The organism is Rhizobium cauense, from assembly GCF_019511525.1.
Classification (GTDB): domain Bacteria; phylum Pseudomonadota; class Alphaproteobacteria; order Rhizobiales; family Rhizobiaceae; genus Rhizobium; species Rhizobium cauense.
Window position 1 is genome coordinate 1 of the sequence record NZ_JAEUAT010000015.1, and the last position, 54392, is coordinate 54392.

Below are 54392 nucleotides of genomic sequence, written 5' to 3' on the forward strand. Positions count from 1 at the left end.
CTGTCGATCCGCAAGCCTGGCTTACTCAGGCACTCGAGCGCCTCGCAAATGGATGGCCCAGCAGCGAAATCGACGCCCTCATGCCGTGGAACTATGCCGCCTGAACGGCCCCAGCTTGTCGCTTACGGACAAGCGCCGGTCCGAAGCGAAACCCGCAACGGGAAGCGATCCCATATGCCCCTTCCTCCTTGGGCTGCGGCTCTGACATCAGCTTGGTATTTGGTTCCGGCGCTAGAGAGATGGGACCAGCGTCCTAATCATTGCTCCGGATAGTCGGTCGAGTACCCTTGAAACCGCCTTGGCCTCCCAGGCACCACCGCGAACGGTCACTATTCCCATTTCGTTCAGCCGCTCAGCGATGCCCGTCAGGGTCATTCCCTGCTGCTTCAGCGGCATGATGATCTTGGCGAACTTCTCCGCCTGCTTATCAGCAACCTTCGTACGGAGGGCGTTGGCCTTCTCAAGCGCACCCTCGCGGTACCCGCCTAGCTTCGTTCCACGCCGCTTGGCCGCAGCCAGAGCCGATTTGGTGCGCTCGGAAATCATCTCGCGTTCCTTTTGCGCCAAGACGGCGTAGATACCGATCATCATGCTGTCCGCGCCAGGCATCGAAGCTATGCGAAACGCGACATCCTTTTCCTTCATGAGCTTGGCGATCATCGCCAGGTCACGGCTCAAGCGATCGAGCTTGGACACCAGTAACTCCGCGCCGGTCTTGCGCACAAGCCTCAACGCCTTCTGGAACTCCGGACGATCGTCGTCGGCACCGGACTGCTTGTCGCTGAAGTGTCCGAGGACTTCATGATCGTGCGAGGCGAGGTAATGTTCGATATCCCGCATCTGCGCATCTAAGCCCAGGCTCTGTTCCCTGGTGCTGACACGGCAGTAGGTGACATATTGTTTTTTCATAGCAGGCTTCATGTTGCTTTCGTGAACCCACTCTACCTAACAATTGGCATTTGGCAACGGTCGTTGCGTATTGCCAAAGGCATTTCAATCAGTGAACGGTGGCGTTTTTTCTTTCCGCCTCGATCCGGATGAGGGTGCAGGCTTCAATGCGGCTTGCCACCTTCAGGGCCAAAACGGCCGCAGCCCGATTGCCCTGCATCTCGGCTTCGTCGGCAAGCGCCTGGAGGCTGGCGAGAATGACCTCCTGGGTGAGCGGGCGCAATTTTGCCTTGTCCATTACAGGAGCCTCAGTTTGCTCAGCCTGGATTAACCAAGGTCGATCTCCCCTGGTCGGCTTGGAGCTCGCTCAACCTCGTCCGCATCGAACGATATTACGGGAGCCTTGGCATGCGCATGACCGTTCAGCTTCCGCCTCTCCGCCGTCAGTTTCTTGGCCCGTTCCGTCAAGGCTGGCATCGGGCCAGATGCGCGCGAAAATTGAGCAACCCATTCGCTCTCGCTTAGTTCGAGCAGCTTGGTTGGTAATGGTGCCGGACGATGACTGATCACACTTTCCTGTTTGTCGACGATCAACCCATGAAGTTTTGCGACCAAAGCAAGCGACGACGTGACTGCCGCGAACTGCCTTGCCTGCCTTGCGAGCCTGGCGTTTTCGAGCAGTTCGTTGGTCAGGAACTCGACATCGATCAGGGTCTTTTCACACAGCCTCCCCTTCAATTCGGCTATACGTTCGGCGACCTTAGCGTTCCTGAGTAGCTTTGAGCCATTGACTTCGGCAGCGTTGCCGGTGGTGTGATAGGTGCCCCGATAGGCCGCCGCGCCACTCTCACCGCGACTGATGGCGCGGGCGAAAGCTTCCCATCTCTGGTTCGACAGCGGTGGCATTGCGGCAACTTACTCCGTTCGTGCGAATTCGCCAAACACCCTCATCGCGCGGTTTCGGAGCGTCGAATGCCTTCAGCGCAACGACGCAAGCGCCCGCCAGCGGTGTTGATCGGGCAGCTTTGCTTCCCAAAAAGTCCACCCGTTGACGCTGTTTCCGGTGATTGCGTTTGCTGCCGCTGAAGGACTAGTTTGAGGTTGACCGTTCTGCATCCACACTCCATCCACAACCCCAGCCTCATAGGTTTTACCCTTATAGTTCGCACGAAGCTCAGTACCATGAGGAAGGGTTATTGACTTAAACGACCATGCTTTCTTCTCAGGCGCCCGTTGAACTTCAGGAAGAGTGGTCGGAAGCTTGAGCAACCCACGGATAACGTCGTCATATGTCACTTCTTCGCGAGCTCGGAGCAGTGTGAGATGTTTGTAGGTGTCAAATGAAATATCGATCATTGGCATGGTTGCCCCCGTAATAATAAGTGCGATATTGCTATAAGCACTAATAGCGCTATTTTTCCTTAAAGCAAACTGAAATATCGCGGTCAGTTCATCTGACTTGGCGAGCAGCAGCCAAGAGGCTTATTCTCGCGATTGGCACGATCGCTAACTACTTGGGATACAAACCGCCATGGTAGCGATAGACAGACAAGGCCTAAACTTTGCTGCAGAGAGAGTTGAATGGCCCATGCGTGCATCGCTGATCCTTGCTGTGATGATGGTTGCCGCCCCGTCTGCACTCGCCGGAGTTCTGCAATGCAAGGTCGAAGGGTATCGTAACGACGTGTTCATTACGACTTCGCCTGATACCAACCAGAATGATGGACACTATGCTCGAATTGGCGTCTCTCGCGGCATTGGCGACAGAGCAATTGTCATCGTCGACCGTACCGGGGCGCAGACGTTTATCGAACTAAACATTGATGATACGCCGATTGGACTGTGGACGCTTCAGAAGGATATGCGCCTAGTTGTTTCAAATCACTCAATCGACCCCTCGGGTGGGGTTTTTGCTCCCTCCCAGTATACGGGTGTGTGCACTCGCCTGCGATGAGACGTCGAGTTTGCTCAACAACCGCTCAGAGCCGGCGCAAGCACGGGGTCTGTGATGTTTGTTTGAAAGCGGTGGCATGGAGCAAGGATAGGTTATCAAGGAAGGTAGCCAATGGGCAGAGGCGCACCTTATGGGATAATGGTCTCGATCCGTGACGCACTTAGGCATCAGATGATGAGCATCAGAAAAGCGCTAGTTTTACTAATTGCTGCCGGGCTTTGCCCGTGTCTCGCAGTTGCCCAATCAAAAAACAACCCACGGCTAACTGCCTCGACACTATATGACTTCTGTGCCGAAGATACGAGCTATGGCCCGCAGCCGGCGGCATACTGCCTTCACTACGCTAATGGCGTACTCGACGCCCTCGGCGAGGGTTGCTTTCCTCGATATGCCACCGGTTCATCGGAACTGCTGCGCTCTACCCTTGTTGCTTGGCTCGCCGCACAGCGAAACAAAGGCGTCGATCTGAGCTCTATGAGCGGCGCAGATGCCGTTCGGTTCGCGATTAGGGATACATTTTGTGCGGCTGGGCAGAAGTAGAGCCAACTCGACGCCACAGCGGTCGTCAGCAAGCGTCTTACTTTTCTGGTGCCGGGCTATCTGTTTGATGCCACCTTGTGAAAGCTCACCAGATCGGTGGCATCCACTACGAGGAGGAGGCCCTATAAGGCCTCGCTCTATTACGTAGTAATAGGGTACTGTTCGCCACACAGAGATTGTATCGCAAAAACAGCAACTTAGGTTGAGGTATATCGCAAATGGCTTTGTACTGCTCGCGGCTTACCTGAGCTTGTATTTCTTAACTCTTCAATTTGAAGAAGAGCCGATTTCTTTTGCGCGTACCATTGCCGATTTCGCGGTTTTCGATTTCCCCTTTCTGCAGAAGCGAAAACATCGCTCTTTCCAATTCCCGTAGACTGACGCCCTCTCGGTCCCCATTCCTGAAAAACGCGCTCGGCGCGTAAAGCCCGCGCGCCTCCGGGCTGGACGATAGCTCGTTCTTCATGACCGCCCACTGGCTAAGGAGCTTTTGGAAGACGCGTTCCGCTTTGCTCTCTCTGCCAATACCGTCGTCGGCGCGTTTCGGCTTGTCGGTGCAGCGATAGCAGCCACAGTCGCGCTGGATGTTCACGACGCGACCCTGTTGCGTGAGGTTTGCCTTTTGTACGACGAGCACGCGGCGGCCGTCGTCCGGCCTTAGCTGGCCATTGTAATCATCAGTGCTAGCGCCCTCCTTTTCGTCGGGCGGCCGCATGTAGATATTGGCGCGACCGGTATTCACCCAACCGGTGCTGCCGGAGGCTCCGGTCTTTTGATTAATGCCCGTCAGGGAGGGATGAGCAAGGATGACGAACGTGGTACCGTGAAGCTTGGCGTAGTGACCAAGTATGTTACCGACCTTGGTGGCGATGCCCCGCTGCAATTCGTCGGCGTCGACAATCTGCGCCTTGTTGTCGAGAATGACCAGTTCGGGGCGATGCCGTTCAACCTCCGCCATGAGGGCCTTGAAGATGGGGGTTTCGGTCAAGTCGCGCTGTTTCCTGCTTTCAAGCAGAGCCTTGTCGAGGCGCGCGGCATGGTCATAGACAAGCAACTTACTGAGGTGACCGATATCGAAGCACTCCGCGGCGGCGATATCCTCAAGCTTGCGCTGGCACTCGTATTCGTCGTCCTCGGAGGAATAGAACATGACCGGACCGCGCCGGTTGACCGGACGCCCGAGAAAATGCGTGACCTGTGCAACAGTTGCCGGAATAGCTACGGCCGCAGCCAGTTGTAGGGCCAGTGTCGTCTTGCCGACCGCGCCCATGCCAGCAAGGTAGGAAACCTCGTTGACCGGGAAGAACTCGAAGCCGTCGATGAACTCCCGTGCCGGAATAGGGCGGCCCTTGAACGACGATGCCGCGATAGGATCTAGGAAGACCTCCGGCTCCCGCTTTCCGCGATCTGCGAAGCTGTCGTCCAATTTACGACACCTCCCGGTGTGGATAGCCGACAGCGCGGCGATAGCTGCGATAATCTTCGGCAAGGCGGCTCCATTGCGCGTCGATGGCTGCTGTCAGTCGATCTGGCGGTCCGTGCATGGGCCGGTTGAGCTCGCTGGCCAGTTGCCTGGAAAGACAGCCGACCTCTCTACGGAGCTCAGCGTTTTGCCGTTCCCCGTCGCTGATGGTGGCCCTCAGTTCCCGGTCAACGACATTGAAGACTGCGATCTCGCGTGCCTTGGCAATCAGCACATCGGCCACCGTCTTTCGGGGATTTGGCGTCATTGGCGTCGGGCGATCGATCAACGCAGCCTCCCGAGTTCGGAGGCGTAAGCGGTCACCGCAGCAACGGCGGCGGCAACGAAGGCAGCGAGCATCTGCTGATCGTCGAAGGCGATGACGGGCGCATACTTGGCCTTGCCGCACTCGTCGCGGGTTTGCTGGCCATCACGTGACAGGATCGTCCGTGTCGGCAGCGCCACCGACATACGGAAATCATCGGTGACGAATACAGCACAGCCGAAAAGCCGCATGCGGTATGGGGCAGCGAGATGCAGGTCGGCAAAGCCTGCCAGCGCTCCGGCGCCGGTCAGGCGGTGAAAGTCGATGCAGGTGACAGTGCCTGCCTTCGGCTGCTCGGAACTGCGAAGTTCAATATGGTTTCGGGCCATCGGACATCACCTATGGATGCCGACGTTGCGCGCAATTAGCGGGGGCGCTATCCTCATGGCCCTAACGCAAACATAGCTGGAATGAAGGAACCCACCGCTGCGCCACGTCGGTGGGTTTCTTATGTGTGATCAGCCATCGCGTTCTCAGCGATGTTAGCGCCGAGCTTTCTCGGGCGACCAGGCTTACGCCTTTCCGATGCGAGCCCTGGTGAGGACCGCAAACCTGCTTCCCGGTCGGCAATTACCTGATCGATAACACTTTCGCGCCACCCTTGCGCGCGCTCTGTTATCTGAATACCTCGTGGAATATTGCCGAGGCTGATTTCCCTGTAAAATGTTCTGACAGCCAGTCCAAGTTTGGCGGCGGCCATATTTGGCCTAAGCAATTTATCGCCTACCATCTGGTGCATCTCCCTGCTCAGCATTGCCGGTACGTGCCTAGGCATGTCTGATTTGGGGTGTATTAGGAAAGCCTAATAATTACGAACAATCGCTTTTGTTTCAACAACCTAAATGTCTCGTTATGTCTCGTTATGTCTCGTTATGTTTCGTTATGTCCGCTATCGCTGTTCAGGAATACTGAACAATCAGGCGCGCTTGCGCGGGAACTGCAAAACCTTACCGCCGCCATTGTTGCCCGGCGGCTCGGCAACGATTGTCATCAGCAGGTCCGCCCAGGCGTCGGCAATTCGGCGCTTCTCCGGCAGATACGAATTCATGTCGTAGTGAACGGCCGCAACGTCGTAGTCGGCATGCGCCAGGACTAGCTTGCCGAGCGCGCGCGGGATGCCGATGCGCTCGCCGCAGACATTCGTCAGGAAGGTCCGCCGGTAGTCGTGCGGCGTGCAACGCGGCAGCTTCAGGTGTTCTACGATGCGCCTGAAGGCGGCACTGATCGACACGGCATGCAACTGCCGCCCCGAGCGTGCCGAGCGAAAAACCAGTTCGTCGTCGGCAACGATTTGCTGGGCGCGCAGCAGGAGTGCCAGCGCCGGTTTGGAAAGTGGCATGACGTGTTCGCGCTTACCTTTCATGCGGTGCGCCGGAACAGTCCAGATGTCGCCGTCGATTTCCGCCCACGCCATCCCCGCGACTTCCGAGGCGCGCAGCGGTGCCACCAGCATCATTTGTAGGAGAAGCCCCATTTCGTCGGAAATCTCGACTTCGGCACGCGCCTCGATGTCATTAAGCAACGCCCATATCCTGCAAATCTCGTCGTCGGTCAGCCAGCGCGTGCGCGGCTCTACGGCCTTGACGGCGGCATGCGGCGCGGGGTTCGTCGGGATGATGTCACGGGTGACGGCGAAGTTGAGCATTTGCCGCAACAGGTGGAAACCGGCGCGACCAGCGGATGGCGAGCGGTTTGTCAGGGTATCGACCCATTGAATGATTTCCTTCTTGATCAAGGTCGCGACCTGGCGCTTGCCGAACTTTGGCTCGATATCCGCCGCCCATACGCGCTTTTCGTTTGCCAGGGTTTTCGGCGACTTAATGCGAACCCTGTTGCCGATGCGCTGGGTGCCAACCAGGCAGGCGGCGAAGTAGGAAGTTGCAACATCTGCCAATGTCTCGCGTGCCGCGTCAGCCTTGGCGTCGGCTTTCGCCTTGCGCTCTTCGGCGATTACGTCGCGACCTTCGGTCACCTGCCCTCTTAGCTTGCGAATAAGCTCCCTTGCCCGTCCCAAACCGGTTTCGGGGTATTGGTAGGTCTTCCGCCGCATGGTGCCGTCGGGCGCGTCGTAACGCATGGACCACGATTTGTTGCCGGTCTCGGTCACCCGTAGGACCAAACCGCGCTCTTCCGTGTCGCGGAATTCCAGGCGTTTGCCCTTTTCCGGTTGAACGTCCTTGACGAAATCGGGCGTCAACTTGGTCTTCACAGAAAGCTCCGCTGGTCTTTACAGAATGGGTTTGACGGGGGCAGTTCGGGGGCAGTTCAAGTCGTCATGCCTAGGCACGTCTTTACAGAATATGGCGCAATAAAGTCAAATGATTTCAACGTCGTGGGCAATTTTGGCACGTTCTGGCATGCTCTGGCGCAAGCGGAAAACGCGTTCTCATTCTGTAAAGAGGGGTTCGATTCCCCTAGGGCGTACCAAAGTTGCTTAGTAAGCTGCGCGCGGAAATTCGATAATAGTTTGGATTTTCAGGGTGCTGTGGACCCGGAAACCCAACGACGTTGTCAAGCTCAGGCAGCCTTGCGATGATCTCATTCGGTCCATCTGTCTTCCGATCACCGCTGTAGCGCGAAGTGGAAGGCAAGTCCTCAACTTCCTGCCAGATGCTTTGGCCAGAATTCCTGATGTACTTCGGCGGCAGTTTCTTCGAGGTTCGTTGGGCCAACCACGGTGACGATACGCGCGCCGGTTTGCAATACCGTCCGGCTCGGCACGTTCAGCCCGATCCCGGCGATCTCGCCGAGGCGCACTTCGGAGCACGCGAACACCATTTGCCCGATGCCCGACCAGTAAATCGCCCCTGAGCACATCGCGCACGGCTCTGTGCTGGTGTAGAGCGTGCAGTCAGCGAGAAAACTGGTGTCATAGTGCTGTGCCGCGAGCTTAACCAGGTTCATCTCGGCATGGTTCGTCATATCATGGCCGGTGAAGACGCTATTTTCGGCGCGCAGGATTACTTCGCCGTCCTTCACCAGCACTGAGCCAAACGGCTCGTCGCCGCGTTCCATGGCGGATCTCGAGAGCGCAATCGCCTCGCGCAGAAACGGTTCGTGGTCTTCCATCAGCGTCCCCCTCAAAGCTAAAGCAGGATCATCTTGTCTCGAACCGGTGTGATTTCCAAGGGCGGCAAATCAGCATGAAGATCGGGGAGCATCTCCGCACCGTCGTCATCTTTTGGCTCCAATCAATGAGGCTCGAGCCCTGTCATGCTTCCGGTCACATTTCCGACTTTCAGTTGAGTGGATAGCCTTTGTGAGCAATATGCAAATTGCCTGACTAGCTTTTCCTAGCTCATCTTCCCAGGGAGACCGCAAAGTGGTTGCGATCCGAATAGATCCATTTACTTCGAACGACGAGTTGAATGAACTTTGGGCGGAAGCTTGGGGTGCAAGCAACAAAAGGGACTTCAGCGGGGTTTTGGCGCGAAGCCTCGCCCACCTTGGAGCATACGACGGGAAATCTCTGGTAGGTTTTGTCAATGTTGCCGGCGATGGCGGCGTACATGCCTTCATTCTGGATACCTGCGTTCACCCTCGCATCCGTCGAAGGGGCATTGCCACGCGACTGGTCAAGGAAGCGGTCAATGTGGCCCGCGATCGTGGAGCAGAATGGCTACATGTCGATTTTGAGGCTCCCCTGACTTCGTTCTATCGAAATTGTGGTTTCACACCAACAGAGGCCGGGCTCATCCAATTGACGGAAAGGTGACGATTCCGCTGTGACCGCTCATGACGGCGCGGGCGAATACCTGTGTGCAGCGCAGCAACGATTGCCGCTTGCAATGTTTACAAAAATATCTATCACTAAACATATTGCTAAACATGAGTGTTGAGGAGTTCATGTCGGCATTCTCTGGAAATGGGTGAATTTTGCGCGGTCGGCGGGGAGTCGGCCTTTGGTTCTGGGAGGAACTTATGCAGAAGAAATCGAAAGCCCTTCTCGGGCTGGCCTCGGCGTTCGTTGTGTCGTCGGCGCTGCCCAATCTTGCAAAGGCCGATCAACTGACACTTTGCTGGGCTGCCTGGGACCCGGCAAACGCGCTGGTCGAGCTCTCGAAAGACTTCACGGCAAAGACCGGAACCGAGATGAAATTCGAGTTCGTGCCCTGGACGAGCTACGCGGATCGCTTCCTCAATGAACTGAACTCCCACGGAAAACTCTGCGATCTGATCATCGGCGATAGCCAGTGGATCGGCGGCTCGGCGGAAAATGGCCACTACGTCAAGCTCAACGACTTCTTCGACAAGGAAGGCATCAAGATGGATGACTTCGTGCCGGCGACCGTCGTTGGCTACTCGGAATGGCCGAAGAATACGCCGAACTACTGGGCACTGCCGGCCATGGGCGACGTGGTCGGCTGGACCTACCGCAAGGATTGGTTCGAGCGGCCGGAACTGCAGAAGGAATTCAAGGAAAAGTATGGCCGGGATCTCGCCGCGCCCAAGACCTACGACGAGCTGAAGCAGATCGCCGAGTTCTTCCAGAAGCGAGAAATCGACGGCAAGACCGTTTATGGCGCTTCGATCTACACCGAGCGCGGCTCTGAAGGCATCACGATGGGCGTAACAAACGTGCTGTACGACTGGGGCTTCCAGTACGACAACCCGGACAAGCCGTATGAGATGGAGGGCTTCGTCAATTCGCCCGATGCGGTGAAAGGCCTGGAATTCTACAAGGCGCTCTATGATTGCTGCACCCCGCCCGGCAGCTCCAATGTCTACATGGTCGAATCTGCGGACGCCTTCAAATCCGGCCAGGTCGCAATGCAGATGAACTTCGCCTTCACCTGGCCCGGCCTTTACAAGGACGAGAAGGTCGGCGGCGACCGGATCGGCTTCTTCCCGAATCCCGCTGAAAAGAAGCATTTCGCGCAGCTTGGCGGACAGGGCATCTCGGTCGTCTCGTATTCCGACAAGAAGGATGCCGCGCTGCAGTACATCAAGTGGTTTGCTCAGCCTGAGGTTCAGGCCAAATGGTGGCAGCTCGGCGGCTTCTCCTGCCTGAAATCCGTGGTGAATGCCCCCGACTTCGCGTCCAGCCAGCCCTATGCGCAGGCATTCCTGGACTCCATGGCAATCGTGAAGGATTTCTGGGCAGAGCCGAGCTACGCTACTCTCCTCCAGGAAATGCAGAAGCGCGTTCATAACTATGTCGTGGCCGGCAACGGCACCGCTCAGGAGGCGCTCGATGGCTTGGTGAAGGATTGGACCGAGGTCTTCAAGGACGACGGCAAGATCTAGTGTCCGGATGGACGCACAACATTCTTGCCAGAATGGCGGCCCGGATCGCCAAGACTGCCGGGCCGCCACATGTCTCACATACGCAAAGACCAGGTGACACCTTGAACATTTCCTCTTCCTCCATGGTCGAGAAGGCAGCAGACGCGACTGCAAGGGCGACGCCAACATCGGTTGCCCACCGGGTCCGCGGTCTGTCCGATCGAGCGATCGCCTGGGTGTTCATCGCCCCCACCATCATCCTGCTTCTCGCCATCAACATCTTCCCGTTGATCTGGGCAATCTACCTTTCTTTCACGAACTATCGTGCCAATCGTCCCAATGCGCCGGTTCAGAATGTCGGCTTGGGCAACTACGAGCGGGTGCTCACCGACCCCGATATCTGGCAGGCCATGCAGACGACGGCGCACTTCGTCTTCTGGACGATCCTGCTGCAGACGGTCATCGGCTTTGCGCTCGCCTATCTGATCGACCGCAAGTTTCGCGGCCACGCGTTCTGGACGACGCTGATCCTGATCCCGATGATGCTGTCTCCGGCTGTCGTCGGCAACTTCTGGCGCTTCCTTTATGAGCCGCAGATCGGTCTCTTCGCTTACGCGGTTTCCCTTGTTACCGGCATCCCGACAGCAGATATCCAGATGCTCGGCAGCGTCTCGCTTGCGCCCTGGGCGATCATCATCGTCGATACCTGGATGTGGACGCCATATGTCATGCTGATCTGCCTGGCAGGCCTACGCTCCATCCCCGACTATATCTATGAGGCCGCCGAGGTCGATCGCGCCTCCGCATGGCGGCAATTCTGGTCGATCACCGTGCCGATGGCCCTGCCCTTCATCATGCTCGCCGTGCTGTTTCGCGGCATTGAGAATTTCAAGATGTTCGACATGGTGACGCTGCTTACGGGTGGTGGCCCGGGCTCGACCACTGAGGTCGCCTCTATCACGTTGAAGCGGGCCGCCTTCGAGAGCTGGGCAACCGGGCGCGCGTCAGCCTTTGCCATCGTCCTCTTCGTCGCCGTGTTCGGTCTCGCGAATATTTACGTCAAGGCGCTCAACAAGGTGAAACAGAGATGAGCTCGGTTACATCAGCCCATTCGGTCGTCGAGCCGAGCCCAACCAGCAAGAGGATCGCCGGCGCCATCGTGATCTGCTACGCCCTGATCACGATGATCCCACTCGTCTGGATCTTCCTGACCAGTATCAAGTCGCCGCCGGATTCCATCAGCTATCCCCCAAAGATTGTTTTCGCGCCGACGCTTGAAGGCTACTGCAACCTCCTGACGACCAGGACGAGGCAGACGCCCGAATACATCGCCTCCCTGCCCGCGCCGACCGGCACCTGCGATGAGGTGACCCGCACGCGAAACATGGTCATCGCGGGACCCTCGAATTTCCTGCCACGCTTTGCCAATTCACTGGTGATTGCCTTCGGCTCGACGTTCCTGGCCGTTTCCTTGGGAACGCTGGCCGCCTACGGCTTCTCCCGGTTCAAGGTACCGCTCGCAGACGACCTCTTGTTCTTCATCCTGTCGACCCGCATGATGCCGCCGATCGCTGTCGCAATCCCGATCTACCTCATGTACCGCGAACTTGGCCTTTCCGACACGGCGCTCGGAATGATCCTGCTCTACACGGCGGTCAACGTTTCGCTCGCCGTCTGGCTGCTCAAGGGCTTCATCGACGAGATTCCGCGGGAATATGAAGAGGCCGCCATGATCGACGGCTACACCCGCCTGCAGGCGTTCTGGAAAGTTGTGTTGCCGCAGGCAACGACAGGCATCGCCGCCACTGCAATCTTCTGCCTGATCTTCGCCTGGAACGAGTATGCGTTCGCGGCGCTGCTGACATCAGGCGAAGCCCAGACGGCGCCGCCCTTCATTCCGACCATCATCGGCGAAGGCGGTCAGGACTGGCCGGCTGTCGCAGCGGGCACGACGATCTTCCTGATCCCAATCCTCGTCTTCACCATTCTTCTGCGCAAGCAGCTCTTGCGTGGCATTACCTTCGGAGCGGTCCGCAAATGACACATCTCATCGAAACGCCGCGCCCATCCCGCCCGAAGCGCCCGTTCTTCCTGCGTCGTGGACCGATGGAAAACATAGCAACCACTCTTATTGCGATCGGCTTCCTCATGCTCTTCCAGCCATTCCTGCTTGTGCTCTACACCTATTCTCTGGTGACGCTGCTCGCAGGTACGGCCATGTTCATCATCGTCTCGAAGTTTCCGGAGTGAGCCATGGCGGACATCAGGATCGAAAATCTCCGCAAACAATTCGGTAGCTTCGTCGCGGTCCAGGATTCGAGCTTCGTCATCCATGACGGCGAATTCCTGGCGCTGCTCGGGCCATCGGGCTGCGGTAAGACGACGACGCTTCGCATGATTGCCGGCCTGGAACTGCCAACCAGCGGCAAGATTTATCTCGACGGCGAAGACGTCACCTTCAACCGCGCCAGTGCCCGCGACATCGCCTTCGTCTTCCAGCTTTTTGCGCTCTATCCGCACATGAACGTGCGCAAGAACATCGGCTTCCCGCTCCTCTCACAAGGCATGCCGAAAGCGGAGATCCGACAGCGCGTCGAGGAAACCGCGCGGCTTCTGCAGATCGATCATATCCTGAACCGATCCGTTTCCGGCCTTGCCGGTGGCGACCGTCAGCGCGTAGCGCTCGGGCGTGCGATCGTGCGCCGTCCAAAATGCTTCCTGATGGATGAGCCACTCGGCACGCTCGACGCGGAATTCCGCGAGGTCATGGTCCACGAGCTGCGCGAACTGCACAACCGCATCCATGCAACGACAGTTTACGTAACGCATGATCAGCATGAGGCGATGGCGATGGCCGACAAGATCGCCGTCATGAACCACGGCGTTATCGAGCAATTCGGCACGCCACAGGAAATCTATAGCAAACCAGCCACCATGTATGTCGCCGATTTCATCGGTTCGCCGCCGATGAATTTCATGCGTTTCACCTCTGGCCTCCGGAGCGGTGCGCGATCGGTCTCGCTTCACGGCGTCGATGTCAGCATTCCAGAGGTGCACCAGGACCTGGCCGAAGCCGAGCTGGCGCTTGGTATCAGGCCGGAACATATCCGCTTCAACGATACCTCCCCGTTGCGGGGCGCAATCTACGGGAGCGAGTACCTTGGAACCAACCAGGTCGTGGCGGTCGAAACATCGAGCGGCGTTATCAAGGCGCGTGTTCCGGCAAACCGCAACTTCCGTATCGGCGAGACGGTTGGTCTTGAGTTCAATCCGGCCAAGCTCGCGCTGTTCGATTGCAAGTCGGGCCGCGCCATCGCTTCGGCACTCTACTCGGAGGAACGTTATGGCTGAAGTCGCTCTCAAAGGTCTGAGCAAACGCTTCGGCGATACCCAGGCTCTTTCGGATTTCAATCTCTCCATTCGCGACGGCGAGTTCGTTGTCCTGCTTGGACCGACGGGTGCCGGCAAGACCACGACGCTGCGTCTTATCGCTGGTCTGGAGCGTCCCGACGACGGTCGCATTGAAATAGGCGGTCGTAACGTCGCAGGCGAAGCACCGGCTGAAAGAGATGTCGCCTTCGTCTTCCAGCAGTATTCGCTCTATCCACACATGACCGTCTACGACAACCTCGCCTTTCCGTTGCGTGCGCCGGTGCGCAGGCTGACGAGCGAGGAGATCGACCGCCGCGTCCGCGAAATTGCCCGCATGGTCAGGATCGACCACAAGCTGGAGAACCGCTCGACGCGTCTTTCCGGCGGTGAAATGCAGCGCGTTGCGATTGGCAGGGCACTGGTACGCCGCCCCGCCATCTATCTGATGGACGAACCGCTATCATCGCTTGATGCGAAGCTACGCGCGGAGCTGCGCCTGGAACTGAAGCGCATCCAGAAAGAGCTCGGCTCGACGCTGCTCTACGTGACCCACGACCAAGTCGAAGCCATGACTATGGCGGATCGGATTGGCATCGTTGCGGAAGGTCGGCTCTTGCAAGTCGGAACGCCGCGCGAAATCTACGGGAACCCTGCCAGTCTCCATGTGGCGGCGCGCCTCGGCCAGCCGCACATCAACCTACTGCCAACCGATCTTCTTCCCGGCGCCAATCCGCCGCCGGGAACGAAGACAATAGGAGCGCGAACCGAGCATCTCGATATCATCATCGATCAGAACGCCAATGCGAAGATCGACTGGATCGAACACCTTGGTGACCAGAACCACCTCCACATCAAGGTGCGCGACCATAAGCTCGTCACACTTGCCGATCCGTATCTCGCGATCCGGCCGGGTGATCGGGTAAGCTTGACGTTGCGTGATCCACTCTATTTCGACGCCGGCGGCCAGCGCCTTGGGTAAATACGAGAACGAAGCAAACACTGGCATCAAAGACGGGTCTTTCTCCCATGAAACATTTCTTCAATCGCCGAGAAACCATTGTTACCGAAGCACTCGACGGCTTGCTCCTGACAAGCAGTCCCGGGCGCCTCGCCCGTCTCGACACCTTCCCTGAGATCAAGGTGATCCTGCGTGCAGACTGGGATAAGTCGAAGGTCGCAATTATCTCCGGTGGCGGAGCCGGGCATGAGCCATCCCATGCCGGTTTCGTTGGCAAAGGCATGCTCACCGCGGCCGTATCAGGCGAGATTTTCGCTTCGCCCAGCGTCGATGCCGTCCTGACAGCAATCCGAGCCGTAACCGGCAGCAAGGGCACGTTGCTCATCGTCAAGAACTATACGGGTGATCGGCTGAACTTTGGCCTCGCCGCTGAGAAAGCGCGCGCTGAAGGCTTCGATGTCGAGATGGTGATCGTTGCCGACGATATCGCCATCCCGGACATCAACCAGCCTCGCGGCGTCGCCGGCACGCTGTTTGTCCACAAGATCGCCGGCTACCACGCCGAAGCCGGAGCCGACCTCAAGACGGTTGCAGCAGAGGCAAGCGCGGCCGCGCATGACATCGTTTCGCTCGGCATGTCACTCTCGACCTGCAGCGTACCCGGGCAAGCTCATGAGGACCGGCTCGGTGCAAACGAAGGCGAACTTGGGCTCGGCATCCATGGCGAACCGGGCGTTGAACGCATTTCACTGCAACCTGTCGCAGACCTCGTCGCCACCATGACCGAGCGCCTGGCAGCGAAGCTGAAAGGTCCGGACGGGCACGCACTGCTGATCAACAACCTTGGTGCCGTACCGCCGCTTGAGATGGGCGTCATCGCCAATGCCGTACTGTCTTCGTCCGTTGCCCGCCATGTTCGGCTGATCATCGGACCGGCACCGATGATGACCGCACTCAACATGAATGGCTTTTCGCTCTCATTGATCCGGCTGGATCCTGCACGCGAAGCCGCACTGAAGGCAGCCGTCGAACCACATGCCTGGCCGCCCGTCACAGAGCGGCACGAGATCGCCGTCGTTCCGGCACCGCAACGAGTATTGGCGGAGAGCAGTGTGGCGTTAGCCAGCGACGACACTCGGAACCGCCGTCTCCTGACAGCACTTTGCGAGCATCTGATCTCTCTCGAAAATGAATTGAATCGTCTGGACGGCCGTGTCGGTGACGGTGACACGGGCTCTACAGTCGCGACAGGCGCGCGCAGCATCCTTTCCCGCATCGACAGGCTTCCCCTGAAGGATCCCGCCGCCACGATGGCATCGATCGGAGAGATCCTGAGTACCAGCATGGGCGGTTCCAGCGGCGTGCTGCTCTCTATTTTCTTCACCGCGGCATCCAAAGCCATGGCCGAAAAGGCGGATATCGCGGCTGCCCTGCTTGCCGGGCTCGACCGTATGACGTTCTATGGAGGTGCCGGCGTCGGCGACCGCACGATGGTCGATGCGCTGGCGCCGGCGCTCGCCGCGCTGGCATTGGGGGACGTTTCGGCCGCGGCGAAAGCTGCGGCGGCCGGCGCCCGATCAACGAGCGAGATGCGAAAGGCGAAGGCCGGGCGCGCCTCCTATGTTGGCGAGAAGGATCTGGAGGGAGTGCCGGATCCGGGAGCCGTAGCCGTGGCGGGCGTATTCGAGGTGGTCGCAGCGCTGGCATGAGCTGGCGAGGCGCTGGGAGGGTATCAGGTGCAGGCAGAGCCGGTTCTTCTTTCGGGGTTGATTGAAGCTTGTCGTGCGACAATCGCGGCAAACAGCGATCATCTATGCGCACTGGATCGCGCGATCGGCGACGGTGATCACGGAACCAACATGCAGCGCGGCTGTGAAGCGGTTAGCGCCGAGGAAAGGACAGTGACAAGCCTTCCCTTGCCGGATGCTCTTGAGAGGATCGGCCTGACACTGGTGATGAATATCGGCGGCGCGGCCGGCCCACTCTACGGAACGCTGCTCATGGAGATGGGACGGGAACTGCGCAAATCGGATCAGGGGCAGGATTTTTCTGCCGCGTTGAAGCAGGCCATTGATGCCGTTGCCCGGCGCGGGCGTTCGCATGCAGGGGACAAGACTCTCCTCGATGTGCTGTATCCGGTGCAGGATGCGCTTGCGCACCGCTCGCCATTGACGGATGTCGTCCGCCAGGCGGAACTGTCCGCCGGGCTCACCGCTGCCATGAAAGCCATGCGCGGTCGCGCATCTTATCTGGGCGAGCGTTCAATCGGCCACGTCGACCCGGGGGCCTCCAGCTGCGCACTCCTGACAACCGCGATTTGCCGCTACCTTGAGGAGTACCGTCCCGCATGAATGCAAAGTCCTCGAACGTCGGGATCGTGATCGTCTCCCATTCGCCGCTGGTCGCGCGCGGCACGGCCGACATGGTCCGGCAGATGGTCGGCGACAGCGTGCCGCTCGCGTGGTCGGGCGGCAACAGTCACGGCGAACTCGGCACCGATGCCCGCGGGATCCTGAAAGCGATAGAGGAGGCTTGGTCAGAAGCGGGTGTCGCTGTCTTCGTCGATCTTGGCGGGGCCGAAACCAATAGCGAGATGGCTATCGAGATGCTCGGTTTGCCGCGCGCGAAGCTCGTCTCGATTTGTAATGCTCCAGTGGTGGAAGGGGCAGTCATCGCAGCGGCCGAGGCTTCCGGCGGCGCCTCGCTGGTAAGGGTCGTCGCGACGGCAGAGGAGCTGTCACCCTGATGAAAAGCAGGTTGCACATAGGAAACAGGGAGGCAGAACACGTGCACGCCAGCTGCCAGACGGAAGTCGAAGTGAAGCACGGCGTCGGATTGCACGCCCGCCCTTCCGTGACATTTACGCGGCTGGCAAAGTCATTTCCCTGCTCGATCGAAGTCGCCGTCAATGGCAGCGACGTCTGGCTGAATGGCAAGAGCATCATCAAGATCATGGGCGCCAGGATCCGCAAGGGATCCATGCTGAAAATCCGCGCTGAGGGGATCCTCGCGGAAGAGGCAATCCGGGCATTGAAGGACCTCATCGAGCGCAACTTCGATGAAGAAAAGAAGCATGGCCGCACCGCTTAGATTGAAAGCCACGAGCGCCTCCCCGGGCGTAGCCTCCGGGCCGGTCTATATCGCGGAACCACCTGCCGCGGTATCGCAGCCTGCTGCCTTGGGGCATCTGGAGCTGGCGACCGCTATCGAGACCGCCATCAACGAGCTTCAAAACCTTGCCATTGGATCTGATGCCGAAAGTGGCGACATCATCGATTTCCAGATCGAGGTGCTCCGCGATCCCACGATCGTCGAGATGGCAGGTGCGCGGATCAATGCTGGCGAGAACGCAATTTTCGCGTGGGTCGGAACACTCGATGGATACGTCCGCGAATTGGAAAGCGCCGAAGAAGAACAGCTCCGGGCCCGCGGCGTAGATATTCTGGACATCAAGAACCGTGTCCTGGCGGCGCTGACGGGAACGCCTGTCGAGGACTTTCCTATTGGGTCCATCTATGTTGGCAAGGACATGGAGCCGAGCCGATTCCTCGCACATGACTGGTCCGCAGGTGGCGGCATTGCCCTCTACGCCGGAAGTGCCGCGGGCCATGTTGCCCTGCTTGCCAGATCCCGGTCGGTTCCCATGGTCATCGGCGCTGGGCGTTTTGCAACAGCTGCCGGCCAACACATACGCGTTGATGGAGATGCAGGCGTCGTCGTGCTTCAGCTGGACAGTCAGAGTGCAGCACCAATCCGCCCAACGCCCCCCGTTGCAAGCGCAGGGCCGGCAGCCGACAACGGGATCTTGCGGACGAAGGACGGTTCGCAGATTTTGCTATCCATCAATCTGAACGCGCCCGATGAAATCGACGGAATCATTGCAGCGACAGTCGCCGGCATCGGATTGATGCGCTCAGAATTTGCTGTGACGTCGCTCGCTGACGCCGCAAACGAAGAGAAACAGTTCGCCATCTACCGCCGTGTCCTCGAGTGGGCGGACGGCAGGCCCGTGACGATCCGCATGCTGGATATCGGCGGTGACAAGCCGCTCACCGGGCTTTTAGCGTCGCCCGAGTTGCGTGGCATTCGGCTCCTCTTTGCTCAGCCCAAGATCGCGCGCGTTCAAGCACGCTCCCTTCTGCGTGCGGCGATATTCGGCAATCTCCGCGTCATGCTGCCGATGGTGACCTTTCCCTCGGATGTCGATCAGATGCGACAGATCTTCCGGGAGGAAGCCGCTGAGTTCACACACCGCGGCGTGCCGCACCGTCTGCCTCCGATCGGCATGATGGTCGAAGTACCCGCCGCAGCCCTCATGCTCGACCAGTTCGAAACGGCGGACTTCTTCTCTTTCGGCACCAATGACCTGGCGCATCATCTCACCGCCTCGACGCGGAACGATGTCGAATTTGGCGCGTGCAGTGAGAAGGTCGTCCCAGCTGTACTGCGCCTACTCGCATATGCCGTGAAAATTGCGGGCAGCAAACCACTCTCCATCTGCGGCGACCTGGCCGGCGATCCGCGCAAGACAGCCGAACTGCTGAGCGCCGGCATCCGGCATTTTTCCGTGGCGCCGGCCCAACTTCCCGCGATAAGGTCGGCAATCGGCGGCTTGAACGCTGATGGGACCAAGGCAGCCGGAGAATAAGATGGCGCGCGAAGACACCGAAGACGCCATTATCGCCTACAAGTCCATTCTGGCGCAGATCATCGACAACAGACCATCAGGAACACGCCAGCGGCTTGCCACGGAGTTGGGCAAGCATCGCAGCTTCGTCACGCAGGTAACGAGCCCGACCTACGCGACGCCCCTTCCTGCGCGGCATCTCGCAACGATCTTCCGTGTCTGTCATTTCAGCGCCGCCGAACAGGAGCGGTTCCTGGAAGCCTACCAGAACGCCCACCCCGGCAAGCTGCCGGAACTTGGCGCTTCGGAAAAATTGCGGCACCTTTCGCTCATGGTTCCCGATTTCGGGGACGAGCGGCGCAACCGGCTATTGGAAGAAGCGATCACCGATTTGGTGCAGAAGATTGCAGCCATTTCCGGGCCGCCAGAATGATGGTGCGCCGAAAGCAAAGAGACTGAAACGATCGTCGCCTTGGGAGGGGCTCGATGAAGAAGTTCATGAACACAGCGGAAACCATGGTCGCCGAAAGCGTCGAAGGCTTTGTGCGCGCCCACGAGGAGTTCGTTGTGTTCGGCGCCGATCGCAAATACATACGCCGCCGCCACCTGGTTCCTGGCAAGGTTGCGATCATATCCGGCGGCGGCGCGGGTCATGAGCCGATGCACATCGGCTTCGTCGGTCGCGGCATGCTCGATGCCGCTTGTGTCGGACATATCTTCACCTCTCCAACGCCGAGCCAGATCATCAGCGCCATCGAGGAAGCGGACACCGGCGCGGGATGCCTGCTGGTCGTGAAGAACTATGACGGCGACGTCATGAATTTCGAGATGGCGGCTGAGATGGCAGCCAGCCGCCACCGAATTGAAATGGTGATCGTCAGCGACGACATCGAAACGGCAAGGACAGGCGACGAGCGCGGCCGCCGTGGTGTCGCCGGTACATTGATCGTGGAAAGGCTGCTCGGCGCCGCAGCCGAACAAGGCATGCCTCTCGCCCAACTGAAAACCTTTGGCGACGGCCTTGCTCCCCGCATCCGGTCAATGGGCGTCGCTCTGACCGGCGTGGCGGTGCCGCACACGCAGCGAACAACCTTCGCGCTCGGACCGAACGAAGTGGAAATGGGCGTCGGCATCCACGGAGAACCCGGCCACGCAAGGGAGCCCTTTTCCAACGCCGACACCATCGTCAGGCATCTGAGCGAGACGGTTTTCAACGACGTTGCCCGGGCCACCGGAAAGGCATTGCTTTTCGTCAACGGGCTTGGCGGCACGCCACCGGCCGAGCTCTACCTTGCCTACAACACCGCTCACCGTTTCATGCTGGACCACGGATTGCGGATTGAGCGCTCGCTTGTCGGCACCTACGCCACGTCGCTCGACATGCAGGGCCTGTCCGTCACCCTTGCGTTGTTGAGTGACGATGAGCTGTCCCTATGGGACTCGCCGGTTGCGACCGCCGCGTTGCGCTGGGCTTGCTAGTTCAGGACGCAATCGCGCATGGGCGCTTTCAAAATCCGCTGATAAGTTCCACCTTCGAGCCATCGCTGAAGCGCGAAAGCTTGAACGCACCCGGATCCACGACGGGCGACCGGCCCGTAACGATATCGGCCATCAGGCGCCCTGCGGCCGGTCCAATACCGAAACCATGCCCGGAAAATCCGGTCGCGATGTGAAAGCCCGGAATGGTGTCGACCGCCGAGATGACAGGGACCGCATCCGGGGTGACATCGATATACCCACCCCATCGCTGCGCGATTTCCGCTTCCTCGAATACCGGAAACGCCTTTCTCAGATTGCCCAACGCATCCTGTGTCAACTTCTTGGACGGCACCGGATCTAGAACGCGGTGATATTCGAATGGGCTCGCGTCATCCATCGACCAGCGCCTCGGAATGCGCAACTCGTCGAAGAAGCGGCCCGCCAACCGGAAGGAAAGCGACTTCCACTCGGAGCGCAAAGCCGGCAGAAAAGCTGCGGCGTAGCGGAACGAGGCTGGCACGATATCGACAATATTCTCGTGCCCAGAGGCCACGGTATAGCCGCCGTCCTGCCGCTTACGGATCGCGAAATCCTTCGCCCAGATCGTTTGCTCCGGTCCGCCCTCCAGCGGTTTCGTGCGTATCACGCTGTTCAGCACCTTGAGCTGCGGCAAATCGATGCCGAAGCGCCCGGCAAACAGGCTCGACCACGCCCCGCCGGCCAAGACCACGGCCGTGCAGGCAATTGAGCCACGCTCCGTAACCACGCCACTCACGGCTCCAGCAGCAGTTTCGATCCCGCGCACGGCGCATTCCGTCAGGATCGTCGCTCCCTTGTCGCGAGCGGCTTCCGCGATCGCCGGTGCCGCTTTTTGCGGCTCGGCCCGGCCATCCGCTGGTGTGTATAGGGCTCCTGCCATATCCAGGCTGGAGCCAGGAACGGTCTCGGCGAATTGCCGCGCCGTTAGCATACGCGATTCAATCTGGTAGCCGTCCAGATTGGTACGCCAGCGTTCGTGGTCAGCCAGTTCCTTCTCGTCGACGCAGGTGAAGATGATGCCGGCCCGCTTGAAGCCAGTATCGCGGCCTATTCGCTTGTCGAGCCCGTCCCAGATCCTTAGCGCTTCGGCCATCAGAGGCACCTCCCGCGGATCGCGCATCGAGATCCGCACCCAGCCCCAGTTCCGGCTCGACTGCTCCTTGCCGATCCCGCCCTTCTCGCAGAGCGTCACGCGCAAGCCACGTTCGGCAAGCTCCAGCGCCGTCGAGCAACCGATGATACCGCCGCCGATCACGACGACATCGCACTCTTTCGGCAGCTCCTCGTCACCATGGACGGGAACGACATAAGGACCGGGCATAAACAGTCGCCTCCAGGTAGGGACTCAACATCGATCGACGATCGATCCCTACAACTCCACCGGACTTTTAGGAACCCGCCGGAACTGCCGCTCAGGATTGCTTGAAGGCAAAGACGTCAACCGGTTCGCCCAATCCTCGGAGGGGAAACGGGCCAAGACTTTCCATTCCCGTCTCGCACGAGGCCATCTCGACGAAGGCCCTGGAGAACAGCACGGGCCGCTTGATCTCCTTCGTCAGGCTTTCCAGACGCGACGCCACGTTGACCGCAGGTCCGATGACCGTGAAATCGAGGCGCTTTCGAGAACCGATATTCCCGTACATGACGTCGCCGACATGTACGCCGATCCCATAGCGAAGCACTTCGCGGCCGTCCCGAGCATTCCGCTCATTCAAGGCATCCATGGCAGTTTGGGCTTCCTTGATTGCCATGAGCAAGTTTCTGCAGGCCATCGGATTGGTCAGTGGGAAGACCGCCAGCATCCCGTCGCCCATGAACTTGAGGATCTCACCGCCGTGCTTCTCGATCGGCTCCGACATGGCGTCGAAGTAGCCGTTCAACAGTTCAATCACATCATCGCGCGGCCAGTGGTCCGAGATCGTCGTAAAGTCGCGCAGATCGCAGATCATAATCGCCGCGCCAACGGTCACACCGCTGCCACGCGTCGTCGCTCCGGCCAGGATTTGCTCGCTGGCATGCGGGCCGACATAGGTCTCCAGAAAGGTTCGCGCCAGAATGTTCTTGAGCCGGATTTCCGTCACGAGGGTCAGAGCAGGAAGGAGATCCTTGAGAAAGGCGATGTGCTCTTCCCCGAAGCCACCTGGGCGGTCGCTCGAGAAGGTTACGATATGGCGCTTGCCAAGTGTATGCTCCATCGGCCAGGCGATGTATTCGGTTAGTCCCTCATCCCGGAGTTCGTCGTAGAACGGATGGTGACCGTCGTCCTCGCGCATCGCCTCGAGGTTTCTGCGGATCTCGTTTGCCCCACTGAAGATGTCGTCTATTGGGCTGTTGCGGAACTGCGGTGTGTTTTCCATACCGTAGCCGAACAGATCGATCTTGGCTTCGGTCAGGCCAACGCTCCAGAGAACGCGCGCGCCCAGCCATTGGGGATGAAGCGTCCTGAAATGCAACGATGCCCTCACGACCGGCACACCTTCCTCCTGCAACTGCTGGCACATCTGCACGAGTATGTTGTCGATGAACCGTTCTCCGCGGGTCTCGTTGATCAGCCAATCAAGTATTTTTCGCCGGCGTGACGGCCAGATACCTTCGTTTTGGGCAGCGAAATATGAAGGTGCGTCGGAAAGGGATTGCATGGCTACGCTCCACAAAGCTCATCGCCTCCCGATTGTAGGAGGGCTTCTGTCATCCAATAGATGGTGCCCAGCACGTCAGATTGAAATGCCTGGCACCGGCAGAGTTCTAGCCGAGCAACCGTCGGGTCTCCGCAATTGTCGCGCTACTTCCTGACAGCGGCCGATATTCCAGCCCGATCGCACCGCGGTAGCCATTTGCAAAAAGCCAATCCACGCGCTTCTTCAGGTCGATATTGCCGCTGCCCGGCTCATTGCGTCCCGGATGATCGGCGATGTGAACGTGGAATACCCGATCGACATTCCCGCCAATCACAGCAGCCGTGTCTTCGCCCATGACGGCCGAGTGGTAGACGTCGTAGACGATGCCTATCTCCGGTCGGCCCGTCGCCTTCACGATCTCGATGCCGTCAATGGTCGAATGAAGAAAATAACCGACGTGGTCGATCAGCGTGTTAAGCGGCTCAAGACCGAGGCGAACCCCACTGCCCTCGAGAACTTCGCCAGCGGCAGTCAGGGTTTCGATCAGCGCCGCCCTCTGCTCTTCACGTGACTTGCCGGGAAGATCGTCCCCTGCCTGCGCAATGAGTGTATGGGCGCCGAGGCGCCTAGCCGTTTCCATCGACCCTTTCAGGCCCTTCAGGAAAGCCTCCTTGTTGCCGATGTCAGTCAGCGGAATCATAGGCTCTGCCACGAAGCTGCTAAGTTCAATGCCGGTTTCGGTCAGAGCCCATTCGATGCTGCCGATATCTTTGTTCGTCCATCTCCAGAATTCGACGGCCTCCACACCATGCTCGTGCGCAAGTCGGATCCTGTCGGCAAAGTTTTCGGCTTCGGCTGCGAACAACCATTCGATACAGGCTGAAAGTCTCATGGCGACCTCGTTGAATCGGGAGTTCTTTCGCCAACAATAGTCGAGCGGCTGCAACAGGCCTATTGCAAAAAAAACCATTCTTTCGTTTCGGACTTGACCTCATATTCAGCATTGCTAACGTGAATGTGCGTATTAATCTCCCAACTCCGCCCGTCATTAATGACGGGCGTATCTTTTCCGGGGCCAGGAATTGCGACAGAGGGACGATGGCTGCGGTGGGCGTATCGTTTGATAAAGCAAGCTTGACAGCCTTGATTGCAGGCTTCCTGCTCGTGCTCCCCCAAACGGTCCTTTCACAGACGCCCGAGGCAACTTCGGATCGCGTCTGCGTCTATTCGCGCGAAGTGCCGGGCTCCGAACCGCTTTGCATAACCCGCGAGACATATGGGCGCGATCTCTGCGTCGCGATTGACCACTTTGCCCGGGAGAATCGGCTGCCGCCGGAGTACTTCGCCCGGTTGATCTGGCGGGAAAGCCGTTTCCGTGCCGGCGCCGTCAGTCCCAAGGGAGCGCAAGGCATTGCGCAGTTCATGCCTGGCACGGCCAGGCTGCGTGGGCTCAAGGACAGTTTCGACGTCCTTGAATCCCTGCAGGAATCGGCCCGGTATCTTGACGAATTACGAGCGCGTTTCGGCAATCTTGGCCTTGCCGCAGCAGCTTACAATGCCGGCGAGCAAGGGCTGGCGACCTACCTCGACACCGGATCGCTGCCCTTCGAGACACGCAGCTACGTGCTCGCGATTACCGCCAATTCGATCGAGCAATGGAAGAGCGACCCTCCCGACGATGCCGCGCAGTTTCTACGTCCGGACAAACCCTTCCTCGATGGCTGCGTTGAACTTGCTAGTACGCGACGCCTGACCGAAACCGCCTCGGTCCAGCAAGGACCGTGGGCGCCTTGGGGTGCGCAGGTTGCCGCGCACGGCAGCGATGCAGCTGCTCTTCGCCTGTTCACCGTCATCGCCCGCCAGCTTCCCGCGCCACTCGCGAGCGAAGAGCCGGTCATCGTGCGAATGCGCGACCGCAGCTTCGGTTTCAGGCCGCGCTATGCGGCCCGCATCGGCCGGCAGACGCGCGCCGAAGCCGACAAGGTCTGTGTGACCATCCGCGCCACGGGAGCCGCCTGCACCGTCTACAGGAACTGAACCGAGACGCTCCTGCCTATTTTAGGAGAGAGGATGAACATTGGCCTGACTTGCGCGTTTCCTCGTGCAGGAGGAAAGGGTCATGCACAGCACCTCAAACAGACAAATCAGAAACCCAGGGCCACGCGGCAGCAACATCGTGAACCGTCGCGGGCGAAGCAGGGTCGATGCCGCCGAAGAGCGCAAGCTTATGAAACTCCTTGGACGACACACCGGCGAACAAGAAAAGCCAAATGATACCGGCCGGCCACCGAAACTTCGGTAACGTCATGTGCCGGCGTCGGCGGTTTCAATCCCATAGGAAATCCGGGCTGATATCCTGATACGTCAATTTCAGCGTTCCGTCGGGCTGCACAACGTACCTTTCGAATGTGCGATAACCCCATTTACCCAGAAACGTGTGCTTGACCACCGTTCCCGGGGGATAGGGCGAGTGCATGACGCGTCCGTACGTCAGGCTTCCTGGAATCGGCTGGAGCGGCGCTGCAGTCGTGCTGCAGGCGGTTAGCGCGATTGCAAGAAATACTGCAGCATATCGCATGGCCACCTTTCCCACCTACGCTTGAATAGCTAGCCGCAAGATGCGGCCAGCTCATAGTCATGCCTACAAGTCGAACTGCGTTCAGCCCTGTGGCGTCAGCGTCATGGACGTTCCCGTTGCCGCTACGTTGAGACCGAGCTGTCCGGTGACGCTCAACGTCTGCAACTGGACCGAACCGTTGGTGCCGCCCAGGAGGACATTGGCTCCGACACCTGCGACAAGCGTCGCCTCGGCCGATGCCCCCTGATAGAGACCGCCCAACGAGCCACGATGGTATCCAGTGGTAGGCGCAAACACAGCCCACACAATTCGTCCGCGCGTTGTAAATCCAACGTCGACGCCCAACTTGCGGATCGCACCAGTGTATCGATCCTGCGTCTCGCCACCCGAGGTCGGGCTGAACACGCAATCCACCGACTTTGCCGAACCGAGGACGTAGCCAACGCCGCCGCCAACGTCGCACGTCAGGATCCCGATCTTGACGCCGTCCCGCAAGTCGGGCTCAGGTTGCTGGTAGGCGGCCACCAGATCGGCCGCCAAAACACCCGAGGCGAGAGTTTGCGAAAGGGCTGCGGCAGCAAGAACGGTTGCGATCTTCTTCATCATTTTCTCCTTGTATTGCGTGGAGATAGATAGCGTATCGCCCCGATTTACCAACCCCGCTGACGCATGGCTGCCCTTCGGATACTGCAACCTCGAACGCCTATCTTGCAAGGCAACGCGACCACCGGAAACTCAAAGCATCGCACGCGGAGGCCTTTCGCCGCCCATGGAACCTGGCCCTGCCCCAGCGCCACCAATGCGGCTCGGGAGGTTTGGACACGCCGCAAACTGCAAAGAAAAGCCCCGCGGTGTGGCGGGGCTTTCACTATCGTGACATCTCAAGAACAGCGTACCCAGAGTGGCACGACCTGATTGCAAAACGCCGCCGGTCGAGTTCTGTTCCCGACCGCCGTATAGACGCTATACCACTCGATGCGCAAACCCGCGCGCCGCGTCGATAAGCGCGCGCAGTTGCTTTTCGTCGTGGACCCCCTGACGATAAAACTCGATGATGATCGAGGCGATCCGCTCGGACTCGTCTGACGACGCTTCTATTCCCTGCTCATTGCGGACGTAATCAAGCACCCGATGACAGAGCGACAGATCCTTGGAGTGCAACGGCTCATCACGGCGGTTGTAGCGTTTATGGGACATGCTGGTTCCTCCCTCCTTCGCAAGCAGAAAGGAGCCCCGCGATAAGCGAGGCGGGTGACAGGGTATTTGGAAAAGGCCAAGGCAGAGTGTACGGATCGCCTCGGAACTGTGATGAGAACGTCACATGGGCTTGTTGGTTCCGCGTCTCGCGTTGACTTTGCGAAGGAAACGGCGTGGCCCGAACGTTCCGGAAGACCTCGCTGTCCCCAACGTCGCGGAACCCGCAACACGCACGCCATCAGCGCTTCAAGCACCGTATTGGCTATTCAGCGTATACCATTGTTTTCTTAAGGAATTTGGTGGGTGATGTAGGGCTCGAACCTACGACCCGCTGATTAAGAGTCAGCTGCTCTACCAACTGAGCTAATCACCCGTAACCGCCGTGTTGCGCGGTGTGAGGGGGCGTATAAACATGATCGTTCGGCTTGTCTAGCGCCTGCCTCAAAATTCTTTGGCGAATTGCGAAGTTTTTTGCGCATGGCTGAAATGCAATGAAATCAAAGGTCCAGCGTTCCGCTTGCAATACGCACCGCCTGCCCGCCAATCCGGGCATTTGCGATCGCTCCGCCTTCGACATCCATGTGCAGGTGAATGAAGGAGGGCCGGCCCATCTCCACACCCTGCTCGATCATCACGTCGTGTCGCCCGTCCGTCAGGCGGTCGAAGTGATGGATGGCGCCGGAGAGCGCAGCGGCGGCTGAACCCGTGGCCGGATCCTCCACGATACCCATGCCACTCGCAAACATGCGCGCGTGGAACTTGGCGATGTGATTCACCCCGCCGCGACAGTAAATATACGCCGACGCGAGTGCGCCATCGACAAAGGGAACGGTCGCTTCCCACAGCTGCGGATCGAAATCCATTCGCTGCGCCGCGCCGATGTCGTGAATGGGAACCATCAGGAACGGCACGCCGGCGCTCCACAGTGACGGCACGTGATTCTCGAAGCCAATCTCAGTCGCCTTCAGCGACAAGGCGTTGGCGATTCCAAGCTTGTCGAGCGGCATCGTGATTTGCTGCGACTTCCGCGGCAGGTCGAACTCGGCGAAGCTCGCCTCGCCTTCCCGCAACCGAACCGCGCAACGCACCGGCCCGACATTCTCTTCCAGCACCGAAACGAGGTCGATGGTCGACTTGCCGTGCGCTCGCTCAGCCAGCGCGATCGCCGTGCCGACCGTCGGATGCCCGGCAAAAGGCAACTCACGACCTGGCGTGAAGATCCGAATCCGAGCCGTATAGGCCGGATTGCCTGTGGGCTGAACGAAGACCGTTTCCGAGAGGTTCGTTTCCTTGGCGATCGCCTGCATGGCGTCATCGCTCAGGTCGTCACCGTCGAAGATGACGGCAAGCGGGTTACCGGCGAGCTTGCGGTCGGTAAACACGTCATAGACGCTGTAGCTGCGCGCCACATCGGCCTCCTTGTCTCGGTCCTCGTTTCGCCAACCTGCCCGACCGGACGAACGAGCGCAAGGCGTTAAGCGCCTCGCTTCTCTCCGAAGTACCAATCGATTACCGGGAGCATCGCAATATTGTAGGGCTGAGCCCGAGGATCGGCGGAACGTATGGCAACCGCCCCGGCAATTTCCTTGTCGTCGGCAACCAGCATGTGTGCGTGAATCCTGTCGATCATCTCGTCGGCGGTCATTTCAAAGCGGAAGAGACGGAGTACCGTTACGGTCCGCCGGACATGGCTGGCATAGTAGCGATCGCCCGGCTTGGCGTCGTTGAGATCGAGTCCTGTCTCCTCAAGCACTTCGCGACGCATATTGCCTTCGACGTCGCAGCGGCCAGCGGAGACATCTTCGGGCTCAAGCGAGCCTGCCGCAAAATAGACCTGCCCTGGATTGGCCGTGTGGCTTCCCATGCGGATCGCCACCAAAGCGTTATCGGCTGTTTCCAAAACAGGATAGGCAAACAGGTGGATGCCGCCCTGACGATTGGCCTGCCGGCGCCACCACATGAATGTCGAGAATGGTATGACATGGCCTTCGGCAGCCAGTCCGCTGTCAGTCAGCGCCAGCCGCTTCTGAAACACCATCCGACCATCGAAGAGCGCCGGGTTTGCGGCAGTTTCCTTTTCCCAGTTTTCCCGGATCGCGTCACGTTGCGAGAGATAAACGGGATGGTCACCCGACAGGACTTTCAGGTCCACGCCGGCAATCGGAAACACCGTCTGCTCGGGCGGCCAGCCGGCGAAATCCTCTGAGAAACAAACGCTCATATCAAATCCATTGTCATGACGACGGGGCAATGGTCGGAGGCCTTCGGTCTATCCCAGCCGGTGCGGGGATAGCGTTCGACCTCCTGGCCAGGCGGGAAAACCGTGCGATAAGGCTGTCCTTGCCGGACGATCTCCGGCAGCCGGTCGGCATTCGTGCGGCTGAGGGCGGCCGAAAGCCAGATATAGTCGAGCTGACACAGCCACTGCTCTTGCGGGCCGCGGGCGTGATAGAGCGTCCAGCGATCGAGCGGATCACGACGGCGAACGACGTTCTCCGCAAAACCATCATGGCTGAAGACGTCGAGTGCACTGAGGCTTTCGTCCCGATGCTCGAACCGGTATCCCGTCCGGCGACGCCCGATAACATCGACGCGCTCCTGATAGTCGTTCATATCCCCACATATGACGAACCGCTTGTCGTCCACGTGGCCGTTGAAACGTTCCTCAATGATGCGGCGTACAGCCAATGCTTCGGCGCGCCGCACGGGCATCGTACCGAGCCTGCTGTCGACGCCTTCCGTGCGCGGCCCGTCCATCGACTTGAAATGGACCACATAGAGCGACAGCGGAACGCCACCGATCTCAAGATCGAGCTCCAGGCAATCGCGCTTGAAGATCTTGTCATCGATGCGGTTGGTAACCTCCAGCTGATCGTCGAAAAGGTCAAGATCACGATAGGTGAGCATCGCATGGCTCTTGATATGCTTGACCTCGATCTTCTGCCCATCACGCGTCTCTTCCCGCATAAGGACCGCAACATCGATCCCGCGGCTGTCATTGCCCTCGACGAGATATTTTTGCCGGTAGCCATTGCCAACCATCCGGAACAGGTAGCCGTATTCGAAGGCCTGCAGCGCCTCCATGTTGTCGACCTCTTGCAGGCAGAGAATGTCGGCATCGGCATCCGCGATCGCCAGCGCCGTCATCTGTCGGGTATCGTCGGTCGAGGCAATCACGCGCGCCTGCTCGAGCTGTTGATAAACGCCTTCGTTGCGCACCTCGAAAAGCTTGATCACGCGGTCCTGGCGCAGTTGATTGCGGAAACCGGTAAAGTCGAAACGCGTCATGAGGTTTTCGACGTTGAAGGTGGCAATGCGAAGCGACATCGGGCATTTCCAGTTGGCATCGCGCCATTAGTAGTAGCTAAGTCTCGCTTCGCAAAGACGTTTCGACATCACAGCCGCCAGGCGGCGCGCACAACGGCCCGCACGTTGTCACCCACTTCGAGGCGCTCCCGGCTGAAAGCCCTAAGCGCCTGCCCGTCAGCAAGCACCAGCCTCACCGCATAGCGCTCGCCTTCATAGAGGATGGATTCGACGCGGGCAGCAATGCCCTCCCCCGATATCAGGACATCCTCCTGCCGAACCAGTATGTCCGCCTTCAGCCGGTGGTTTGCCTCGCTGGAGAACGACCGTTCGAGCATGCTCCAGTCGAACTGCCTGATGTCACCGGCCGGGGATGGAAGCGAAAGGATCGCGCCGCGACCAATCAGACCGCCGACCAGACGCCCCTCCGGTCGGGCGTAGATTTCCGCCGGCGGTGCGGCCTGCAGCAGGCGGCCCTCGGACATGACGGCAACATCGGTTGCCAGCGCCATCGCCTCGCTCTGATCATGCGTGACGTAGATCATCGTAGCACCAGAACGCTGATGGAACTCGCGAAACGTCTCCTCCATCTCCTGCTTCAAATGTCGGTCGAGGTTGGCAAGCGGCTCATCGAGCAGCACGACGTCGGGTGACGAGACAAGGCAGCGCGCCAACGCCACGCGCTGTCGCTGGCCACCCGAAAGATCGGCGGGGCGGCGCTCGGCGTGATCGGCAAGCCTTACCGTTGCCAGCGCCTCACGAACCTTCTGCTTGTAAGCCTCGCCGGAGATACCACGCACCTTCAAGGGATAGCCGACATTGTCGGCAACACTCATATGCGGCCAAAGCGCATAGGATTGGAACACCATCGCCATATTGCGCCGTTCCGGCGGCAGCGAACGGGATGCGTCGGCAAGCAGTCGCTCTCCGAGATGGATGGAACCGTCCGTCGGCGCCTCGAAACCGGCGATCATGCGCAGCACCGTGGTCTTACCGCAACCGGATGGTCCGAGCAGTGCCAGGAAGCCGCCGTGCCGCACCCTCAGGGAAAAATCGGCAACCGCCGCGCGGCCGGTGCCGAAATCCTTGGCGAGGTGATTGAGGATCAGTTCCGCCATGGGACGACCCCTCTCGGCAAGCGTTTTGCCATCAATTCCAGAAGCAGCATCATCAGAACGACCATGAGGACCACGAGCACCGACAGTGCCGACGCCAGATCGGAGCTGCCGCTGTCGTCGAGATTGTAGATTGCCACACCAAGCGTCTGGGTTCCCGCAGACCATAGGAGCGCGGAGATTGTGAGCTCATTGCAGGCGATCAGAAAAACCAGAATGACCGATGCTCCCGCAGCCGGGGCGATCAACGGCACGATTACATCGACGAGCCGCCGAAAGAAGCCCGCCCCCGAGAGCCTTGCGGCCTCCTCGAGCGCCGGGTCGAGCTGGTGAAACGCACTGACGACAGGCTTCAGGCTCACGGCGAAGAAACTGGAAAGATAGGCGATCAAGATGATCCAGATCGTCCCGTAGAGGGTCACATGCAGGAAAGGTATCGGCGCGGCAAACACGAGAATGAAGCACACGGCCATGACTATGCCTGGCAACGAATAAGGAATCTCGATCAGGCTTGAAACAATGCGGCTCGAAAGGTCTTTGCGGCGCGTGAGCGCGTAGGCCGCAAGCACAGTCACGACAAGGAGACACAGTGCCGTCCCGGCAGCAAGAGAAAGGGAATTGACGAAGGCCGATCGTGTGACTGCTTGGCGGAAGAGGATCTCATAAAAGGCGTTTACCGACATCGTCTTGAAGGTGAGCGGCACCCCGTACGCCGGGACGAGCGCACCCGCGAGGAGAGCAAAGAACGGTGCCGCCAACATGAAGAAAAGGCAGAGCCAGAGCAGCGGCTGCACAAGAAATTTCCAGCCTCCCAACTCGAATGCGGCGGTCGCGCCCGAGAGCCCAAGCACGCGGTAATCACGTCCACGCAAGGCGCGGTCCTGAATGGCAAGTCCGGCAACGGAAATGAGAGCGATGATCGCGGAAAGCACTGCCACGTCGCCAAAAGTCCGGCTCGTAAAGGCAGGGAACTTGGTGAAGATCAGCGTCGGAAGTGTGTAGATCGACGCGGGTATGCCGAGAATGGCAGGAATGCCGAAGTTGCCCGTGCACGAGACGAAGGAGATCGCGGCGCCGGCAATGATCCCAGGCAACGAAAGCGGCAGGATGATATCGCGGAAAACCCGAAAACTGCCCGACCCTGCCAGACGCGCCGCCTCCACACCATCACGGGGCAGCGCCATCAGGCCGGCGCGAAGTGCGAGATAGACGAGCGGCGCATGCTGCACGCCATAAAGCAGCGAAATGCCGCCCACGGAGTAAAGTGGCTGAGGCGATCCGAGCGGAGGGGCGACGTGTAATGCCTTAAGCAGCGGGCTCGAGGGCCCGGACATCTGTACCCAGGCAAGCGCCGTCACCTGCGGCGGAATCATCATCGGCAACACGAACAGGAAACTCAGCACGCCTTTGCCACGGATGTCCGTCAGCGTCAGCAGGAACGCGAAGGTGCAGCCGATGGCGAGAGAAATCAGCGTGCCAAGCACGGCCGTGACCAGCGTATAGTAGGTCGCTGACCAGAGCGCGGGATCCGACAATACCGAACCGACGCCGCCGTCTGCGAGCGCACCTACCCCCGTGACCGCAAGCCGCGCCAGCGGCAGCGCGCTCAGGATCAGAACAAGGATGGCGACAAAAGGAAACAGCCAGGCGGGCTGGCTGTTTCCGGGACGAACATATCCGTGCATCAGCGACGATCAGTTCGAACCGTAGATACCGGAGAAGGTCTTCAGGTCCTGATCGGTGTTCTTCAGCGCCTCTGCGGCATCGATCGGCAGCAGCGTGATGCTCTCACGAGCCGGAAAACCTTCGGGCAGCTTCATACCGTTGCGAGCCGGGATATAGCCGAGATTGAGGAAACCTTCCTGCCCCTTTTCAGAGAGGACGTAGTCGACGAACTTCTTCGCTGCGTCGACATTCTTCGAGCTCGCGAGAATGCCAACCGGCTCGGTCACGGCGGAGACGCCTTCCGTCGGGAATACGAACTCAACCGGCGCGCCCTTGGCCTTTTCGCGGATCGGCATGTAGTCGACGACCATGCCGAAGGCCTTTTCGCCTGATGCGACCGACTTGAGGACCGCACCGTTGCCGCCGGCAGCCGTTGCACCATTGGCGGCGAGGTCCTTGTAGAAGTCCCATCCCAGGCCATCGACGCCAGCCAGTGTCTGCGCGTGAATAAGGGCGGCACCTGACGTCAGAGGGCTAGGCATAGTCACGAGGCCCTTGGCTTCGGCCTTCGTCAGGTCCTTCCAGCTCGTCGGCTTGAACGAGGCGGACGTGTTGTAGACGATGCCGGTGGTGATCAGCTTTGTGGAGTAATAGTAGCCGTCGGCGTCGTAGAGCGACGCGTCGTAGCTTGCGGCTTCCGATGACTTGTAGGCCAGCAGCTTGCCAGCCTCCTTAAGGCGCTCAAGCGTGACCGTGTCCGCGATCAGGAGGACGTCGGCAACGGGATTGCCGGCTTCGATTTCAGCCTGCAGCTTCGCCATGATCTTCGGCGTGCCGTCGCGTACCCAGTCCACCTTGACGTCGGGATTGGCGGCCATGAAGCCGTCGACGGTCGCCTGCGCATCTTCATTCGGCTGACTGGTGTAGAGGACCAGATTGGCGGCATTGGCCGGAACTGCAAGCAAGCTCACTGCGAGCAGCGCGGCGGCGGAAACGATGGCTTTCATGGTGGATCCTCGATGATCGGAGAGCCGTTCCTAACCACCGCGGTTAACATGATTGTGACAGTCGGCTTCCAGACGCTGACACCCAATCATGCTCTTGACCCGCCTCCCTCTCCCCTATCTTCTACCGCACGTTTTTGACTCATGCATTTAAGGAGGAAGCATATGGAATACCGGCTTCTCGGCCGCTCTGGCCTCAAGATTTCGACAGTGACAATGGGGACGATGACGTTCGGTGGCCAAGGCTGGGCGAAGATGGTCGGCGATCTTGGGGTCGCCGAAGCGCGGCGGCTCGTCGACATCTGCCTCGACGCCGGCGTCAACCTCATCGATACGGCCGACGTTTATTCACAAGGCGTCTGCGAGGAAATCCTGGGCGAAATCATTGGCGGGCCGCGCAAGAATGGCGTGCTGATAGCGACCAAGGCGCGCTTCCCGATGGGAGATGGCCCGAACGACGTTGGCTCCTCTCGCTACCATCTCATCAGCGCTTGCGAAGCCAGCCTTCGGCGCATGAAGACCGATGTCATCGACCTCTACCAACTGCACGAATGGGATGGTCAGACGCCGCTCGAAGAAACATTGGAAGCGCTCGATACACTCGTCCGCCAGGGCAAGGTCCGCTATATCGGTTGCTCGAATTTCTCGGGCTGGCACATCATGAAGGCGCTCGGCGTCAGCGAGCGGGAAAAACGCGAACGTTTTGTAAGCCAGCAGATCCACTACACGCTCGAAGCGCGCGATGCCGAATACGAACTGCTGCCGATCAGCGTCGACCAAGGGCTTGGGGTACTCGTCTGGAGCCCGCTCGCCGCCGGTCTGCTCTCGGGCAAGCATCGTCGCAATCAGGCCGCACCTGAGGGCTCGCGCCAGTTCGCAGGCTGGACCGAGCCGCCGATCCGCGACGAAAACCGCCTCTGGAATATCGTGGAAACGCTGGTGGCGATTGCCAATGAGCGCGGCGTGTCGGCAGCACAGGTGGCACTCGCCTGGCTGATCGGCCGCAAGGCTGTTACGTCAGTCATCATCGGTGGCCGTACCGAAGCCCAGTTCAAGGACAATCTGGCCGCCGCCGACCTGAAGCTGACGGACGACGAGCGCAAGCGCCTCGATGCGGTAAGTCTGCCGCCCATTCTCTATCCGTATTGGCACCAGCTCAACACCGCAAGCGACCGGCTAAGTGAGGCCGACCTGGAATTGCTCGGCCCACACGTGAATCGGTAGTCGGTTGCGAAAATATCGGCGGCAGGTCAGCCGCCGATCTCACTCTCTATCAGCGCACCGAGTCGGCTGATGCCTTCTTCGATCATCTGATCGTTCGCGCAGGAGAAGCTGACACGGAAGGTGTTCGCTCCCGAACCGTCAGCGAAGAATGCCTTGCCGGGGACAAATGCGACCTTGGCCGTCTCCAGCGACTTGGCAAGCAGTTGCGCGCCGTCCATACCCTCGGGCAGCGTCACCCAGATGAACATGCCACCTTCCGGCTTGGTCCAGCTCGTTCCAGCCGGCATATACTTCTCCAGAGCCGCCAGCATGACATTGCGGCGATGGCTGTAGACAGACTTGATCTTGGCGACCTGCGCATCGAAACCGCGCTCTGCGACGTGCGCGATCGCCATCTGGTTGATCGTCGACGAGTGCAGGTCGGCCGCCTGTTTCATCAGCACGAGCTTGCGGATAACAGGAGCACTGGCAACGATGAAGCCGACACGAAGGCCCGGCGCCAGCGTCTTCGAGAAGCTGCCGCAGTAGATGGTGCGGGTGTCGTTGATGTTACCCTTCTTTGCGATTTCGGTCGCCAGGATCGGCGCGATCGGCATCCCGTCGTAGCGTAGCGACTGATAAGCCGCGTCTTCGATAACGGCGATATCGAGCTCCTCGGCTAGCGCGAGGACCTTCTCGCGGCCAGCCTGATCGACTGTTTCACCCGTCGGGTTGGCAAAGTCGGCTGAGAGATAGGCGAACTTCACCTTGCCGCCTGCGGCGGACGCCTGCGCCCGATAGGAATCGGGCGTGCGGTTGCCGTTCGGCGTCAGCTGGTCATAGGTCGGCTCGTAGGCATTGAAGGCCTGCAGCGCGCCGAGATAGGTCGGCCAAGTGACGAGTGCGGTATCGTCAGGCGACAAGAACAGCTTGCCGAGATAATCCAGGCCTTGCTGTGAGCCGGAAACAATGAAGACGTTCTCAAGCTCGCACGGAATCTTGAGCGCGGCCATCTGCTTGACCAGCCATTCGCGAAGCGGCTTATAGCCTTCGCTGACCGAATACTGGAGCGCCGAATTTACTGCCGAGCTATTGAAGATATCGGCATAGGCCGCCTTGAACTCCTGATCGGGGAAAAGCGCCGGATCCGGAATGCCACCTGCAAAGGAGATAATGTCGGGGCGGTCAAGAAGCTTCAGGAGCTCGCGGATCTCAGATGCGCGCATCCGGGAAGAACGCGTCGCGAATATTCCTTCCCAATTCAACATGGGCATTTCCTCGTAATTTTTTGTCTTTAGGAGACAGAACCACGCAACAAATGATAAGTCAACATTGCTGACCTATTTGTCTATCACGATGACAAATCTGTGGCCCCTTAAAGCTAAAAAAATCAGAGGTGCGACCGGAAAATGATACGGAAAGGCCCTGCCTCCCGAGGGAAACAGGGCCGTTGGCGCTGTGATAGATTATTGACGGAAAAGCGATGCGATCTGCTCTTGGGTCGGCAGCTGGCCCCGCGGTGTCAGCTTGTCGACCACTCCTGGCAGAACCGTCGAAAGTTGGTTCAGCAACTCCTGTTCGCTGATTCCCGCCTGACGTGCGAGATCGCTTATCGTCTTGGAGCCGAGCGCATCATTAAGGCTACCGGGCGCGATTGGCTTGTTCTGCCCGGGCTGGACCCAGGAATCCACCGTGTCGCCCTGCCCGGCTTCCGTCAGCTTGCCGAGAAGGCCACCAAGACCGCCGAGCCCACCTAGGCCACCGAGAAGCCCGCCGTCGCCGGCCTGGGGACTAGCCTGCGGATTGGCCTGCTGGGCGGTTTGATCGGCCTGGCTGCCTCCGCCACCAAGGAGCTTTCCCACCAGCAACGCACCAAGAGCAATCATCATCGGTTTCGATATACTTCCGCCTGGAACGGCGTCATCAAAGATACCCATGCCATCCTCCTTTTCGGTTTCTTCATTTCACAGAAAAACAACTGTAGAATGAAAGCATAAGGTTCCTGCGAACCTTGAATTCCCCGACGAGCTATTTAGCTTGAACGGGAAGATGGCCTGAATATTCAACCAATCAAGGAGGGGAAACGCAGATGTCAGTAATCGCTTGGATTATCCTTGGACTGATTGCAGGATTTATCGGCAGCAAGATCGTCAACAAGTCGGGCGCGGGGATGCTCATGGACATCGTCCTCGGTATCGTCGGCGCAATCGTCGGCGGTGTGATCTTCAGCTTCTTCGGTGCATCTGGCGTGACCGGCCTTAATATCTACAGCCTCGTCGTGGCCGTCATTGGTGCCGTCGTGGTGCTGTGGCTCTACCACGCCGTAAGCGGGCGCCGCTCCATCTAGCTTGTTATTGACGTCGACGGAATAAGCGTCGCCTCAAAGGCGGCGACTTTGTGCGTGTAACTCCGGCCTTGGCTCATTGGGCAAGCGATCATGGCAGACGAGAGTACATCTGCATTCTATGACGACAACGCGGCCACCTATGCTTCGCGGCAACGCACCTTGCCCGTTCGACGGCTGGACGCCTTCTTGTCGCTGCTGCCTCCGGGCGCGGCCATCCTCGACTTGGGTTGCGGCGGAGGCCAGGACAGTGCCTACATGCTGTCAAAGGGTTTCGACGTGACGCCGACCGACGGATCGCCAGCAATCGCGAAACAGGCGGCATCCCTACTCAAGCGTCCTGTTGCAGTGTTGCGCTTCGAGGATCTCGACGAAGACGAAGCCTTCGATGGCGTCTGGGCCGAGGCCAGCCTGTTGCACGTTCCCCGGGCCAGCCTTCCTGATGTCCTGGAGCGCGTTCGTGGCGCACTGCGACCGGGCGGCACATTTCATGCTACGTTCAAGGCGGGCGAAGCCGAAGGGCACGACAGCCTCGGTCGTTATTACAACTACCCGTCGGCGGAACTGCTGTCGGAAATGCTGAGCAATGGCGGCTGGCACAACATCGTCATCAGCGAAGGCGACGGTACCGGTTACGACGGAAAGCCGACACGCTGGCTTGCCGTGCGAACGCAAAAATAAAGGCCGGAGCTTTCGCCCCGGCCCCGCTGAAACAGCAGTCTGAAACCGCTTAGTTGACGGACTTGTCGACCAGCTTGTTCTTGCCGATCCAAGGCATCATGCCGCGAAGCTTCGCGCCGACTTCTTCGATCTGGTGGCTGTCGTTCATGCGACGGATGCCCTTGAAGCGCGAACCGCCAGCCTTGTATTCCTGCATCCAGTCGGACGTGAACTTGCCGGTCTGGATGTCGTGCAGGACGCGCTTCATTTCAGCCTTGGTTTCAGCCGTGATGATGCGCGGGCCGGTGACGTATTCGCCCCACTCTGCCGTGTTCGAGATCGAGTAGTTCATGTTGGCGATACCGCCTTCATAGATCAGGTCGACGATCAGCTTCACTTCGTGCAGGCACTCGAAGTAGGCCATCTCGGGCGCGTAGCCTGCTTCAACCAGCGTTTCAAAGCCGGCGCGGATCAGCTCGACGAGACCGCCGCAGAGAACGACCTGTTCGCCGAAGAGGTCGGTTTCGCACTCTTCGCGGAAGTTGGTTTCGATGATGCCCGAACGGCCGCCGCCAACGCCGCAAGCGTAAGAGAGAGCGAGTTCAAGAGCGTTGCCCGAAGCGTTCTGATGAACGGCAACGAGGCAGGGAACGCCGCCGCCCTTCTGGTATTCGCCGCGAACCGTGTGGCCCGGGCCCTTCGGCGCGATCATGACGACGTCGAGCGAAGCCTTCGGCTCGATGAGGCCGAAGTGAACGTTGAGGCCGTGTGCGAAAGCGATAGCAACGCCGTCACGGATGTTGCCGGCGATTTCGCTCTTGTAGATGTCGGCCTGCAGCTCGTCAGGCGTTGCCATCATGATCAGATCGCCCCACTTGGCGGCGTCGGCAACGGTCATGACCTTGAAGCCGTCGGCTTCTGCCTTCTTGATGGTTGCCGAGCCGGCCTTGAGGGCGATCGCCACGTTGGCATGGCCGCTGTCCTTCAGGTTCAGGGCGTGTGCGCGACCCTGGGAACCGTAGCCGACGATGACGACGTTCTTCGACTTGATGAGGTTGAGATCTGCATCACGATCGTAATAGACGCGCATTTGAATTTCCTTCCCTTTGCTTGTCCTGTGACTTGTAAGAGGCGATCAGCCGACGAGCGGCATCTCCGCCAAAACCTTTTCCGTGCCATAGAGGCGCAGGAAGGCGGAAACCGCCCTCTCCGCCTGACGCGCGGTATCCTTGAGACCCGGCTCGCCGAGCAGCATGCGGACATGCAGATCGGAAACGATCAGGCCATAAAGCGTGTGATATGCCTCGTCGGCATCATGGAAGCGCAGCAGACCAGCGCGCTTGCCTGAATCGATCAGGCCCATGGCACGACGGTCGATCTGGCGGCGACCCCGCTCCAGCAGCAGCTTCCCGAGCTTGGAGCCGTCGCGATGCGACTGGCCGATGGCAAGGCGGTTGAGTGCCAGCGAGACATCTCCCGCGAGAACCTCAAGCAGATCCTTCGAGAAGATGACGAGATGATCGTGCAGGCTGGTCGACGTCAGCCGCTCGCCGTTGCGCTCGAATGTGCGCACCTTGCTCGCCTGGTAGGCGATCATGGCAGACAGCAACCCGTCGCGGTCACCGAACCACTTGTAGAGGCTTTCCTTGGAGCAATTGGCCGCGCGCGCAACGCCTGACGTCGTCAGCGCCTTCTCGCCACCCTCCACGAGCAGCTGCAACGCCTGCTCCAGGACGGCGTTTTGGCGCGGCGAAAACTCGCTGGGCTCCAAATTATCGACGGACACGGCTTCACTCCCGATAAGTACCGTACGGTACGGTTCGCAGGCTTTATGCTTCAAACCCTCGTGCACGTCAAGCAGCACAAAGGGAAAATTTCATGCTGCAGCGCACGGCCTCGAGTACTCCGAGTTCAACCAACTCAAGCCAGCAGGCTCATGCAGCGTCAACCGGTTCTCGCGCCGTCTCGACATCTCGCACGGGTGACAAGCCGTAGACCCGACTGTATTCGCGGCTGAACTGCGACGGACTTTGATAGCCAACCCGGTGCCCGGCAGTGCCGGCGTCAAGACGCTCCACCAGCATCAGGCGGCGGGCCTCGTGCAGCCGCAACTGCTTCTGGTACTGCACGGGCGTCATTGCGGTGATCGACTTGAAATGATGATGGAACGACGAAACGCTCATATTGACCTGCTCGGCGAGATCCTCGATCCGCAGCGGGCGCGCGAAGTTCTGCCGGAGCCAGGCGATCGCCCTCGCAATACGGTTGCCATGACTGTCCGCGACTGCGATGCTGATCAGGCGGCCGCCGTCGGGACCTGTGAGCACGCGATAGAGGATTTCCTGTTCGATCAGTGGCGCCATCGCTGCTATGTCCTTTGGACTATCAAGCAAGCGCAGGAGCCGCACGGTCGCATCCAGAAGCTCCGGCGTCGCAACGTTGACCGCAATGCCGCGGCCCTGCCCCGGCATGAGAGGCCGTGGCATGTCGGCACGGCTCAGCAACTCAAGGACTTTTTCGCTGTTGATGGCAAGCGTTAGACAGAAATGCGGAACCTCCGCACTGGCTTCGACAACACGCCATACGACAGGCAGATCAAGCGAGGTCAGAAGGTAATCGCCGGCGCCGTAATTGATGACATCGGTTCCGAGGCGAAGGCTCTTGGAGCCCTGGATGACAAGGGCGATGCACGGTCGATAGCTACCGTGGCAAGGCGCACTCGGCGAGTGCCGGCGACTGATCCCCAGGCTCTCGATGGCGGTGCGGATTTCACCCTCCTCACCTGCATATCTCGCAGCGATCGAAGCGATTTCCTGATAGGGATTGAACGGCAAGGTCATGCAAGGAAACCCTTCATCTGCGGCGCCGGGGATGCGCACTATCTAGGATAGGTTCGAGCCCCCGAGAATAGCCCACCCCCTCAATTTTGCAGGATTATGCAAAAAGCTCGGAGGATCGCTCTACCGCACGGGAGGTGTTCCGATGCATTTTCGGCCATCCACCCAGCAACCCGAAAGGAAGTCCCAGATGCCTATCGCAAAAGGCTATGCTGCCACCGATGCGTCGAAGCCGCTCACGCCCTTTACCTTCGAGCGTCGCAATCCCAATCCTGATGATGTCGTGATCGATATCAAGTTCGCCGGGATCTGCCATTCGGACATCCACACCGTCCGCAACGAATGGAAGAATGCCGTTTACCCGATCGTGCCGGGCCACGAGATATCAGGCATCGTTTCGGCCGTCGGCTCGGCCGTGACCAAATTCAAGGTCGGCGACCGCGTCGGCGTTGGCTGTTTCGTCGACAGCTGCGTCGGCTGTGCAACCCGCGACCTCGACCGCGAACAATACATGCCCGGCCTGGTCGGCACCTACAACGACTTCGAAGTCGACGGCAAGACGCGCACTCAAGGCGGTTACTCCGACTCGATCGTCGTCAAGGAAGGTTATGTGATGTCCATTCCGGACAACCTTCCGCTCGACGCCTCGGCCCCGCTGCTCTGCGCCGGAATCACGCTCTACTCGCCGCTGCGTCACTGGAATGCCGGCCCGGGCAAGAAGGTCGCAATCGTCGGCATGGGCGGCCTCGGTCACATGGGCGTCAAGCTCGGCGCGGCCATGGGTGCCGACATCACCGTCCTTTCGCAAAGCCTTTCCAAGAAGGAAGACGGCCTCAAGCTCGGCGCCAAGGAATACTATGCGACCAGCGATGAGGAGACGTTCAAGAAGCTTGCCGGTACATTTGACCTGATCATCTGCACGGTCAGCGCCGAGATCGATTGGAACGCCTATCTTGGCCTGCTGAAGGTGGACGGAGCGTTGGTGGTCGTCGGCCTCCCGGAACAAGCGATCCCGGTTCATGCCTTTTCGCTGGTCCCGGGCCGCAAGAGCATTTCCGGCTCGATGATCGGCTCGATCAAGGAAACCCAGGAAATGCTAGACTTCTGCGGCGAGCACAACATCGTCTCCGAGATCGAGAAGATCAACATCCAGCAGGTGAACGAAGCTTACGAACGCGTTCTGAAGAGCGACGTTCGCTATCGCTTCGTCATCGACATCGCCTCGCTGGCAGCCTGACCAACACAAAGGGCGGCGTTGGGCCGCCCTTTTCCTATGCGCGATTGTCGTCGCGCATGGTTTCCTTCTGTGTGATCAGCCGCGCGCTGTGCTGCCCGCTCAGATAGATCCAGAGCCAACTCCAGGCCACCGCAAAACGCGAACGTGTCCCGATCAAGAAGTAGATGTGGGCGATGCCCCATATCCACCAGGCGATCCAGCCTTTCAGCTTGATGCGGCCAAAATCGATGATCGCGGCACTTTGCCCGATCGTCGCAAGACTGCCCTGGTGACGATATCGGAACGGCGGAACCGCCGGTTTTCCCGCAAGACGCGCCCGGATCACCTTCGCGGCATAAGCGCCCTGTTGTTTGGCGGCCGGTGCGATCCCCGGCACGGGAGCGCCTCCCTCCCGCGTGACAGACGCCGTATCGCCGACGACGAAAACATCCGGAAGCCCCGGTGCCGTCAGGTCCTTCTCGACGACGACGCGGCCCGCCCGATCGGCAGGAACATCCAGCCACTTGGCGGCGGGCGATGCCTGGACACCGGCGGCCCAGACGATCGTACGGCTCGGGATGAAGCCTTCGCTCGTCTCTACGCCTTCTGCGGTGCACTCCAGTACGCGCTCGCCGATATGCAGCTCAACGCCGAGTTCCACAAGCGCCTTGCTGGCATAGACCGAGAGCTCTTCGGCAAAGGTCGGAAGCACGCGCGGTCCCGCCTCGACGAGCACCACGCGTGTCTTTCGCGTATCAATATTGCGGAACTCCCTCGGCAGTGTCTTGCGGGCGAGTTCCGCAATGATGCCGGCGAGTTCGACCCCGGTCGGCCCGGCGCCGACGATCGTGAAGGTCAGGAGGGCTTCGCGCAACGCAGGATCGGTCTCGGTTTCCGCCCTCTCGAAGGCGAGCAACACCCGACGGCGGATTGTTGTTGCATCCTCGAGCGTCTTCAAGCCAGGCGCAACCGGCTCCCAGTCGTCCCGTCCAAAATATGCATGTGTTGCCCCGGTCGCGAGGACAAGCGTACCATAACGTAAGGTCATGCCGTTGCGTAAGGTAACTTCCTTTGCGACCGGATCGACGTCAATGACCTCTCCGAGCAAAGTCGTTACGTCCTGGCGGTCGCTGTAGAGATGGCGGATTGGCCAAGCGATCTCGGAGGTCGAAAGGATTGTCGTCGCCACCTGGTAGAGCAAGGGCTGAAAGAGATGATGGTTACGCCGGTCGATCAGGGTAATGCGGACGCCCGCGCCCTTCAGATCGTTGACCAGTTGCAATCCGCCGAAGCCGCCGCCAACAACGACAACATGGTGCTCGCTCATGAACTGCCTTTCCATGCCTGTTTCGCCATATCCAATGTCGTTGATTGCGCGTAGCTTTCAACCACTGTTTGAGCATAGCTCGCCTGCTTCAAACGGTTGCCAAGGCACCGAACCTGGCGGCGTTCTCACTCAGTCGGCATAGGCGACAGGTATGGATGTCCCGCCTTTCAGCAACTCCATCGAAATGGACGCCGACACATCGAAGAGTTCAATCTTCCGAACAATCTGCTTGTAGATCACGTCGTAGTGCTCGACGCGCGGGAGTACGATCTTCAGAATATAGTCGTGATTTCCCGTCAGCCGGTGCGCCTCCACGATCTCAGGAATGCTGCTGATCGCCCGGCGAAACTTCTCGATCCACACGTCAGTATGATGGGCCGTCTTGATAAGCGCGAACACCGTTGTCGGCACGCCCATCTTCTCACGGTCGAGAACGACGATCCGGCGCGCGATATGGCCACTCTCTTCGAGCCGCTGGATGCGCCGAGAACAGGCCGAGACCGATAGTGCGACCCGCTCGGCGAGATACGTCACCGAAATGCCAGCATCGGACTGCAGAAACTCCAGGATTCGTCGGTCGCGCTCATCCAGCATCGGCCCTCACATGCCTTTGTTGATGTATTTTGCACAATATTCCCATTTGGCGCAAAAATACAGCGCAAACGACGAGTTTCAGGCAAGCAGACAATTTGCATGAGAATCGACGCATGATCTCGGCAACAGGAAAATTCAAGACGGGAGGACAGCAATGCAGACAATCGGATTGATCGGCGGGATGAGCTTCGAAAGCTCGGCAGTGTACTATCGCATGATCAACGAAATGGTGCGCAAACGCCTCGGCGGGTTTGCCTCGGCCGACCTCCTCATGCACTCGGTCAATTTCGACGAGATCGTCTCCATGCAGAAGGCCGGAGACTGGGACGCCGCCGCAAACCGACTTGGCGACGTGGCACTGCACCTGCAGATCGCCGGAGCACGCTGCATGCTGATCTGCACCAACACGATGCACCTGATAGCCGATCAGGTCGCCGCGCGGATTTCCGTGCCGCTGATCCACGTCATAGACGAAACCGCGAAATCCCTGAAAGCCGCCGAACGCAAGCGCCCGCTGCTGCTTGCGACACGATACACGATGGAGCACGGCTTCTATGCCGAGCGCATGAAAAGCCTCGGCGTCGACATCGTCGTCCCCGAAGCAGCCGACCGTACCTCCGTCCATGACATCATCTTCAATGAACTCTGCGCCGGAAAGGTGCTCGATGGTTCGCGCAACAAGCTCATGCAGATCATCGAGCGCGAGCGTGCCAAGGGCGCCGACAGCATCATTCTCGGCTGCACGGAGATTTGCCTCATCCTCGACCCTGACCGCTTGCCGCTGCCCGGCTTCGACACGACGGCGATACATGCCCGCGCGGCCGTCGAATTCGCACTTGGTAACGAGCATGGTGAGGAAACGGCTGCAGCTTGAATTTTAGTTGACTCAGTCAATTAAATGCAGGACAGAATCTCTTAACAGGAGATTCTGTCCATGTCCGATTCCGCTTTGATCGACGTCGCCCGCGACTTCAATCGCTTCTACACGAACTTCCTCGGGGTCCTGAACCGGGCTTATCTCGATACCGAGTTCACGCTCACCGACGCGCGCGTTCTGTTCGAGATTGGCTCTCGCAAGGGCGTCAGCGCTGTGGCCCTTGCACGCGACCTGCACCTCGACCCCGCCTACCTCAGTCGCATCCTCAAGCGCTTTCGCGCCGACGGCCTGATCGAGACAAAGGCGGATCCGAGCGATCTGCGCAGCCAGACAATCGTGATCACCGACAGGGGACATGAGCAATTCGAGGAACTTGGAAGGCGATCGAGCGCTCAGATAGCAGAACGTTTCGCCACTCTCGTCGACGGTGAACCGCAAAGCGTGGTGGCGGCAATGACGACCATCCGCTCATTGCTTGATGCGGATGCCACACCTCCTCCATTGGTCATCCGTGCCCACAGGCCAGGAGATATCGGCTGGATCGTCCAAAGTCAGGGCAAGGCCTACACCGAGGAATACGGCTGGGACATGCGCTTCGAGGGCCTCGTGGCTGAGGTCGCGGGAAAGTTCCTGGCAAATTTCGATCCGGCGATGGACTATTGCTGGATTGCCGAGCGTGGCGGCGTAAACATTGGCTCCGTCCTCATTACCAATGGCGGCGACGGCGTCGCGAAGCTTCGCCTGCTCTATGTGGACAAGGCGGCCCGCGGCCTCGGACTCGGCAAGATGCTGGTCGACGAGTGCCTTCGCTTTGCCAGGGCAAAGAAATATCGGCAGATATCGCTCTGGACGAACGATACCCTTCACGCCGCGCGCGCCATCTACGTGAAGGCCGGATTCCGGCTTGTTTCCGAGGAGAGGCACCGGATGTTCGGCCCCGAGGAAAACGGCCAGACCTGGGTGCTCGACCTCTGACTTTGCTGCGTCGCAAAAGTTTCGCTTGATTTGGAAATGATCATTTCCTAATTAGGTCACATGACCGTAGCGACCCACACAGAAGCCACACGCACACGCGGAAGACCGCGTGAGTTCGACCGCGACGCAACGCTAGACAAGGCGTTGGAGGTCTTTTCTGAACGCGGGTACCACGCAGCGTCGATCAGCGAGCTCACCGAAGCGATGGGCCTTGCCTCCGGTAGCGTCTACAAGGCTTTTAAGGACAAGCGCGGTGTTTTCCTCGCAGCCTTCGACCGATATCGGTACGTCCGCCGCGCCCTGCTGGATGCGCGCATGGCGAAAGTCGAAACCGGCCGCGACAAAGTTCGTGAAGTCCTGAACCACTACGCCCTCTCGTCGCATGGAGCCTCCGGTCGGCGCGGCTGCCTCGTCGTCAGCAGCGCCAACGACCTTGCGCTTTTCGATGAGGAGGCTGCCGAACGCGTCGCTGCTGCCTTCGCAGCCAACGAGACCATGATCGCCGATCTCATCCGCCTCGGCCAAACCGACGGCTCGATCTCCAACGAAATTGACGTTGCCTCAACCGCGCGCGCCCTCCTCTGCGTGACCAAGGGAATGCGTGTCGTGGGAAAGACCGGACGCAGCGAGGAAGATATGGCTGCCGTCGCCGAGAATGCAATGAAGCTTCTTGCGTGAGGGGTGCGATCGCCCGTCCTCACGCCACACTTTTTTGATCATCCGATATCCCCCACCGGAGCCAATATGAGTATTTCGACCACCACACGGGAAAGCGTCGCCCCACAGACGATCTCGCCCCTGATGACATTTCTTTTCGCCGCCGCGTGCGGACTCGTTGCCGCCAACCTCTATTACGGACAGCCGCTGGCGGGACCGATCAGTGCATCCCTCGGTCTCACGCCGGCGGCAACCGGCCTGATCGTCACCCTGACACAGATCGGCTACGGTCTCGGTCTTCTTCTGATCGTTCCTCTCGGCGATCTGCTGGAAAACCGCAAGCTTGTGCTAATGCTGATCGTCATCTCTGCGATCGCGCTGGTGGGCGCTGCCCTGTCGTCGACGCCTGCGATGTTTCTTCTGGCGTCTCTCTGCATCGGCCTCGCCTCGGTGGCCGTCCAGGTGCTCGTTCCCTTTGCCGCCCATATGGCGCCCGATGCAAGCCGCGGCCGCGTTGTCGGCAACGTCATGAGCGGGCTGCTCTGTGGCATCATGCTGGCGCGCCCCTTCGCCAGCTTCCTCGCCGAAGCAACCTCCTGGCACATGGTCTATTTTGTCTCGGCCGCGGTGATGATCGCGCTCGTCGTCGTTCTGAGGGCCAATCTGCCGGTACGCGTCCCTCACACCAGACTGAGCTATGGCAAGCTGCTTGCCTCGATGGCGGACCTTGCCCTGCAGTCGCGCGTTCTGCAGCGGCGCGCGCTCTACCAGGCAGGCATGTTCGGCGCCTTCAGCCTGTTCTGGACCACCACGCCCTTGCTGCTCGCAGGTCCTGAATTTGGGCTGACGCAGAATGGCATCGCGCTGTTCGCTCTGGCCGGTGCAGCCGGCGCAATCGCGTCGCCGATCGCCGGACGCCTGGCCGACCGCGGCTTGACGAAAGCCGCGTCGACACTGGCGATGCTGCTTGGAATGTCCGCCTTTCTCATCAGCCACTTCGCGACGGACGGCTCGCTGACGGCGCTCTTGCTACTGACAGCAGCGGCAATCCTGTTGGATTTTGGCGTCACGACCAACCTCGTCTGTGGCCAGCGGGCGATCTATGCGATCAGCGCTGACCATCGCGGCCGCCTGAACGGTCTCTACATGGCCACGTTTTTCGCCGGCGGGGCAATCGGGTCTGCTGTGGGCGGTTGGGCTTACGCCACAGGCGGCTGGACGATGACCGCCTGGATCGGTTTCTGCTTCCCTGCCCTCGCCTTCCTCCTCTTCCTGACGGAAGGCAGAGGCAAGGAACCGGTCTCAGACGTTGGCTGAATCGAACCGGAGCCGGGCGGCGCGAACCGCATCATGGTTTGCTTCCGCCCAGTTCAGCAGCAATGCGAGCGTGCTATAGAGCGAACGACCGAGATCGGTCATGCGATACTCGACGCTCGGCGGCTTGGTCGGGAACACTTCCCGCTCGATATAGCCGTCGCGTTGCAGGTCTCGTAGCGTCTGGGTCAACATTCGCTGGGAAATGTCAGGGATCATCCGCCGCAGTTCCCCGAATCGATACGGGCGCTGCGACAAGGCCTCGAGCATCAGCGTCGACCATTTTCCGCCGATCTGCTGCATCATGTCCCGGACCGGGCAATTGTTGAAATCGAGGCTGCTGAGATCGACTTCCCGACGAATGCCGGCGGCCTTGTTCTTCAGGTTGACGACAGCTCCGCTCATGGTGGTTCCCTTTTGGTAACGTAGAGCGAAAAAACTGCCTTCTTTACAGATGCTAGTCAATTCCTAATCTAGAGCTACTCTCTTTTTGAGACCAGTAGTGAAGCTAAAGGAAGAAGACATGAGCGAGACCATTCTCATCACCGGCGCCGCCGGCCAGCTCGGCCAGCGGGTCATCCACCACCTGCTGGAAACAGAGAAGGTTCCTGCCGCAAACATCATTGCGGCGACACGCGATCCGGCCAAGCTCGCAGACCTCGCGGCCAAGGGTGTCGTTACCCGGAAGGCTGATTTCGACGACGGCGATTCGCTTGCGGCGGCCTTCAACGGCGTCGATCGGCTGCTGGTCATAAGCACCGATGCGCTTGCCGTCCCCGGCCAGCGTCTCAAGCAACACAAGGCAGCCGTGGAAGCAGCGGTCAAGGCGGGAGTGAAGCACATCGCCTACACGTCGATGCCCTCGCCGGACAAGTCGCTGGTGACCTTCGCACCCGACCACCTCGGTACAGAGAATGCCATCAAGGCAGCCGGCGTTCCCTATACGATCATCCGGAATGCCTGGTACATGGACAATTACCTCCACGGTATGCCGCACAATCTCCAGTCCGGAAGCTGGTACACGGCAAGCGGAGAAGGCAAGATCTCCAACATCTCCCGCGAAGACTGCGCGCGAGCGATTGCGGCAGCTCTCGCCTCAGGAACCAAGGAAAGCGCGACCTACACGGTAACGGGCGCCGAAGCCCTGACCGCCGATCAGATCGCTGCAATCGTCGCTGATACGACCGGGAAACCGCTGAAGGCGGTGCAAGTCACCGACGAGCAGCTCGGCCAAGGCATGCGTAGCGCCGGCCTGCCCGATTTTGTCGCAGACATGCTGGTCTCCGCGGACGCCAACATCCGTGCGGGCAACTTTGATCTCGTAACCGCCGATTATGAGAGGCTGACGGGCAGGAAGCCTGAAACGCTGAAGGACTTCTTCGTTTCGCACAAGGCCGCGCTTATCGCTTAAGACAGTCACAGAAGCCCGCTCCGCACCACCGGGGCGGGCTCCCACTATTCCGTCCTCTAGATCTTTTGGCCGCATGCTCGGCAGAACCGCCGGACGGTTTCGGCCATGCCAAATTCCAGCGCGTCGGCCGTCAATCCATGCCCGATGGACACCTCCGCAAGTTTCGGAATGCGCTTTACGAGCGGCGGCAGGTTCGCCACCGTCAGATCGTGTCCAGCATTGACACCCAAGCCGATCGCCAGCGCCGCGTCGGCCGTTTTGCCGAGCGCCTCGAGGATTGGCCCTGCCCGTTCGGGCGCGTCGTAGCATCCGCCGTAAGGACCAGTGTAGAGCTCGATCCGGTCGGCCCCTACCGCCTTGGCGATCTCAACGGCCTCGGCGTCTCCATCACCATCGGCGAAAAGCGACACGCGCGTACCCGTCTTCTTCAGCCGCGCGATAACGTCGGTCAGAAGGGCCCGATGCTTGCGGAAATCCCAGCCGTGATCGGAGGTCGCCTGCGAAGGATCGTCAGGAACCAGCGTGACCTGCTCGGGCGCTGCAGTGGCGCAAAGCTCCAGGAATTCATCGGTGGGGTAGCCCTCGATATTGAATTCGGCATCAGGAAACTCATCGTCGATCAGGTTTCGGATGACGGGCAGATCGGAGAAACGGATGTGTCGCTGATCGGGCCTTGGATGCACGGTCAACCCACTCGCACCGGATTGCAGCGCAATGCGCCCAAGCCCTTCGACACTTGGCCACGGCAGGTCGCGGCGGTTGCGGAGCATCGCGATGGCATTGAGATTGACGGAAAGCGTAGTCGGCATGGCGGGGATTCCACTAAAGCGAAGGATGATCGTTTCTAAGCCAATGAACCTGGATGGGCCAACGAGATTCGTACATGAATGCATGTGAATCTGTGATGACGTGGGCGTCCCATTCGACAGCAGTACGAGTGAAAGTAGATCCGGTTCAGTCGCCACGCTTTAAGCGGCGAGGTGTTTCCACAGGATCGTCTTCTCCGCGAATCACCATCACTTTGCGCAACTTTTGCGACCGGTTGCCCTGCAAATTAAAAGTCACTAATTTTGATACTAACAAAATACGTAATTCCCGAGTAACGTAAGCTCGCAATATCGAAGAGAACTCCGCCAGTTGCTTCGATCACTGGAACAAGAACGCTAAGAGGAAACCCCACTCAGCCGCACCCTTTTGCAATTTGCAGATGCACAATGAGCACGATGGGAGGGACACCATGGTAGAAGGTTACAAGCAGGGGTTCACGTCAGATCTCGCAACACAAGCGCGACCGCGGCACCGGTTCCTCCCCTCAGCAGCCCTGCCCGCAGATTTACCCCACGGAAGAGTGCCCATAGCCGACATGGCCAATGCCTTTGGCGTGACCCATCGAACCCTGCATTTCTATGAGGAAAAAGGGCTGATTTCGGCCAGCCGAATCGGCCTGATGCGTGTCTACGAGCCGAGCGACGTCATGCGCATGGCCGTTATCAATGCCTGCCGCGAGGCCGGGATGGCGGTTGCAGTAATCCAGGATCTTATGAACGATCTCATCGAGGCCGAAACGCAGGAGTCCGCCGAAGCTTTGTTTCGCGATGCACTCGTTACCCGCAAACGCGAACTCAGCGCGGAAATGTCCACATTGCATCGCCAGATGCAGCAGGTGTCCAATCTGCTCGACCACGAGGCGACCGGCGACCAACCGCTCAACGACAATCAAGGCGGATCACTGCTGACTGATCAGGAGTTGCGTTGTCTGGCACTGATGGCAGCAGGGCTTTCCACGCAGCGCATAGCGCGCACCCTGGACCTGCGAAACGACGACGCACAAAGCCTCGAAACCGGCATCATCCAGAAATTCAACGCCAACAACCGCTTTCAGGCCATCGCCAAGGCCGTCATGCTCGGCGTCGTCCAAGTCTGACAGTCGAGCCTAGCGCACAATCGTCAGGGTCTCTGCTGCACGCGTAATCGCGGTGTAGAGCCACCGCTCCCGGGTGTCGCGGAATGCCCAGCTTTCATCAAACAGCACGACGTTGTTCCACTGCGAACCCTGCGCCTTGTGGACCGTCAGCGCATAGCCATAGTCGAACTCGTCGTAACGCTTGCGCGTATTCCAGGGGATTTCACCCTCGACATCCTCGAAAGCCTGCTTCAGCAGTTTGATCTTCGCTGCGCCGCGATCCATGTCGTCGTCTTCAGGCCGGATCAGCAGATTGATACCCGGCTTTGTCGTCTCCTTGGACGATGTCATCACCTGCCAGAGCGAGCCGTTGAGCAAGCCCTTTGCCGGATCGTTGCGCAGGCAGACCAGCTTGTCACCGGTTTGCGGATACTCCGCCGTAAAGCCCTTCAATTCTCGCAGGCGCTGATTATACCGACGGCGCGTTCGATTGGTGCCGACAAGCACCTGATCGGCATCGAGGACCAGCGACTGGTTCACGTCATTCTTTGAGATGACCTGCGCGGTGCCGTAGTTCCCATAGCTGACTTCATTGCCCTCGCGCACCTGCATTGCGAGCTGAATGATCGGATTGTCGCGGGCCTGGCGGTGAATGTCGGTCAGCAGATAGTCCGGTTCCTGATTGGTGAAGAAGCCACCCCCTGAAACCGGAGGCAGCTGCCCCGGATCGCCGAGGACCAGGATCGGAGTTCCGAAGCTCATCAGGTCTCGGCCGAGCGCTTCATCCACCATCGAGCACTCGTCGACCACGATAAGGGCAGCCTTGGCGACCGGGCTCTGCCGGTTGATGGAAAACATCGGCGCGATGGAGGTCTTGCCCGTTTCCTCGTCCTCGACAGCCTCCTCGCCGCGCGGACGATAAATCAGGGAGTGGATCGTCTTCGCATTGCTGGCGCCGCGTGATCGCAACACTTGGGCCGCCTTGCCCGTAAACGCGGCAAATAACACATCCCCGTCGACATGCTCGGCGAAATACCGTGCAAGCGTCGTCTTGCCCGTACCGGCATAGCCGAACAGACGGAAAAGCGGCGACCGCCCTTCCTTCAACCATTTTGAAACGGCCTTCAGGGCTTCATCTTGTTGCGGAGCAAATTGCATCGTGGACCGACTTGGCAGGATTCGCCTGACATAGGCAACCCTGAAAATCCGGACGAACGGGCGATCACAAGGGAATAAAACCGGCGGCCATGGTGTCTCATGTCCGGTAACGCAATCAAGCGTGCCCAACACGTGAGGAGAGAGCCCATGAAATCCGCAAAGATGCTGATCGCATTTGCCATTGCATCCGCCGCCGCAACATCCGCTTTTGCCGCCCCGCCCGTCGAGACCGTCGAGACCGCAAAAGGGAAGGTTCTGGCCGGTGAGAAAGGCATGACCCTCTACACGTTCAAGAAAGACCATAAGGGCATGTCGAATTGCTACGACGATTGCGCCAAGAATTGGCCGCCACTCATGGCCGCTAGCGATGCGAAGCCGGAAGGTGCATATTCGATCGTCGAACGAAAGGACGGCAGCAAGCAGTGGGCGAAGGACGGCATGCCTCTGTATTACTGGGTCAAGGACAAGAAGATGGGCGACATTACCGGTGACGGCGTTGGCGGCAACTGGGATCTCGTCAAGCCATGAGCGTACTGATTTGAAGACACCAGGCCACGACACGTTCGAGGGCCAGATTCTGGCCCTCCTTCCCTCGCTGAGACGTTATTCGCGGAGCCTCACCCGCTCCGATACTGACGGCGAGGATTTGTTGCAGGATTGCGTCGAGAAGGTGTTGGCCCGTCGCGGACAGTGGCGAGGACTGAACCTGCGCGGCTGGGTGTTGACGATCATGACGAACCTCTATCGTAACAGCCGCCGCCAGACGGGTCGCGCGCCGTTCGTGGAACTCGACAGCGCCGAGGACATCGTGTCGGTGGATCCGGTCCCCGATCCACTCGAACACTCGCGGCTGGAGGACGCGCTGAACAGCTTGTCGGAGGAAAATCGCTCGGTGCTGATGCTGGTCGTCATCGAAGGCTATACCTACCAGGAGGTAGCGACCGCGCTCGATATCCCGATCGGGACGGTCATGTCCCGCCTGTCACGCGCGCGCCAGCGGATCGGAGAGCGCATGAAAGCTGACAATGTCATTACGCTTCGGAGACCGAAATGAACGAGACCAACCAGACCGTGACCGAAGCGGATCTCCATGCTTATGCCGACGGGCAGCTTCCCGAGCAGGCACGCGTGCGCGTCGAGGCGTGGCTAAACGACAATCCGGACGATGCCGCCAGAGTGGCGGAATGGACGGCAGGAAATGCCGAGATCCGATCGCTGTTTGCTGCCTACGAAAGGTCCACGGACGCCGACATAGGGCTGGTGACCGGTCGCAGGGACCCCGCAAACTGGTCGAAACGCCTTGCCATAGCGGCTGCGACCATGGCGATTTTCGGTCTCGGCGCGCTGAGCGGTCATTATGGACCGACGCTGCTTGCAAAACCGGATCTGGAGCTGACGGAACTCGAAACACTTCCCAATGAAGCCCGTAACGCCTTCCTCGTCTACGCCGGGGAGGTCCGACACCCTGTGGAGGTCTTTGCCGACGAGGAGGCCCACTTGGCGACCTGGCTCGGCAAGCGGCTTGCCATTCAAAACCTCAGGGTTCCGAACCTGCAGGAGCTC

The 54392-nt window shown here is 59.5% G+C and carries 62 protein-coding genes and 1 tRNA gene (1 of these 63 running past the window's edge); 30 read left to right on the forward strand and 33 right to left on the reverse strand.

Features of this window, described 5'->3' with window-relative positions:
• On the forward strand, positions 1-104 hold a 104-nt coding region (locus tag JNB88_RS23580; RefSeq protein ID WP_220357662.1), incomplete at its 5' end, for a transposase domain-containing protein.
• Positions 105-231: 127 nt separating this feature from the next.
• Here JNB88_RS23580 and JNB88_RS23585 read toward each other — a convergent pair.
• The 4 genes from JNB88_RS23585 to JNB88_RS23600 all read right to left on the reverse strand — a co-directional run bounded on the left by JNB88_RS23585 (position 232) and on the right by JNB88_RS23600 (position 2250).
• On the reverse strand, positions 232-909 hold the full coding sequence (locus JNB88_RS23585) for a recombinase family protein (RefSeq protein ID WP_220357538.1): 678 nt from the start codon (positions 907-909) through the stop codon (positions 232-234).
• 88 nt (positions 910-997) lie between these two features.
• Positions 998-1186 (reverse strand): hypothetical protein, encoded by a 189-nt coding sequence (locus JNB88_RS23590; protein WP_220357539.1) that lies wholly within the window; start codon positions 1184-1186, stop codon positions 998-1000.
• Between the two features lie 29 nt (positions 1187-1215).
• Positions 1216-1794: a terminase small subunit gene (locus JNB88_RS23595; RefSeq protein ID WP_220357540.1), complete on the reverse strand. Its 579-nt coding sequence runs from the start codon at positions 1792-1794 to the stop codon at positions 1216-1218.
• 72 nt (positions 1795-1866) lie between these two features.
• Entirely contained in the window at positions 1867-2250 is a 384-nt protein-coding gene (locus JNB88_RS23600; protein ID WP_220357541.1) for a DUF4357 domain-containing protein, read from the reverse strand.
• Between the two features lie 226 nt (positions 2251-2476).
• On the opposite strand from JNB88_RS23600, the gene JNB88_RS23605 reads away from it, so the two are divergent.
• Entirely contained in the window at positions 2477-2842 is a 366-nt protein-coding gene (locus JNB88_RS23605; protein WP_220357542.1) for a hypothetical protein, read from the forward strand.
• Positions 2843-3641: 799 nt separating this feature from the next.
• Here JNB88_RS23605 and JNB88_RS23610 read toward each other — a convergent pair.
• The 6 genes from JNB88_RS23610 to JNB88_RS23635 form a co-directional block, all read right to left on the reverse strand.
• Positions 3642-4808: an AAA family ATPase gene (locus tag JNB88_RS23610; RefSeq protein ID WP_220357543.1), complete on the reverse strand. Its 1167-nt coding sequence runs from the start codon at positions 4806-4808 to the stop codon at positions 3642-3644.
• A 1-nt stretch (position 4809) separates the two neighbouring features.
• Entirely contained in the window at positions 4810-5133 is a 324-nt protein-coding gene (locus JNB88_RS23615; RefSeq protein ID WP_220357544.1) for a hypothetical protein, read from the reverse strand.
• Positions 5130-5498, reverse strand: coding sequence for a hypothetical protein (locus JNB88_RS23620; RefSeq protein WP_220357545.1), 369 nt, complete (start codon positions 5496-5498; stop codon positions 5130-5132). The genes JNB88_RS23615 and JNB88_RS23620 overlap by 4 nt, the downstream gene beginning before the upstream one ends.
• Before the next feature lie 119 nt (positions 5499-5617).
• Positions 5618-5899, reverse strand: coding sequence for a helix-turn-helix transcriptional regulator (locus tag JNB88_RS23625; RefSeq protein ID WP_220357546.1), 282 nt, complete (start codon positions 5897-5899; stop codon positions 5618-5620).
• Between the two features lie 186 nt (positions 5900-6085).
• On the reverse strand, positions 6086-7378 hold the full coding sequence (locus JNB88_RS23630; RefSeq protein WP_220357547.1) for a tyrosine-type recombinase/integrase: 1293 nt from the start codon (positions 7376-7378) through the stop codon (positions 6086-6088).
• A 386-nt stretch (positions 7379-7764) separates the two neighbouring features.
• Entirely contained in the window at positions 7765-8238 is a 474-nt protein-coding gene (locus tag JNB88_RS23635; protein ID WP_220357548.1) for a nucleoside deaminase, read from the reverse strand.
• A gap of 253 nt (positions 8239-8491) precedes the next feature.
• On the opposite strand from JNB88_RS23635, the gene JNB88_RS23640 reads away from it, so the two are divergent.
• From JNB88_RS23640 to JNB88_RS23705, 14 genes are all read left to right on the forward strand, one after another.
• Positions 8492-8884: a GNAT family N-acetyltransferase gene (locus JNB88_RS23640; RefSeq protein ID WP_220357549.1), complete on the forward strand. Its 393-nt coding sequence runs from the start codon at positions 8492-8494 to the stop codon at positions 8882-8884.
• A 206-nt stretch (positions 8885-9090) separates the two neighbouring features.
• Entirely contained in the window at positions 9091-10416 is a 1326-nt protein-coding gene (locus tag JNB88_RS23645; protein WP_220357550.1) for an ABC transporter substrate-binding protein, read from the forward strand.
• Positions 10417-10517: 101 nt separating this feature from the next.
• Positions 10518-11486 (forward strand): carbohydrate ABC transporter permease, encoded by a 969-nt coding sequence (locus JNB88_RS23650; protein ID WP_197066596.1) that lies wholly within the window; start codon positions 10518-10520, stop codon positions 11484-11486.
• Positions 11483-12436, forward strand: coding sequence for a carbohydrate ABC transporter permease (locus tag JNB88_RS23655; RefSeq protein WP_037128767.1), 954 nt, complete (start codon positions 11483-11485; stop codon positions 12434-12436). The genes JNB88_RS23650 and JNB88_RS23655 overlap by 4 nt, the downstream gene beginning before the upstream one ends.
• The gene (locus JNB88_RS23660; RefSeq protein ID WP_016555186.1) at positions 12433-12645 is read left to right on the forward strand and encodes a hypothetical protein; all 213 of its coding nucleotides are present in this window, start codon (positions 12433-12435) and stop codon (positions 12643-12645) included. Before JNB88_RS23655 ends, JNB88_RS23660 begins: the two co-directional genes overlap by 4 nt.
• Positions 12646-12648: 3 nt before the next feature.
• Positions 12649-13746 (forward strand): ABC transporter ATP-binding protein, encoded by a 1098-nt coding sequence (locus JNB88_RS23665; RefSeq protein ID WP_220357551.1) that lies wholly within the window; start codon positions 12649-12651, stop codon positions 13744-13746.
• Entirely contained in the window at positions 13739-14746 is a 1008-nt protein-coding gene (locus tag JNB88_RS23670) for an ABC transporter ATP-binding protein (RefSeq protein ID WP_037128776.1), read from the forward strand. Before JNB88_RS23665 ends, JNB88_RS23670 begins: the two co-directional genes overlap by 8 nt.
• Before the next feature lie 47 nt (positions 14747-14793).
• Positions 14794-16434, forward strand: a complete 1641-nt coding sequence (locus JNB88_RS23675) for a dihydroxyacetone kinase subunit DhaK (protein ID WP_220357552.1) — start codon at positions 14794-14796, stop codon at positions 16432-16434.
• A gap of 27 nt (positions 16435-16461) precedes the next feature.
• Entirely contained in the window at positions 16462-17076 is a 615-nt protein-coding gene (gene dhaL / locus JNB88_RS23680; RefSeq protein WP_220357553.1) for a dihydroxyacetone kinase subunit DhaL, read from the forward strand.
• Complete coding sequence (dhaM, locus tag JNB88_RS23685; protein WP_220357554.1) at positions 17073-17471, forward strand: dihydroxyacetone kinase phosphoryl donor subunit DhaM; 399 nt, start codon at positions 17073-17075, stop codon at positions 17469-17471. Before dhaL ends, dhaM begins: the two co-directional genes overlap by 4 nt.
• The gene (locus tag JNB88_RS23690) at positions 17471-17815 is read left to right on the forward strand and encodes an HPr family phosphocarrier protein (RefSeq protein WP_220357555.1); all 345 of its coding nucleotides are present in this window, start codon (positions 17471-17473) and stop codon (positions 17813-17815) included. Before dhaM ends, JNB88_RS23690 begins: the two co-directional genes overlap by 1 nt.
• Positions 17799-19373 (forward strand): putative PEP-binding protein, encoded by a 1575-nt coding sequence (locus JNB88_RS23695; RefSeq protein ID WP_220357556.1) that lies wholly within the window; start codon positions 17799-17801, stop codon positions 19371-19373. The genes JNB88_RS23690 and JNB88_RS23695 overlap by 17 nt, the downstream gene beginning before the upstream one ends.
• A gap of 1 nt (position 19374) precedes the next feature.
• Positions 19375-19785, forward strand: coding sequence for a hypothetical protein (locus JNB88_RS23700; protein WP_037128793.1), 411 nt, complete (start codon positions 19375-19377; stop codon positions 19783-19785).
• Between the two features lie 53 nt (positions 19786-19838).
• Positions 19839-20831, forward strand: a complete 993-nt coding sequence (locus JNB88_RS23705; RefSeq protein WP_220357557.1) for a dihydroxyacetone kinase subunit DhaK — start codon at positions 19839-19841, stop codon at positions 20829-20831.
• A gap of 28 nt (positions 20832-20859) precedes the next feature.
• On the opposite strand, the gene JNB88_RS23710 is transcribed toward JNB88_RS23705, so the two are convergent.
• The 3 genes from JNB88_RS23710 to JNB88_RS23720 all read right to left on the reverse strand — a co-directional run bounded on the left by JNB88_RS23710 (position 20860) and on the right by JNB88_RS23720 (position 24380).
• Positions 20860-22191: an NAD(P)/FAD-dependent oxidoreductase gene (locus JNB88_RS23710; protein WP_220357558.1), complete on the reverse strand. Its 1332-nt coding sequence runs from the start codon at positions 22189-22191 to the stop codon at positions 20860-20862.
• A gap of 91 nt (positions 22192-22282) precedes the next feature.
• Entirely contained in the window at positions 22283-23509 is a 1227-nt protein-coding gene (locus JNB88_RS23715; protein WP_220357559.1) for an adenylate/guanylate cyclase domain-containing protein, read from the reverse strand.
• A gap of 106 nt (positions 23510-23615) precedes the next feature.
• Positions 23616-24380 carry a TIM barrel protein gene (locus JNB88_RS23720; RefSeq protein ID WP_220357560.1) on the reverse strand — a complete coding sequence of 255 codons (765 nt, stop codon included), beginning with the start codon at positions 24378-24380 and terminating at the stop codon, positions 23616-23618.
• Positions 24381-24586: 206 nt separating this feature from the next.
• Between JNB88_RS23720 and JNB88_RS23725 the strand changes: the two genes are divergently transcribed.
• Positions 24587-25525, forward strand: a complete 939-nt coding sequence (locus JNB88_RS23725) for a lytic transglycosylase domain-containing protein (RefSeq protein WP_220357561.1) — start codon at positions 24587-24589, stop codon at positions 25523-25525.
• A gap of 289 nt (positions 25526-25814) precedes the next feature.
• Here the strand turns inward: JNB88_RS23725 and JNB88_RS23730 are convergent, their stop codons facing one another.
• From JNB88_RS23730 to JNB88_RS23775, 10 genes are all read right to left on the reverse strand, one after another.
• A complete protein-coding gene (locus tag JNB88_RS23730; protein WP_220357562.1) occupies positions 25815-26066 on the reverse strand; it encodes a hypothetical protein in 252 nt (83 codons plus the stop codon).
• Positions 26067-26147: 81 nt separating this feature from the next.
• Complete coding sequence (locus tag JNB88_RS23735; RefSeq protein ID WP_220357563.1) at positions 26148-26669, reverse strand: DUF992 domain-containing protein; 522 nt, start codon at positions 26667-26669, stop codon at positions 26148-26150.
• Between the two features lie 360 nt (positions 26670-27029).
• Positions 27030-27263, reverse strand: coding sequence for a hypothetical protein (locus tag JNB88_RS23740; protein ID WP_220357564.1), 234 nt, complete (start codon positions 27261-27263; stop codon positions 27030-27032).
• 297 nt (positions 27264-27560) lie between these two features.
• Positions 27561-27636: transfer RNA gene (locus tag JNB88_RS23745), tRNA-Lys, on the reverse strand.
• 124 nt (positions 27637-27760) lie between these two features.
• Positions 27761-28672 (reverse strand): PhzF family phenazine biosynthesis isomerase, encoded by a 912-nt coding sequence (locus tag JNB88_RS23750; protein ID WP_037128949.1) that lies wholly within the window; start codon positions 28670-28672, stop codon positions 27761-27763.
• Between the two features lie 65 nt (positions 28673-28737).
• Positions 28738-29484, reverse strand: coding sequence for an NUDIX hydrolase (locus JNB88_RS23755; RefSeq protein ID WP_220357565.1), 747 nt, complete (start codon positions 29482-29484; stop codon positions 28738-28740).
• Positions 29481-30590, reverse strand: a complete 1110-nt coding sequence (locus tag JNB88_RS23760; RefSeq protein WP_220357566.1) for an endonuclease/exonuclease/phosphatase family protein — start codon at positions 30588-30590, stop codon at positions 29481-29483. Before JNB88_RS23760 ends, JNB88_RS23755 begins: the two co-directional genes overlap by 4 nt.
• Positions 30591-30658: 68 nt before the next feature.
• A complete protein-coding gene (locus JNB88_RS23765) occupies positions 30659-31687 on the reverse strand; it encodes an ABC transporter ATP-binding protein (protein ID WP_220357567.1) in 1029 nt (342 codons plus the stop codon).
• Positions 31675-33369, reverse strand: a complete 1695-nt coding sequence (locus JNB88_RS23770) for an ABC transporter permease (RefSeq protein ID WP_220357568.1) — start codon at positions 33367-33369, stop codon at positions 31675-31677. Before JNB88_RS23770 ends, JNB88_RS23765 begins: the two co-directional genes overlap by 13 nt.
• Positions 33370-33378: 9 nt before the next feature.
• Complete coding sequence (locus tag JNB88_RS23775) at positions 33379-34356, reverse strand: ABC transporter substrate-binding protein (RefSeq protein ID WP_220357569.1); 978 nt, start codon at positions 34354-34356, stop codon at positions 33379-33381.
• Between the two features lie 162 nt (positions 34357-34518).
• On the opposite strand from JNB88_RS23775, the gene JNB88_RS23780 reads away from it, so the two are divergent.
• Complete coding sequence (locus JNB88_RS23780; RefSeq protein ID WP_220357570.1) at positions 34519-35577, forward strand: aldo/keto reductase; 1059 nt, start codon at positions 34519-34521, stop codon at positions 35575-35577.
• A 26-nt stretch (positions 35578-35603) separates the two neighbouring features.
• Here JNB88_RS23780 and JNB88_RS23785 read toward each other — a convergent pair whose 3' ends face one another.
• On the reverse strand, positions 35604-36824 hold the full coding sequence (locus JNB88_RS23785) for an aminotransferase-like domain-containing protein (RefSeq protein ID WP_220357571.1): 1221 nt from the start codon (positions 36822-36824) through the stop codon (positions 35604-35606).
• Between the two features lie 198 nt (positions 36825-37022).
• Entirely contained in the window at positions 37023-37493 is a 471-nt protein-coding gene (locus tag JNB88_RS23790; protein ID WP_220357572.1) for a YidB family protein, read from the reverse strand.
• A gap of 152 nt (positions 37494-37645) precedes the next feature.
• On the opposite strand from JNB88_RS23790, the gene JNB88_RS23795 reads away from it, so the two are divergent.
• Both JNB88_RS23795 and JNB88_RS23800 read left to right on the forward strand, forming a co-directional pair.
• The gene (locus tag JNB88_RS23795) at positions 37646-37903 is read left to right on the forward strand and encodes a GlsB/YeaQ/YmgE family stress response membrane protein (RefSeq protein WP_037128968.1); all 258 of its coding nucleotides are present in this window, start codon (positions 37646-37648) and stop codon (positions 37901-37903) included.
• A gap of 90 nt (positions 37904-37993) precedes the next feature.
• A complete protein-coding gene (locus JNB88_RS23800) occupies positions 37994-38581 on the forward strand; it encodes a class I SAM-dependent methyltransferase (protein ID WP_220357573.1) in 588 nt (195 codons plus the stop codon).
• A gap of 49 nt (positions 38582-38630) precedes the next feature.
• On the opposite strand, the gene ilvC is transcribed toward JNB88_RS23800, so the two are convergent.
• The 3 genes from ilvC to JNB88_RS23815 form a co-directional block, all read right to left on the reverse strand.
• Positions 38631-39650 (reverse strand): ketol-acid reductoisomerase, encoded by a 1020-nt coding sequence (gene ilvC, locus JNB88_RS23805; RefSeq protein WP_037128972.1) that lies wholly within the window; start codon positions 39648-39650, stop codon positions 38631-38633.
• A gap of 45 nt (positions 39651-39695) precedes the next feature.
• A complete protein-coding gene (locus JNB88_RS23810) occupies positions 39696-40361 on the reverse strand; it encodes a TetR/AcrR family transcriptional regulator C-terminal domain-containing protein (protein WP_220357664.1) in 666 nt (221 codons plus the stop codon).
• 133 nt (positions 40362-40494) lie between these two features.
• Positions 40495-41400 carry an AraC family transcriptional regulator gene (locus tag JNB88_RS23815; RefSeq protein WP_220357574.1) on the reverse strand — a complete coding sequence of 302 codons (906 nt, stop codon included), beginning with the start codon at positions 41398-41400 and terminating at the stop codon, positions 40495-40497.
• Positions 41401-41587: 187 nt separating this feature from the next.
• On the opposite strand from JNB88_RS23815, the gene JNB88_RS23820 reads away from it, so the two are divergent.
• Positions 41588-42634: an NAD(P)-dependent alcohol dehydrogenase gene (locus tag JNB88_RS23820; RefSeq protein ID WP_220357575.1), complete on the forward strand. Its 1047-nt coding sequence runs from the start codon at positions 41588-41590 to the stop codon at positions 42632-42634.
• A gap of 34 nt (positions 42635-42668) precedes the next feature.
• On the opposite strand, the gene JNB88_RS23825 is transcribed toward JNB88_RS23820, so the two are convergent.
• Entirely contained in the window at positions 42669-43940 is a 1272-nt protein-coding gene (locus JNB88_RS23825; protein ID WP_037128979.1) for an NAD(P)/FAD-dependent oxidoreductase, read from the reverse strand.
• 129 nt (positions 43941-44069) lie between these two features.
• A complete protein-coding gene (locus JNB88_RS23830) occupies positions 44070-44534 on the reverse strand; it encodes an Lrp/AsnC family transcriptional regulator (protein WP_037128981.1) in 465 nt (154 codons plus the stop codon).
• A 154-nt stretch (positions 44535-44688) separates the two neighbouring features.
• Between JNB88_RS23830 and JNB88_RS23835 the strand changes: the two genes are divergently transcribed.
• From JNB88_RS23835 to JNB88_RS23850, 4 genes are all read left to right on the forward strand, one after another.
• Positions 44689-45408, forward strand: coding sequence for an aspartate/glutamate racemase family protein (locus tag JNB88_RS23835; protein ID WP_220357576.1), 720 nt, complete (start codon positions 44689-44691; stop codon positions 45406-45408).
• 60 nt (positions 45409-45468) lie between these two features.
• Positions 45469-46386 carry a bifunctional helix-turn-helix transcriptional regulator/GNAT family N-acetyltransferase gene (locus tag JNB88_RS23840; protein ID WP_220357577.1) on the forward strand — a complete coding sequence of 306 codons (918 nt, stop codon included), beginning with the start codon at positions 45469-45471 and terminating at the stop codon, positions 46384-46386.
• A gap of 60 nt (positions 46387-46446) precedes the next feature.
• Complete coding sequence (locus tag JNB88_RS23845; protein WP_220357578.1) at positions 46447-47064, forward strand: TetR/AcrR family transcriptional regulator; 618 nt, start codon at positions 46447-46449, stop codon at positions 47062-47064.
• A gap of 66 nt (positions 47065-47130) precedes the next feature.
• Positions 47131-48360 carry an MFS transporter gene (locus JNB88_RS23850; RefSeq protein ID WP_220357579.1) on the forward strand — a complete coding sequence of 410 codons (1230 nt, stop codon included), beginning with the start codon at positions 47131-47133 and terminating at the stop codon, positions 48358-48360.
• Here JNB88_RS23850 and JNB88_RS23855 read toward each other — a convergent pair.
• Positions 48346-48762, reverse strand: a complete 417-nt coding sequence (locus JNB88_RS23855; protein ID WP_037128993.1) for a winged helix-turn-helix transcriptional regulator — start codon at positions 48760-48762, stop codon at positions 48346-48348. The two genes, JNB88_RS23850 and JNB88_RS23855, sit on opposite strands and share 15 nt — an antisense overlap.
• Positions 48763-48880: 118 nt before the next feature.
• On the opposite strand from JNB88_RS23855, the gene JNB88_RS23860 reads away from it, so the two are divergent.
• Positions 48881-49768: an SDR family oxidoreductase gene (locus JNB88_RS23860; protein WP_220357580.1), complete on the forward strand. Its 888-nt coding sequence runs from the start codon at positions 48881-48883 to the stop codon at positions 49766-49768.
• A gap of 56 nt (positions 49769-49824) precedes the next feature.
• Here the strand turns inward: JNB88_RS23860 and JNB88_RS23865 are convergent, their stop codons facing one another.
• Positions 49825-50577: a pyridoxine 5'-phosphate synthase gene (locus JNB88_RS23865; RefSeq protein ID WP_220357581.1), complete on the reverse strand. Its 753-nt coding sequence runs from the start codon at positions 50575-50577 to the stop codon at positions 49825-49827.
• 428 nt (positions 50578-51005) lie between these two features.
• On the opposite strand from JNB88_RS23865, the gene JNB88_RS23870 reads away from it, so the two are divergent.
• Positions 51006-51692 (forward strand): MerR family transcriptional regulator, encoded by a 687-nt coding sequence (locus JNB88_RS23870; protein WP_220357582.1) that lies wholly within the window; start codon positions 51006-51008, stop codon positions 51690-51692.
• 9 nt (positions 51693-51701) lie between these two features.
• Here the strand turns inward: JNB88_RS23870 and JNB88_RS23875 are convergent, their stop codons facing one another.
• Positions 51702-52829 (reverse strand): ATP-dependent DNA helicase, encoded by a 1128-nt coding sequence (locus JNB88_RS23875; RefSeq protein WP_037129000.1) that lies wholly within the window; start codon positions 52827-52829, stop codon positions 51702-51704.
• Positions 52830-52976: 147 nt separating this feature from the next.
• Between JNB88_RS23875 and JNB88_RS23880 the strand changes: the two genes are divergently transcribed.
• The 3 genes in view from JNB88_RS23880 to JNB88_RS23890 are tightly spaced (at most 10 nt apart) and all read left to right on the forward strand, a layout consistent with a single transcriptional unit that may run on beyond the window.
• Positions 52977-53357, forward strand: a complete 381-nt coding sequence (locus tag JNB88_RS23880; RefSeq protein WP_220357583.1) for a COG4315 family predicted lipoprotein — start codon at positions 52977-52979, stop codon at positions 53355-53357.
• A 10-nt stretch (positions 53358-53367) separates the two neighbouring features.
• The gene (locus JNB88_RS23885; RefSeq protein WP_220357584.1) at positions 53368-53883 is read left to right on the forward strand and encodes an RNA polymerase sigma factor; all 516 of its coding nucleotides are present in this window, start codon (positions 53368-53370) and stop codon (positions 53881-53883) included.
• A protein-coding gene (locus JNB88_RS23890; RefSeq protein WP_220357585.1) for an anti-sigma factor family protein crosses the window boundary here: on the forward strand, positions 53880-54392 show its 5' portion. Its footprint extends 270 nt past the window's final position; 513 of the gene's 783 nt are visible here — the first part of the coding sequence; its start codon is at positions 53880-53882; its stop codon lies off the right edge, out of view. Before JNB88_RS23885 ends, JNB88_RS23890 begins: the two co-directional genes overlap by 4 nt.

Coding starts and splice junctions, on each gene's coding strand:
- JNB88_RS23740 (WP_220357564.1), bottom strand. CDS start 27,263: ATGTCCCATAAACGCTACAACCGCCGTGATGAGCCGTTGCACTCCAAG.
- JNB88_RS23860 (WP_220357580.1), top strand. CDS start 48,881: ATGAGCGAGACCATTCTCATCACCGGCGCCGCCGGCCAGCTCGGCCAG.
- ilvC (WP_037128972.1), bottom strand. CDS start 39,650: ATGCGCGTCTATTACGATCGTGATGCAGATCTCAACCTCATCAAGTCG.
- JNB88_RS23790 (WP_220357572.1), bottom strand. CDS start 37,493: ATGGGTATCTTTGATGACGCCGTTCCAGGCGGAAGTATATCGAAACCG.
- JNB88_RS23625 (WP_220357546.1), bottom strand. CDS start 5,899: ATGGTAGGCGATAAATTGCTTAGGCCAAATATGGCCGCCGCCAAACTT.
- JNB88_RS23670 (WP_037128776.1), top strand. CDS start 13,739: ATGGCTGAAGTCGCTCTCAAAGGTCTGAGCAAACGCTTCGGCGATACC.
- dhaM (WP_220357554.1), top strand. CDS start 17,073: ATGAATGCAAAGTCCTCGAACGTCGGGATCGTGATCGTCTCCCATTCG.
- JNB88_RS23845 (WP_220357578.1), top strand. CDS start 46,447: ATGACCGTAGCGACCCACACAGAAGCCACACGCACACGCGGAAGACCG.
- JNB88_RS23755 (WP_220357565.1), bottom strand. CDS start 29,484: ATGAGCGTTTGTTTCTCAGAGGATTTCGCCGGCTGGCCGCCCGAGCAG.
- JNB88_RS23730 (WP_220357562.1), bottom strand. CDS start 26,066: ATGCGATATGCTGCAGTATTTCTTGCAATCGCGCTAACCGCCTGCAGC.
- JNB88_RS23720 (WP_220357560.1), bottom strand. CDS start 24,380: ATGAGACTTTCAGCCTGTATCGAATGGTTGTTCGCAGCCGAAGCCGAA.
- JNB88_RS23840 (WP_220357577.1), top strand. CDS start 45,469: ATGTCCGATTCCGCTTTGATCGACGTCGCCCGCGACTTCAATCGCTTC.
- JNB88_RS23785 (WP_220357571.1), bottom strand. CDS start 36,824: ATGTTGAATTGGGAAGGAATATTCGCGACGCGTTCTTCCCGGATGCGC.
- JNB88_RS23775 (WP_220357569.1), bottom strand. CDS start 34,356: ATGAAAGCCATCGTTTCCGCCGCCGCGCTGCTCGCAGTGAGCTTGCTT.
- JNB88_RS23725 (WP_220357561.1), top strand. CDS start 24,587: ATGGCTGCGGTGGGCGTATCGTTTGATAAAGCAAGCTTGACAGCCTTG.
- JNB88_RS23880 (WP_220357583.1), top strand. CDS start 52,977: ATGAAATCCGCAAAGATGCTGATCGCATTTGCCATTGCATCCGCCGCC.
- JNB88_RS23665 (WP_220357551.1), top strand. CDS start 12,649: ATGGCGGACATCAGGATCGAAAATCTCCGCAAACAATTCGGTAGCTTC.
- JNB88_RS23675 (WP_220357552.1), top strand. CDS start 14,794: ATGAAACATTTCTTCAATCGCCGAGAAACCATTGTTACCGAAGCACTC.
- JNB88_RS23825 (WP_037128979.1), bottom strand. CDS start 43,940: ATGAGCGAGCACCATGTTGTCGTTGTTGGCGGCGGCTTCGGCGGATTG.
- JNB88_RS23590 (WP_220357539.1), bottom strand. CDS start 1,186: ATGGACAAGGCAAAATTGCGCCCGCTCACCCAGGAGGTCATTCTCGCC.
- JNB88_RS23735 (WP_220357563.1), bottom strand. CDS start 26,669: ATGAAGAAGATCGCAACCGTTCTTGCTGCCGCAGCCCTTTCGCAAACT.
- JNB88_RS23780 (WP_220357570.1), top strand. CDS start 34,519: ATGGAATACCGGCTTCTCGGCCGCTCTGGCCTCAAGATTTCGACAGTG.
- JNB88_RS23770 (WP_220357568.1), bottom strand. CDS start 33,369: ATGCACGGATATGTTCGTCCCGGAAACAGCCAGCCCGCCTGGCTGTTT.
- JNB88_RS23605 (WP_220357542.1), top strand. CDS start 2,477: ATGCGTGCATCGCTGATCCTTGCTGTGATGATGGTTGCCGCCCCGTCT.
- JNB88_RS23620 (WP_220357545.1), bottom strand. CDS start 5,498: ATGGCCCGAAACCATATTGAACTTCGCAGTTCCGAGCAGCCGAAGGCA.
- JNB88_RS23715 (WP_220357559.1), bottom strand. CDS start 23,509: ATGCAATCCCTTTCCGACGCACCTTCATATTTCGCTGCCCAAAACGAA.
- JNB88_RS23645 (WP_220357550.1), top strand. CDS start 9,091: ATGCAGAAGAAATCGAAAGCCCTTCTCGGGCTGGCCTCGGCGTTCGTT.
- JNB88_RS23835 (WP_220357576.1), top strand. CDS start 44,689: ATGCAGACAATCGGATTGATCGGCGGGATGAGCTTCGAAAGCTCGGCA.
- JNB88_RS23655 (WP_037128767.1), top strand. CDS start 11,483: ATGAGCTCGGTTACATCAGCCCATTCGGTCGTCGAGCCGAGCCCAACC.
- JNB88_RS23710 (WP_220357558.1), bottom strand. CDS start 22,191: ATGCCCGGTCCTTATGTCGTTCCCGTCCATGGTGACGAGGAGCTGCCG.
- JNB88_RS23870 (WP_220357582.1), top strand. CDS start 51,006: ATGGTAGAAGGTTACAAGCAGGGGTTCACGTCAGATCTCGCAACACAA.
- JNB88_RS23875 (WP_037129000.1), bottom strand. CDS start 52,829: ATGCAATTTGCTCCGCAACAAGATGAAGCCCTGAAGGCCGTTTCAAAA.
- JNB88_RS23700 (WP_037128793.1), top strand. CDS start 19,375: ATGGCGCGCGAAGACACCGAAGACGCCATTATCGCCTACAAGTCCATT.
- JNB88_RS23690 (WP_220357555.1), top strand. CDS start 17,471: ATGAAAAGCAGGTTGCACATAGGAAACAGGGAGGCAGAACACGTGCAC.
- JNB88_RS23815 (WP_220357574.1), bottom strand. CDS start 41,400: ATGACCTTGCCGTTCAATCCCTATCAGGAAATCGCTTCGATCGCTGCG.
- JNB88_RS23855 (WP_037128993.1), bottom strand. CDS start 48,762: ATGAGCGGAGCTGTCGTCAACCTGAAGAACAAGGCCGCCGGCATTCGT.
- JNB88_RS23695 (WP_220357556.1), top strand. CDS start 17,799: ATGGCCGCACCGCTTAGATTGAAAGCCACGAGCGCCTCCCCGGGCGTA.
- JNB88_RS23585 (WP_220357538.1), bottom strand. CDS start 909: ATGAAAAAACAATATGTCACCTACTGCCGTGTCAGCACCAGGGAACAG.
- JNB88_RS23635 (WP_220357548.1), bottom strand. CDS start 8,238: ATGGAAGACCACGAACCGTTTCTGCGCGAGGCGATTGCGCTCTCGAGA.
- JNB88_RS23595 (WP_220357540.1), bottom strand. CDS start 1,794: ATGCCACCGCTGTCGAACCAGAGATGGGAAGCTTTCGCCCGCGCCATC.
- JNB88_RS23850 (WP_220357579.1), top strand. CDS start 47,131: ATGAGTATTTCGACCACCACACGGGAAAGCGTCGCCCCACAGACGATC.
- JNB88_RS23830 (WP_037128981.1), bottom strand. CDS start 44,534: ATGCTGGATGAGCGCGACCGACGAATCCTGGAGTTTCTGCAGTCCGAT.
- JNB88_RS23705 (WP_220357557.1), top strand. CDS start 19,839: ATGAAGAAGTTCATGAACACAGCGGAAACCATGGTCGCCGAAAGCGTC.
- JNB88_RS23795 (WP_037128968.1), top strand. CDS start 37,646: ATGTCAGTAATCGCTTGGATTATCCTTGGACTGATTGCAGGATTTATC.
- JNB88_RS23600 (WP_220357541.1), bottom strand. CDS start 2,250: ATGCCAATGATCGATATTTCATTTGACACCTACAAACATCTCACACTG.
- JNB88_RS23760 (WP_220357566.1), bottom strand. CDS start 30,590: ATGTCGCTTCGCATTGCCACCTTCAACGTCGAAAACCTCATGACGCGT.
- JNB88_RS23820 (WP_220357575.1), top strand. CDS start 41,588: ATGCCTATCGCAAAAGGCTATGCTGCCACCGATGCGTCGAAGCCGCTC.
- JNB88_RS23800 (WP_220357573.1), top strand. CDS start 37,994: ATGGCAGACGAGAGTACATCTGCATTCTATGACGACAACGCGGCCACC.
- JNB88_RS23865 (WP_220357581.1), bottom strand. CDS start 50,577: ATGCCGACTACGCTTTCCGTCAATCTCAATGCCATCGCGATGCTCCGC.
- JNB88_RS23660 (WP_016555186.1), top strand. CDS start 12,433: ATGACACATCTCATCGAAACGCCGCGCCCATCCCGCCCGAAGCGCCCG.
- JNB88_RS23765 (WP_220357567.1), bottom strand. CDS start 31,687: ATGGCGGAACTGATCCTCAATCACCTCGCCAAGGATTTCGGCACCGGC.